At 44.6% G+C, this 57671-nt stretch carries 41 protein-coding genes and 1 pseudogene (1 of these 42 running past the window's edge); 13 read left to right on the forward strand and 29 right to left on the reverse strand.

Translation table 11 applies throughout. From position 1 onward, the window contains the following. Positions 1 to 301: 301 nt before the first annotated feature. Positions 302 to 955, forward strand: a complete 654-nt coding sequence (locus tag JMA39_RS12970) for a hypothetical protein (protein WP_202722295.1) — start codon at positions 302 to 304, stop codon at positions 953 to 955. Between the two features lies 1 nt (position 956). Here the strand turns inward: JMA39_RS12970 and JMA39_RS12975 are convergent, their stop codons facing one another. The 10 genes from JMA39_RS12975 to JMA39_RS13020 all read right to left on the reverse strand — a co-directional run bounded on the left by JMA39_RS12975 (position 957) and on the right by JMA39_RS13020 (position 13057). Continuing rightward, complete coding sequence (locus tag JMA39_RS12975; RefSeq protein WP_202722296.1) at positions 957 to 2285, reverse strand: tyrosine-type recombinase/integrase; 1329 nt, start codon at positions 2283 to 2285, stop codon at positions 957 to 959. Between the two features lie 331 nt (positions 2286 to 2616). Further along, a complete protein-coding gene (gene hydF, locus JMA39_RS12980) occupies positions 2617 to 3858 on the reverse strand; it encodes a [FeFe] hydrogenase H-cluster maturation GTPase HydF (protein ID WP_202722297.1) in 1242 nt (413 codons plus the stop codon). Then, positions 3842 to 4882 (reverse strand): [FeFe] hydrogenase H-cluster radical SAM maturase HydE, encoded by a 1041-nt coding sequence (hydE, locus tag JMA39_RS12985; RefSeq protein WP_202722298.1) that lies wholly within the window; start codon positions 4880 to 4882, stop codon positions 3842 to 3844. Before hydE ends, hydF begins: the two co-directional genes overlap by 17 nt. Further along, a complete protein-coding gene (locus JMA39_RS12990; protein WP_202722299.1) occupies positions 4882 to 5511 on the reverse strand; it encodes a hypothetical protein in 630 nt (209 codons plus the stop codon). The genes hydE and JMA39_RS12990 overlap by 1 nt, the downstream gene beginning before the upstream one ends. A 40-nt stretch (positions 5512 to 5551) precedes the next feature. Continuing rightward, positions 5552 to 6994 carry a [FeFe] hydrogenase H-cluster radical SAM maturase HydG gene (gene hydG, locus JMA39_RS12995; RefSeq protein WP_202722300.1) on the reverse strand — a complete coding sequence of 481 codons (1443 nt, stop codon included), beginning with the start codon at positions 6992 to 6994 and terminating at the stop codon, positions 5552 to 5554. A gap of 91 nt (positions 6995 to 7085) precedes the next feature. Then, the gene (locus tag JMA39_RS13000; protein ID WP_202722301.1) at positions 7086 to 7766 is read right to left on the reverse strand and encodes a cytochrome b/b6 domain-containing protein; all 681 of its coding nucleotides are present in this window, start codon (positions 7764 to 7766) and stop codon (positions 7086 to 7088) included. A gap of 13 nt (positions 7767 to 7779) precedes the next feature. Further along, positions 7780 to 8100: an iron hydrogenase small subunit HydB gene (gene hydB, locus JMA39_RS13005; protein WP_012276515.1), complete on the reverse strand. Its 321-nt coding sequence runs from the start codon at positions 8098 to 8100 to the stop codon at positions 7780 to 7782. A gap of 14 nt (positions 8101 to 8114) precedes the next feature. After that, positions 8115 to 9347 (reverse strand): iron hydrogenase large subunit HydA, encoded by a 1233-nt coding sequence (hydA, locus tag JMA39_RS13010; RefSeq protein ID WP_202722302.1) that lies wholly within the window; start codon positions 9345 to 9347, stop codon positions 8115 to 8117. 1313 nt (positions 9348 to 10660) lie between these two features. Then, positions 10661 to 11926, reverse strand: coding sequence for a dicarboxylate/amino acid:cation symporter (locus tag JMA39_RS13015; RefSeq protein ID WP_202722303.1), 1266 nt, complete (start codon positions 11924 to 11926; stop codon positions 10661 to 10663). A 378-nt stretch (positions 11927 to 12304) separates the two neighbouring features. Next, positions 12305 to 13057, reverse strand: a complete 753-nt coding sequence (locus tag JMA39_RS13020; RefSeq protein ID WP_269154444.1) for a class I SAM-dependent DNA methyltransferase — start codon at positions 13055 to 13057, stop codon at positions 12305 to 12307. 546 nt (positions 13058 to 13603) lie between these two features. On the opposite strand from JMA39_RS13020, the gene JMA39_RS13025 reads away from it, so the two are divergent. Beyond that, positions 13604 to 14473 (forward strand): N-acetylneuraminate synthase family protein, encoded by an 870-nt coding sequence (locus JMA39_RS13025; RefSeq protein WP_202722304.1) that lies wholly within the window; start codon positions 13604 to 13606, stop codon positions 14471 to 14473. 89 nt (positions 14474 to 14562) lie between these two features. Here the strand turns inward: JMA39_RS13025 and JMA39_RS13030 are convergent, their stop codons facing one another. The 6 genes from JMA39_RS13030 to JMA39_RS13055 form a co-directional block, all read right to left on the reverse strand. After that, the gene (locus JMA39_RS13030; RefSeq protein ID WP_202722305.1) at positions 14563 to 15795 is read right to left on the reverse strand and encodes an ATP-grasp domain-containing protein; all 1233 of its coding nucleotides are present in this window, start codon (positions 15793 to 15795) and stop codon (positions 14563 to 14565) included. A gap of 3 nt (positions 15796 to 15798) precedes the next feature. Then, positions 15799 to 16551, reverse strand: a complete 753-nt coding sequence (locus tag JMA39_RS13035; RefSeq protein ID WP_237732832.1) for an SDR family NAD(P)-dependent oxidoreductase — start codon at positions 16549 to 16551, stop codon at positions 15799 to 15801. Then, positions 16551 to 18329 carry a 1-deoxy-D-xylulose-5-phosphate synthase gene (locus JMA39_RS13040; RefSeq protein ID WP_202722307.1) on the reverse strand — a complete coding sequence of 593 codons (1779 nt, stop codon included), beginning with the start codon at positions 18327 to 18329 and terminating at the stop codon, positions 16551 to 16553. The genes JMA39_RS13035 and JMA39_RS13040 overlap by 1 nt, the downstream gene beginning before the upstream one ends. Positions 18330 to 18331: 2 nt before the next feature. Then, positions 18332 to 19543: a methyltransferase domain-containing protein gene (locus JMA39_RS13045; RefSeq protein ID WP_202722308.1), complete on the reverse strand. Its 1212-nt coding sequence runs from the start codon at positions 19541 to 19543 to the stop codon at positions 18332 to 18334. Between the two features lie 35 nt (positions 19544 to 19578). After that, a complete protein-coding gene (locus tag JMA39_RS13050; RefSeq protein ID WP_202722309.1) occupies positions 19579 to 20499 on the reverse strand; it encodes a class I SAM-dependent methyltransferase in 921 nt (306 codons plus the stop codon). Positions 20500 to 20610: 111 nt separating this feature from the next. After that, entirely contained in the window at positions 20611 to 21597 is a 987-nt protein-coding gene (locus tag JMA39_RS13055) for a PseG/SpsG family protein (RefSeq protein ID WP_202722310.1), read from the reverse strand. 362 nt (positions 21598 to 21959) lie between these two features. On the opposite strand from JMA39_RS13055, the gene JMA39_RS13060 reads away from it, so the two are divergent. Beyond that, entirely contained in the window at positions 21960 to 23909 is a 1950-nt protein-coding gene (locus tag JMA39_RS13060; protein ID WP_202722311.1) for a glycoside hydrolase, read from the forward strand. A gap of 3 nt (positions 23910 to 23912) precedes the next feature. Continuing rightward, a complete protein-coding gene (locus tag JMA39_RS13065; RefSeq protein ID WP_202722312.1) occupies positions 23913 to 25139 on the forward strand; it encodes a cytidylyltransferase domain-containing protein in 1227 nt (408 codons plus the stop codon). Between the two features lie 2 nt (positions 25140 to 25141). Here JMA39_RS13065 and pseC read toward each other — a convergent pair whose 3' ends face one another. Both pseC and JMA39_RS13075 read right to left on the reverse strand, forming a co-directional pair. Further along, entirely contained in the window at positions 25142 to 26347 is a 1206-nt protein-coding gene (gene pseC / locus JMA39_RS13070; RefSeq protein WP_202722313.1) for a UDP-4-amino-4,6-dideoxy-N-acetyl-beta-L-altrosamine transaminase, read from the reverse strand. 96 nt (positions 26348 to 26443) lie between these two features. Continuing rightward, positions 26444 to 26557: pseudogene (locus JMA39_RS13075) on the reverse strand (polysaccharide biosynthesis protein); the annotation flags it as partial. Between the two features lie 344 nt (positions 26558 to 26901). Here JMA39_RS13075 and JMA39_RS13080 point away from each other — a divergent pair. The 3 genes from JMA39_RS13080 to JMA39_RS13090 all read left to right on the forward strand — a co-directional run bounded on the left by JMA39_RS13080 (position 26902) and on the right by JMA39_RS13090 (position 30536). Further along, positions 26902 to 29331, forward strand: coding sequence for a 6-hydroxymethylpterin diphosphokinase MptE-like protein (locus JMA39_RS13080; protein WP_202722314.1), 2430 nt, complete (start codon positions 26902 to 26904; stop codon positions 29329 to 29331). A 108-nt stretch (positions 29332 to 29439) separates the two neighbouring features. Then, positions 29440 to 29919: a DUF2947 domain-containing protein gene (locus JMA39_RS13085; protein WP_202722315.1), complete on the forward strand. Its 480-nt coding sequence runs from the start codon at positions 29440 to 29442 to the stop codon at positions 29917 to 29919. 56 nt (positions 29920 to 29975) lie between these two features. Then, positions 29976 to 30536 carry a chalcone isomerase family protein gene (locus JMA39_RS13090; RefSeq protein WP_202722316.1) on the forward strand — a complete coding sequence of 187 codons (561 nt, stop codon included), beginning with the start codon at positions 29976 to 29978 and terminating at the stop codon, positions 30534 to 30536. A 19-nt stretch (positions 30537 to 30555) separates the two neighbouring features. Here the strand turns inward: JMA39_RS13090 and JMA39_RS13095 are convergent, their stop codons facing one another. Together JMA39_RS13095 and JMA39_RS13100 are read right to left on the reverse strand one after the other, a co-directional pair. Then, positions 30556 to 31464: a DUF6268 family outer membrane beta-barrel protein gene (locus JMA39_RS13095; protein WP_237732824.1), complete on the reverse strand. Its 909-nt coding sequence runs from the start codon at positions 31462 to 31464 to the stop codon at positions 30556 to 30558. Between the two features lie 132 nt (positions 31465 to 31596). Continuing rightward, positions 31597 to 32211, reverse strand: coding sequence for a TetR/AcrR family transcriptional regulator (locus JMA39_RS13100; protein WP_202722317.1), 615 nt, complete (start codon positions 32209 to 32211; stop codon positions 31597 to 31599). Positions 32212 to 32411: 200 nt separating this feature from the next. On the opposite strand from JMA39_RS13100, the gene JMA39_RS13105 reads away from it, so the two are divergent. Both JMA39_RS13105 and JMA39_RS13110 read left to right on the forward strand, forming a co-directional pair. Next, positions 32412 to 33524: an efflux RND transporter periplasmic adaptor subunit gene (locus tag JMA39_RS13105; protein WP_202722318.1), complete on the forward strand. Its 1113-nt coding sequence runs from the start codon at positions 32412 to 32414 to the stop codon at positions 33522 to 33524. 3 nt (positions 33525 to 33527) lie between these two features. Continuing rightward, a complete protein-coding gene (locus JMA39_RS13110) occupies positions 33528 to 36620 on the forward strand; it encodes an efflux RND transporter permease subunit (RefSeq protein WP_202722319.1) in 3093 nt (1030 codons plus the stop codon). Here the strand turns inward: JMA39_RS13110 and JMA39_RS13115 are convergent. Continuing rightward, on the reverse strand, positions 36568 to 36822 hold the full coding sequence (locus JMA39_RS13115) for a YdcH family protein (protein WP_202722320.1): 255 nt from the start codon (positions 36820 to 36822) through the stop codon (positions 36568 to 36570). The two genes, JMA39_RS13110 and JMA39_RS13115, sit on opposite strands and share 53 nt — an antisense overlap. A gap of 292 nt (positions 36823 to 37114) precedes the next feature. Between JMA39_RS13115 and JMA39_RS13120 the strand changes: the two genes are divergently transcribed. Together JMA39_RS13120 and JMA39_RS13125 are read left to right on the forward strand one after the other, a co-directional pair. After that, entirely contained in the window at positions 37115 to 39118 is a 2004-nt protein-coding gene (locus tag JMA39_RS13120; protein ID WP_202722321.1) for a methyl-accepting chemotaxis protein, read from the forward strand. A 224-nt stretch (positions 39119 to 39342) separates the two neighbouring features. Next, complete coding sequence (locus JMA39_RS13125; RefSeq protein WP_202722322.1) at positions 39343 to 39915, forward strand: hypothetical protein; 573 nt, start codon at positions 39343 to 39345, stop codon at positions 39913 to 39915. A gap of 601 nt (positions 39916 to 40516) precedes the next feature. On the opposite strand, the gene cydX is transcribed toward JMA39_RS13125, so the two are convergent. The 4 genes from cydX to purL all read right to left on the reverse strand — a co-directional run bounded on the left by cydX (position 40517) and on the right by purL (position 48445). Further along, positions 40517 to 40633 (reverse strand): cytochrome bd-I oxidase subunit CydX, encoded by a 117-nt coding sequence (cydX, locus tag JMA39_RS13130; RefSeq protein ID WP_202722323.1) that lies wholly within the window; start codon positions 40631 to 40633, stop codon positions 40517 to 40519. 15 nt (positions 40634 to 40648) lie between these two features. After that, entirely contained in the window at positions 40649 to 41788 is a 1140-nt protein-coding gene (cydB, locus tag JMA39_RS13135; RefSeq protein WP_202722324.1) for a cytochrome d ubiquinol oxidase subunit II, read from the reverse strand. A 15-nt stretch (positions 41789 to 41803) separates the two neighbouring features. Continuing rightward, positions 41804 to 43360 (reverse strand): cytochrome ubiquinol oxidase subunit I, encoded by a 1557-nt coding sequence (locus tag JMA39_RS13140; protein WP_202722325.1) that lies wholly within the window; start codon positions 43358 to 43360, stop codon positions 41804 to 41806. Between the two features lie 1203 nt (positions 43361 to 44563). Further along, positions 44564 to 48445, reverse strand: a complete 3882-nt coding sequence (gene purL / locus JMA39_RS13145; protein ID WP_202722326.1) for a phosphoribosylformylglycinamidine synthase — start codon at positions 48443 to 48445, stop codon at positions 44564 to 44566. A gap of 308 nt (positions 48446 to 48753) precedes the next feature. Between purL and mltF the strand changes: the two genes are divergently transcribed. Then, entirely contained in the window at positions 48754 to 50184 is a 1431-nt protein-coding gene (gene mltF / locus JMA39_RS13150) for a membrane-bound lytic murein transglycosylase MltF (protein WP_202722327.1), read from the forward strand. Between the two features lie 434 nt (positions 50185 to 50618). On the opposite strand, the gene tadA is transcribed toward mltF, so the two are convergent. The 4 genes from tadA to guaB form a co-directional block, all read right to left on the reverse strand. Further along, on the reverse strand, positions 50619 to 51140 hold the full coding sequence (gene tadA, locus JMA39_RS13155) for a tRNA adenosine(34) deaminase TadA (protein WP_202722328.1): 522 nt from the start codon (positions 51138 to 51140) through the stop codon (positions 50619 to 50621). A 159-nt stretch (positions 51141 to 51299) separates the two neighbouring features. Then, positions 51300 to 53231 (reverse strand): acyltransferase family protein, encoded by a 1932-nt coding sequence (locus tag JMA39_RS13160; protein ID WP_202722329.1) that lies wholly within the window; start codon positions 53229 to 53231, stop codon positions 51300 to 51302. 151 nt (positions 53232 to 53382) lie between these two features. Further along, positions 53383 to 54960 carry a glutamine-hydrolyzing GMP synthase gene (gene guaA, locus JMA39_RS13165; protein ID WP_202722330.1) on the reverse strand — a complete coding sequence of 526 codons (1578 nt, stop codon included), beginning with the start codon at positions 54958 to 54960 and terminating at the stop codon, positions 53383 to 53385. Between the two features lie 124 nt (positions 54961 to 55084). Continuing rightward, positions 55085 to 56557 carry an IMP dehydrogenase gene (gene guaB, locus JMA39_RS13170; protein ID WP_202722331.1) on the reverse strand — a complete coding sequence of 491 codons (1473 nt, stop codon included), beginning with the start codon at positions 56555 to 56557 and terminating at the stop codon, positions 55085 to 55087. A 120-nt stretch (positions 56558 to 56677) separates the two neighbouring features. Here guaB and xseA point away from each other — a divergent pair, with 120 nt between their 5' ends. Then, positions 56678 to 57671, forward strand: the 5' portion of a protein-coding gene (gene xseA / locus JMA39_RS13175; RefSeq protein WP_202722332.1) for an exodeoxyribonuclease VII large subunit. 344 nt of this gene lie beyond the right edge of the window; only the first 994 of its 1338 coding nucleotides appear in the window; its start codon is at positions 56678 to 56680; the stop codon falls past the right edge of the window.

Genomic DNA, 57671 nt, shown 5'->3' on the forward strand with positions numbered 1-57671 from the left:
CGCTCAGTGACTTGTTTAACAGCTTCTATTTTGAACTCATCTGGATATCGTTTTCCGCGCATGTAACACCTCATATTTTTGGTTAAGTATAACTCTATGAAGTGTCTACTGTTCTAGGGGCTTACCAGCCTTAGAATTACTTAAATCATACCTGAATTATGATGAGTCATTTGCACATACTAAGTTTATTGAGTTATGTACTAAAGATATTCGGGTCAGTGGGGGGCATGGTTCACACTTTTTTTTCAACCGTGGATTCGAAAGTGACCATGTAAATGGATATATTGAACTTGTTCAGCGAATGCTAAACTCTCAATTTACTGATATTAGAAAAGAAGCCTCTAGACAAATTTATGCCCGGTGGTTTTTCAATGACCTATTTAAAGATGAGCTAGCCTTGGTTCTTAAAGGCGACAAAGAGCTAAGGAGTGGCTGCTCTTCAGTTTTATGTCAGTTTTTAAGGGAAGATAAATACCATGACCGAATTAGCAAAATTGAGCCGTCATATAGGATGTTAATAAACGATGAGGACAAAGATATTTCACGGGCTGTGGGTTCGTGCATTCAGTATGACAACTACTGGGCAAAGCACAATTCAACTATATTATTCAGTGATTTTGTCAAATCTAAAGCTGTAAAATACTGTATTTACGATCTGTTTAGAAAATTAGAAAGCTTTCCTGGTATGCTTGTCGATATAAGTGGCTGTCTATTGAATCTAGTCAAAAACATCGTTGAAATAGATAAGAATGAAGAGTCTTTAAAGCATCGACATATGCATATCCGCGACTCTTCTCTTCTAAGCGTGTTACAACGTCTTTATGATGAAGCTACGGAAGATGAAGACGATGAAGCAATCAGTACTTGTTTGGATATATGGGATGAACTGTTGAATTCGGAAATTTATACAGCAATGAATGCAGTAAAAGAGCTTGATAATGGGCTACTCACATAAATTATATGTAGTTGTAGTAGCCCAAACTTACTTTTTCTAACAGCTCTCTTCTCTCTTCCTCTGAGAGCTGTTTTATCTCCTTCACTAGCCTATCAACCTTAGTTTCTTTCATATCACTTCCCAACAGCAACGCGGCAGTCATACCTAGCTCTTTCCTTAAGGGTTCAACATCAAGATGTGCATAAGTACTTGCGGTTATACTGATATCACTGTGCGCTAGAAGCTTGCTGGTCACTTGGATACTCCCTCCACGTGTCATATTCCAGCTGGCTAATGTTCTACGTAGATCGTGTATAGTAACGCTCTCACCTTTTTCAGCACTCCGTAACCCCGCTCGCTCTGTGATTCGCCACCAGAAGCTGCCTTTGCCAGATTTTTCACTGACGTGGCCAGATTTGCTGCGAGAAGAGGGAAAAACATACTTTTCCCCTATTTCAGCCTCTTTACTTCGCCGTTTAAGAATATCCAACATCTCTTCTGTTAATGGCACAGCATGAGCCTTTTTAACTTTCATCTTAGTAGCAGGAATAATCCAAATGCCTTGTTCATAGTCAACCTCAGCCCACTCCATACTAAAAACACAGGATTTGCGCTGGCCTGTTATCAACAGCGTTATAACGACATCACGCCTGTCAGGCTCTTCGTGGTTAAGCGCTTCGAGTAATGCAGCAACCTCTTGCTTACTTAGAGTACGCTCTCTCTTCTCCTCTCTTAACTTTTTAATCCCAGCGAAGGGGTTAAAGCCTTGTTCTGAATACATAGACTTCATCAATGTAAGGCTCTTATTTCTTATCGACACTGAGTTTTGACTGAAAATACTCTTTAATAATTGATTAGCATCAACAGAGCTAATTGCATCAATCATTAAATTTCCGACTCTGGGCTTTAAGTGATTACGCCATGTAGCCTGTATATCCCTTAATGACTTTTCTCTGCGTTCACCTGACTTTATCTTTAAGTAAAACTCACTTTCGAAGCCGTCAAAGAGTTGTTGTAAAGATATCGCTAATGCCAATTCTTTTTCACGTTCTAACTTTTGTTGCTGTTTGACCTCATTTGGGTTTTTTCCTTCTGCAATTTCCATTGCAATACGTTGAGCGCACTTGCGAGCATTTTCAATGCTTATGCCTGGAAATTCGCCAATCGTTACCGAAATATCACGTCCTAACCGTTTTCGACGAAACCGATAAACAAAATTTCCTGATGGTAAAACTTCTAAAACTAAGCCCTTTACCGAGTCTCGATGTCCGCAATCTTTAACCCGGTACCGTTTGTCTTCAATCGTTAACTGTTCAAAACTTCGTTTAGTAAATACGTGAGCTTTGGTCATAACCTTCTACTTCCCTTTCATCTTGTGCCGCCTATGTGCCGCCATAGGCAATCATTTTAGGTAATGAAGGTTAATGTTGCACAAAGTTGCTTTCAAACTAACTTATTGACTATTAATAATAAATAACATCTGTCAATGTCTGTTAAGGTTGTAGCTTATCCCCTGTGGGGAGACCATAAGACATTCGCTCTTGTGCATTTCTATTCGTTATCATATTCAACTGTACTGCGTGAGCCTATCTGGTATTAGTCTGTGTTTGTTGGACTTATTCACATCCATGTGAAAGCAAATGATTACGTTGAGTATTACGCTATTCAATGTCGCCGTTGATTTATATGGCTTCACATATTAGTGGTTGAATGATCCGTGGTAGCACTCCCTGAAGTTTTGAAATTGCGACACCATAGTTGGTGATCGGCACATTTCTGCGTTCACATTCGCGGATCCGCCTTAGCATTTCAGTACGATTGAACATACATGCACCACAATGAACCACTAGCGCATACTCTTCTAGGTTTTCAGGGAAATCATGACCACTTATCACGTCAAAAGTAATCTTTTTCCCGCTATAGCTACGGATCCAATTTGGCAACTTTACTCGACCAATATCATCATCTTGGGCATGATGACTACATGCTTCACAGATTAAGATCTTACAACCATCTTGCAATTTATCTAAGGTATTGGCACCAGCAACCATTGGTGGCAACTCGCCTTTAAAACGAGCAAATAAAGTTGAAAATGTGGTTAATGGAATCGTTGCGGGCACGATACTATCGACCTGTTTGATCACTTGTGCATCTGAGATAATGAGTGCTGGCGGAGAACTAAATTGAGTTAGCAGATGTGCAAGCTGAGACTCTTTGACTACAGTCGCAATACAATTATTATCTAGTGTCTCTCTCAGTACTTGAACCTGAGGCAGGATTAACCGTCCTTTGGGAGCCGCAGTATCAATGGGGACAACACATAAGATATGTGCACCTTCATTGTAGAGATCGCCTGCAAGAGGGGGCTGTACTTTAAGGTTTGCAGGTACGAGCTCAGATATCAGTCGCTTAACCTCTTTATCTCCCTGCCCTTTCGCTGCAGATACGGCAATGAAAGACAGCTTTCTTTGCCGACAAAAGTCGATATCTTCAGCTTTTGGCATGCAAATATCAACTTTGTTAAATACGATTAAGAATGGGAGTTTTAATGCTGTCATTTCTTCAATCAGCGCAAACTCATGCTCGGTTAGGCCCTGATCATCAACAACTAATAGTGCTATATCTGCACGGTAAAGCACATGTCGAGTTGCTTTTACTCTTTGCTCACCAAGTGTTCCATTATCATCAATACCTGCAGTATCGAAAAAAGTAACGGCCCCTAGCGGTAACAACTCGTATGGTTTAGCGACTGCGTCGGTCGTTGTTCCTTTTATATCAGAAACAATGGCGACTTGTTGGCCGACTAGCATATTTAGTAATGATGATTTACCAGCGTTACGTCGCCCTAATATTGCAATTTGATATCGCATCCCTCTTGGAGCAATTTGACCTTGGCTGGTTTCAGGGTTAATACCTTGACACATATTGATACCTTCTTGAGTCTCCACGGCTACAGTTAGGTTGTAAACCATGGTGTTGTATTTGTTGAAACATGGCTGCCAGTCGCTGTTCTATATGGCTGGTAGCGGTATTTTTACCCGGATAAATATTATAACTGGCATAGACTTGTGAGGGCGTAAATGAGGGCATTACAACGTTACAACCACGCATAAGTCCAAGTTCTCGCGCACCGAGTTCAATGACTTCCAATGAACTCGTTGCTGGGATGTTTGCACCGGGATTCATTAGCCGCAATATCGCGCTAACCCGATGACTTTTGAGCACCTCGCCATTTGGACTTTGTGCAAAAGGGGTTTGGGCGTGTGCGACAAATGGGCCGCATGCCAACATATCGAGCTCCAAGTCATAAAGCCTCAATATATCTGTAGCAAGAATTTCATCGGTCATCCCAGGTAAGTCGGTTATGACTCCCGAGCCAGTTTGATAACCGAGGGACTGAATATACAATAAGCGTGCTAATCGTTCGTCAAAGTTGGCATTAGGCCTACATTGGTCAAATAGTTGCTTGTTAAAGGTTTCCATTTTCAGCAAATAACGGTCAGCCCCCGCCTCGCGCCAAAGTTTAAGTTCTTGGTGCTTACGGTCACCTAGCGATAATGTTATCGCTAGGTTATGCCGCGCTTTGATGGTGCGAATAAGTTCCGCGATTGTCTCTGCGCGATATTGCCAATCATCACCTGATTGCAACACCACTGTCCCAATGCCGAATTGTGCAATGTCATCGACAGCGTCGAGGATTTCATCAATGCTTAATCGATAACGTTCAACTTGGCGGTTACTACTGCGCAGCCCGCAATAGTGGCAGTTATGTCGACAATGGTTGGAGAACTCGACTATACCGCGGATAAAAACCTGATTATCAAATACCCCTTGGGTAACCGCTTGAGCGTTAGCAAACAACCATTCATCTTGCTCCCCATTGAGTAATCCAATGATCTGTTGTTCACTAAAACAGATGGGGGATAGTGAGGAACTGGCAGAAATCATTAATTTTCTTCTTTAGTTAGATGGGTCATTGAGGGAGTGACATGTGGGTTAAATGCAGCTACTTGGCGGCATTCGTCCACATAACGGCTTATAGCCAGTCGCCAGTCGCCAGAGACTTCTGCTGGTAATCCTTGTTGATACCAAGATTGTAGTTCTCCAGGTTGCAGCCCCATTAATGAGCACTCAATCTGAAACCAAAGTCCTTGCGCTGAAACTAAACGACTATGGGCATACTGGCCGACAAATAAACAATCGCCAATAAGCAAAATAGGTTGTAGAGGTAACGCCTGAGTTAACACCCGATTGACTTGTTGTGGAAATTCAAAGCTAAGGGCCCCACTCCAGCGCTTAGATTCGGCGAACATGGGTATCACTTCATCTTTTGTCATATTAGGGCGTAAAATTGCTGCAAATTCATCGCGCCAATACAGATCGGGTTGTAACTCGATAATATCGAGTCGATGTAAACTACCATCAAGCAATTTTCTGCGAATAAGACTGCCCACTTCAGAGTGGGCAAAATTAGTATAAATCGCAGCGTGTAGAACCATCGATGTCGCGCTTTCCATTGCTGTTAATAATGATTGCTTATCAAGACCAGCGGATGGACGTATGGCATTAATGCACATCGGGTACCTTATCTATTAGTGAAATAATTTTGATGCTAAATTAAAGGTAGATATCTCGTTCGCCAGCTTCAGTTTTCGCTAAACAAGTACGTACGTTACGTTCTCTAGCGGGACTCATCGCTGCGAGTTCTCGTTCAATCAAAGCGGTACCTGCTGCACGGGTTTTGGGCCCAGCATAATCATTTAAATACTCTTTAAAGGTGATTAATGCGTTAGGTTGGCAGAATTTCCCGATAAATTGTTGTTTCGCTAAGCCTATAAAGTGATCACCAGTTCGGCCCTTACGGTAGCAGCCTGTACAGAATGATGGGATTGCATTCGACTCTGTCACTAACTCATAAATGATGTCATCCATCGCGCGATGATCCCCAAGACTAAATTGCTCAGCATCATATTGATCTTGCTCGCTGTCTTGATAACCACCAGGAGATGTACGGCTACCGGCACTGATCTGCGATACACCGAGTTCTAATAACTCTTTACGTAAGCCCGCGCTTTCACGGGTACTCATTATTAGCCCTGTATAGGGTACAGCTAAGCGAGTAATAGCCACGATTCGTTTAAAGCATGCATCATCCACTTCATAGGGGGGCTTTTCACTTATAGCTGACCCATGAGCAGGTTCAATTCGAGGGAACGAAATCGTGTGTGGTCCAATTCCGCAAACGGTTTCTAGTTGCGCCACATGAGTTAACATGGCTAATAACTCAAATCGGTGGTCATATAACCCAAATAGGGCACCGATCCCAACATCATCAATACCCGCTTCCATTGCTCGGTGCATTGCATATAGACGGTATAGATAGTCTTTTTTCTTACCTTTTAAATGCACACTTTCATATGTGGGTTGATGGTATGTTTCCTGAAAACACTGGTAAGTTCCTATTGCAGCGGTTTTAAGCACTTTGAAGTCAGCAGTACTCATCGGCGCACAATTCACATTAATGCGGCGGATCTCTCCCCCTTTGTCATCTTTGACGCTATACATGGTTTGAATGCTATCAACAATAGCATTGACATTGTTACGTGGGTGTTCGCCATATACGGCTAGAATCCGTTTGTGTCCCATCCCTTCTAAAATGGTCACTTCTTTTCTAATTTCTTCTTGATTTAACGTCTTGCGCTTAAGTGCATGATTATCTGCATTAAAGCCACAATAACTGCAGCTATTGGCACAATGATTGGATACATATAGTGGAGCAAACAGAACGATGCGGTTACCGTAAATGGTATTCTTTACCTCTCGAGCGACGGCAAACAATTCCTCATCTAATTGTTCATGCTGGTTTTGTAATAACAAAGCCGTCTCTTCAATGCTCAGGCCTTGGCACTGACGGGCTTTAGCTAGAACCTGACGTACTTGCTCTGCAGAGGGGGCAGCCGCATTATTAATCGCAGCCCAAATAGCTTTTTCATCAATAAAGCTCTTATTAGCATCGTAGTGAGAAATGGAGATTGAATGCGGGTGTTCTTTTGTAGTCATAACCGGTAAAACTCTATTTGTATAGCAATCAAAAGCAGCAGCTACCTAAAGGTAACTACTGCTTTGTCGTTAGAAGGTGGGGAAGATCAACTTATTTGTTGCGCTGTTGATTCACTGTAACGGGAACGATTTCCTGTTCAACCCACAATGGTGTGTATTCTGCAGCATCGTGATAAGGCACATTACCGTGGATCATCATCGCCTTGAAATCATCAAATCGATAGACAGCCAAGAACAAGTGCACTGGTAGGAATGCCGTTAGAATAAGACCTGCAACTAAATGGATTTGTCCTAATAGCCACACTAGATCACGCGGCGCCGCATGTGGCACTAACCATAAGACTAAACCAGATAGTATTAATAGGGTGCCGCCGATTAACACACAGGCTCCAAATAATTTCTGACCTGAGTTATATTTGTTCATTGGTGGCACAGGAACTTTTTTACCCAATAGAAACTTCTGTGGATAACCACCTAATACCATAAACCATTTCACATCGCGTTCTGACAAGCTAAATACTCGAGCGATAAATAACACCACTCGATCGAAAGCTATCACAGTAAATGCGAGTGCATCTAGACTCAATACAACACCAGCAATAATGTGGATGTCGTAGGTTAATTGCATACCTTCTTGCGATAACGGTTTGAAAAACAATAGTAATCCAGTAGCTGCTAACGGCAAAAAGCTTAGTAATAAAATATAGTGAAACACTCTTACATTAAGAGGGTGTTTCTGAATAGGTCTCATGTCATGCTGGTTATGATGCATTTTCTCATCTCCATTAAGAGTTCAGCTTGGTACGGTCAACAAAGTGAGTGTGCAGCAGATCGTGGGACATATGTCCTAGTGGCTGACCGCCAAACTCTTTGTAGTACTTTTCAACTGCCGGGTTAGCATGACTCACACGTAACTTAGCAATCGCATCATCTTTATATAAACCTGCACTACGTGCTTTTATATAGTCATTTCGCTTGGCCACTTTGCTTGCAAACCAGCCTACTGGAATCGCCATTACTGCGATAAAAGCCGCACCGATGGCCATAAATTTGCGACGGGATATAAAAAAACTATCTTCAGCAAACACATGCTTTTTGTTGTTCATGGTGTTGCTCCTTATTAGATATTACCAATCCAAGATGAACCATTGCCGTCAATAGGCTGGCCACCGCCGTTTACGCAACCACCAGCGCAATTCATCACTTCGATGAAGTGATAAGGAGAAGTGCCAGCCATTATGTCTCGTAAAATCGGCTCTACGTTATTACCCATATCATGCACAACTGCCACGTTAACAGTGACATCTTGCGATAAACTTTGATCAAATAACGTCACAGATGCAGCTTTTACACCCGCTAAACCACGTACGGGTTCGAACTCAAGCTTGGCCATTTCATCGCCAGTTAAAACCTTGTGTGCGGTACGCAGCGCAGCCTCCATTACACCGCCTGTCGCACCAAAAATGGTACCTGCGCCAGTATATTCAGAGAATAAGCTATCGCCTTCGTATTCAGGTGTTTTTGCTAGGTCGATCTCAAGTAACTTTAATAGCTGCGCCATTTCACGAGTGGTCAATACAGCATCAACATCTTGATATTCAGGTACATTGGCACCCTGTTGTTGATTATATTTCCAAGCCGAATTGAACTCTGGACGAGACGCTTCTACTTTTTTAGAGGTACATGGCATAACTGCAACAGTGAAAATATTTTCTGGTTGCATGGCATAAACTTTTGCACCATAAGTTTTGGCTACAGTTCCAGCCATCTGCTGTGGAGACTTGGCTGTTGATAAGTTTGGTAGCAAACTTGGGTAGTTGGTTTCTAGGTAGCGAACCCAGCCTGGACAACAAGAAGTGAATTGAGGTAATGCACCGGCATCAGCTTCCCCTTTCACGTTTGCGTGCAAACGATGTATGAACTCACTTCCCTCTTCCATAATGGTTAGGTCAGCGGCAAAGTTACAATCGAAAATCTTGAAACCTGCTTTATTCATAGCGCCGTACAGCTTACCCGTCACTAATTCACCAGTGCCTAAGCCAAACTCTTCACCGATGGCAACGCGTACAGCAGGGGCAATAATGCCCACGACTTTAACGTCTTTATCCGCCAGTTTTGCAATTACGGTTTCTAGTGCTGAGTGGGTCTCAATAATAGCCCCAAAAGGACAATTGATTAGACATTGACCACAACTTAAGCACTTCTCTTTATTAATCGAGTGTACAGCGCCTGAAGCACCTTCTATGGCATTGGTAGGACAAAATTTCTGACAAGCATCACAGCCTTTACATTTAGATGCTTGTATCTCAATCAGCCCCTGGATCTCTCCGGGTTGATAGGTGGTGACAGTCATAGATTTACGCGTTCCTTATTATTAGCCATTAGTTGATAGTTAGTTTAAACCTAAGTTCTAATAGGCTTTATTTTTAGTTAGTAATAAAAAGTCGGCAGAATATAAAGTAAATATCAGACTTAAAATGCTTTACTGATCAAATTATTAGAACTTTATTATTTATAACAACCAAACTTAACGTGACTCATTGAGCCAATTAATTTTTGCGAATTATATTTCAGTGTGACATTTATTTACTAAACTGTTGTGATTACGTTTTATTTGTTACACACCACCAAAAACACAAGCCGCCCAACACATTGATTTAGAAAGGATTGCGTAGCACAAGCAGTTCCCCCCCCCTGCGCGGATATGTTATTTATTTATTGCCAAAGAGTATTTAACCAATAAACATTTCATTGGCAACCCGAAATCAATAATGCATAAATTAATAAGCCGTATTAATAAGGCATGAATTAACAAATTCATTAGTAAGGAGCAAATTAATAAGCCGCATTAATAAGGCATGAATTAACAACCCCATCAGTAAGGAGTAAATTAATAAGCCATATTAATAAGGCATGAATTAACAACCCCATCAGCAAGGAGTAAATTAATAAGCCGTATTAATAAAGCATGAATTAACAACCCCATCAGTAAGGAGTAAATTAATAAGCTGCATTAATAAGGCGTGAATTAACGAGTTTATTAGTAAATAGTAAATTAATAAGCCGCGTTAATAAGGCATGAATTAATAAACCCATTAATAAGAAGTAAATTAATAAGGATCAAATTAATAAGTGATAACTTAACAAGATGAGGGGGAGACGTGAGTTAATAAGCTGTAGGTTATTAGATTGTGGTTATATAACACACACCAGCGAAGGCATTAATTAATAATTAACATCTTTATGAATATAAACATGGTGATATGATGTATATTGCCCCAGACAAGTACATACCTACGACTTCAATAACACTCCTTGTGGATAACTGGTTATTTTCACCAAGGCGTATATCAAAAAATCAAAGCTTTCTTGTCTGATGACCCTCTACAGCTCTGTAAGCAAGAAGACATTTGGCGGCTAAATCAGGCTCTTTCAGATATTATTGACCGCACACTTGAGCTTATGCCTCAAAAGCTATCTATACGGACATGCGAGGTTGACTTGATGGTAACCCAACCAACCCAAACCCGTTGTCACATAAACAAAGTGCAAGAAAATATTAGAACAAGGCAAATAGCCAACTGGTCACCTGAGCAGTCCTTTTGTGGTTCAACCACAAGATGTGACTTCTTAGGTGACCCTAATACTTTGAACATGGCTTTACTATTAGTTATTGCCTTCGCTTCGTTGCCACTTATCGACAACTAGGGCCGCGATGATATCGCCTTCGACGTTTACAGCTGTGCGAAAGGTATCCAATGGCCTTTCAATTATCAGCAAGATTGCAATCGCTTCTAGGGGGATCCCAGCTGCCAGCAGCACTAGCTGCATACCCGACATCGAGCCCGATGGCATTCCCGGCGCACCGATAGAGGAGACCATGGCCATGATAAAGATCATCACTATGCCAGTTGTGGTCAGGTCGACACCAAATAGCTGCGCGAGAAAAACCGCGGCAACACCTTCAAATAGCGCTGTACCGTCCATATTCATCACAGATCCTAACGGTAACACCATACTGCTAGTGGTGGGTGATACCCCTAGATCTTGGGCACTTCGCATCGATAAAGGCAGGGTTGCCGCACTCGATGAGGTGGCAAAAGCCATCGCTAGAGGCGCACTAATTCCTTTAAACAGCGTGGATATTTTAATCCCAGTAAGCAGCTTTGCTAGGCTAGGTAACACCACCAGCCCGTGGAGCATAGTTAGTGCAAAAACCAAAAGTGCAAACAGCGCTAATTGACTAAATAGCGCCGTACTTCCTTTAAGGGAAAACTCCAGTACGATGGCAAAAATGGCCAAGGGTGATAGGCGAATAATGCCGCCCACCATGGTGTTTATGCCCTTATTTAAGCCATTTATCACTTCAAACAGCGGATGCTTTTCAGGTAATGCTGATAAAAGCGATATACCTAACATGAAAGAGAACACCACCACTGCGAGCAGATTGCCATCGGCGATGGCCGCAACCGGATTTACTAAGGCCATATTAAGCAGCTTAGTCGCAATCGCCCCGCCGCTCGCTGCCTGCTCACCAATTAGCCTAGTTCCTTCGGCTAAAGGCACAGCCTGAGTGAGTGGCTGCCAAGCAGGCAGCAGTAAGGATGCCCCCAAGCCAAGACTTACCGCTATCATGGTAGTGAAGGTGTAAAATGCTAATGTGCGTCCACCTAAGGTTTTTAGCTTAGCGATTGCACCGATATTACTGATCCCTTCGATAAGCGACAGCATCACCATGACGCCAACGACCATCTTCAGTAAACCGATATACACCGTTTTACCTAACATCAGGAACTGATACCAAGCTTGCTGGTCTATTTCGGCAGTGCCGTTAGGATAAACAAAATGGGTTAACCCGCTTGCCAAAATCCAAGCAGCACCTGCGGCAAAGACTAACTGTAGTGGCAAAGAGCCACGAATTTTATTCCACATCAAGGGGTTCCAGTTTTGTTTGATTTGTTGGCTAGCGAAACTAGCGGCATGTTAAGGCTCAAGCGGCAAATAATCGCGGCTAAATCCCATATGGAGTCATCGTGCGTCTAATAGGGGGTCAGGATTATAGTCAGTAATAAAGAAATGAAAATTAGCGAAATTGGTAATTAACTATTACCTGTGGGTAATAGTTAATTTCTATGTGCAATGAGTGCAACACGTAACAATTGAGATTCAAGCTTAGGGAGCAAAGCTCGCTTATAGGAAGGAGGCGCCTCAGTATCATTCAACATTAAAACTTTATGATTAAGTTGAAAGATACTGCGGCTGTTATCGACTCTAGCGGTAATAGATTTGGCAGTACTAGAATTAGCTGTACTAAATTTTTACACAGGCAAATATGGCGTTACCTGAGACGCCATCCCAAGACATGAGCTTGTCGTAATCGTGCTCTAAAATGTGCACTTCAAAGTAAGGTTGCAGCAGCAATTTAAGCTCGGCAAAACCGACAGCTACCATTGGGTGCTCATCTTGCCAAGACTGGGTAACGCCCGCTGTTGTTTTTTCAATGCTCAGCTTTAGCGCTTGCTTTTCACCGTCTCCCGAATAATACCAACCCGAGCTAAACACAAACTTGCTGTCTTCATGGCTTGCACTGTGGCTAACCACTGAGCTGTTGTCTATTCTGCTTTTCTTAACCGCATTAAAACAGAACATACCGCCTTCACTTAACGCAGCATGAGCACTACGAATACACTCTTTTAGCTTCTCAATACCATCACTATAGTGAATTGAGTAGAGAAAACAGGTGATAAGATCTAAAGGCTCAGCAACCGTAAAATTAGCCATATCATGGCAGATAAACTCTGCTTCAGGACAGCGTAATTTTGCGATATCCAGCATAGGCTGATTAATGTCTAGGCCGCTACTTTGATAGCCATTTTCAATAAAATATTGCACATGTGGCCCGGTGCCACAGGCTAAATCTAGGTGACGAACACCTCTATTGCCAAACAACTGATGCAGGCGACGAATGCAATCGCTCTGGGCTTGATAGTTAATGTCTGCACACATTAAATCATAATAACCAGACAGGTCGGTATATAAGGCGTTGGTTTGCGCTGTAAGCAAGGGGGTTTACCGTGAATTTTTGGGGTGGCGCATACTATACTAATTGCTCCCATTTGCGAAGCAGATAAATGAGCCTTTATGAACATAGGGAGCAATACAGGAGGTTAGACATTGCAACCCTATGGTCATGGGAGAAAAACCGTAATTGATAGTGGTTGCCAACCATGGTTCACAATACAAACTGCACTTTGCATATATATTTTATGATATGACGAAGCGAAACAATTAAATAAGCACGACTTAACCCAATTAACACTCGCCATAAGCCCCACTCCTTGCCTAGCGAATCGTTCAGTTTTATGACCTCACAGAGCCCTGTTTATCTTATCTATATCGGCTCACCTAAATTTTGCCAAAACCACTAAAATAACCTGACAAATGGTCGATAGATAAAATGGTGAATGCGCTTACTGATGGGATAGATTCTCACCAGTCAATTCTCTAGAGTGTGGTATCCTCTTCCAAATATCACTATAAAATCAACATGCTTGTTTAGCTGAAACTTGCAGCACTTATTTCATCCTCGAAAATAGGAAAATTGAATACATGAGTCAGCCCCTATTTATTGCAGAAGTCTCTAGTAATCACCACAAAAGCTTAGATCGCTGTATCGAGTTTATTGAAACCTCAGCGGCAATTGGCTGCGATGCCGTCAAATTCCAGCTTTTTAAAATTGATGAGTTATTCTCACCTGAGATCCTTGAAAAAAGCGCGATGCACCGTGATAGAAAAGAGTGGGAACTCCCGGTCGAGTTTATTCCAGCACTACGGGAAGCCTGTGAGCACTTTAACATTCAGTTTTCCTGCACCCCTTTCTATCTAAAGGCCGTAAAAGAGCTAGAACCTTACGTGCACTTTTTCAAAATAGCCTCATATGAACTACTGTGGACAGACTTATTGATTGAGTGCGCTAAGACCAAATTGCCAGTTGTCATCTCTAGCGGCATGGCAACCATTGAAGAGATAGATGGCGCAATTGCCACCTTAAAGGAACATGGGGCTGAAGATATCACCCTACTCCACTGTGTTTCAGCTTATCCCACTCCTGAAGAGCAGTGTAACTTAGCCGTACTCCAAAGCTTTAGAGAGCGATATGGCGTCAAAGTCGGTTGGTCTGATCATACGGTATCGCCTGCGGTGCTCAATCGCGCGATTCATCGCTGGCAGGCCGATACCATTGAGTTTCACCTTGACCTCGATGAGCAAGGCGCAGAATACGCTGCTGGACACTGCTGGTTACCGCAACAGATTGCCCCCGTTATTCGAGGTGCAAAACTGATCGAAGAGATCGATGGTAGCTCTATCAAACAGTTTGTCCCCTGTGAAACGTCAGATAGAGAGTGGCGCGCCGATCCCGATGATGGTTTACGCCCTTTTAAACAGATCCGTGCAAGCTTTCAGGGCGATAAGGCTTAGGTTAATAGTTTTCAGAAGCAAGCTTTGCAACAAAACTAAGCTTGTGCCTAACAAAAAGCCCTATCACTTAAGGGCTTTGATTTTAACTGCTATAGGGTTGTGACTTTTAAGGTGTCATATACCCATTTAACTCTCTGCTCCAATTGCTGTCGATCATCGGCGGTGACGATAAAGACTCCGAATCGACTCGCGTGACTGGTGGTTTCGGGCACGACATCACCCACTTGATACCAGATCTCAAGCTTCTTAACAAAGTCTTCAGCTTGAATAGCTTCAATTCCCGAGATAGACGTGACTTTTCCAGGCTTGGGAAAGAAGTAACGATTCGCTACCGCTTGGTCGATAACAGGAGTTAGCTTCTCTAACTCCGGTGGCTCGCCCAAGGCAATTTTGAGTGCCGCTTCGACGTAATTAATCCCGAGACCTAAAGGAACCAGGCTTTCAGAAAAATCACCACCGCTTAGACGAGTTGCAACCTCAATAATTTTCGGGCCAACATCGGTATAAACGATATCCCCTTTAATCACGCCATCTGTCAGGCCAAGAGCTAAAGCAGCTTGCTCAATCAAGGCTTCAACTTTAGCTCTTTTTTCACCTTGAATTAAACTTGGCTGCCAACCACCATTCTCAATGATATTAGGTGCAAAGCGAGTTAACATTTCGTAGTTACGATCGACATAACCAGGTGTATAGGCTTGCCCACGATACATGATGGTCTCGGTACTGATCTGAGGTCCAGCAAGGTACTCCTCCACCATGACATCACCAGCAAAAGACTCTCTTTTCGCCTTGTCATAAAGTGCTGACAAATCCGAGTCCTGTGTCAGTAAAAACACCCCCCTGGCACCAGAGCGATCGAGTGGCTTGATGATTAACGGTAGCCCTCTTTTAGCTGCTATATCCGCTAAATGCTCGGCATTTTCTAATAAGCAAAACCAAGGAATAGCAACACCGTGGCGCTCGAAACATTGCTTCATCTTAAGCTTATTGGTGGTAATCATTGCCGCTTCGATAGGAATATGTGGCACCTGAATATGTTCAGCCAGCTGAGCGACATATTGTGATATATCGCTGCCCATAACGCACACGGCATCAATTTTTCGCTGCTGCTCTTGGTAGTCATCGACAAAAGCTTTTAAGGCTCCTAAGTCCATGGTACTGACAACGGCATAATCATCGGCAATCGCAAAACCTGGAGATGCAGGGTTCGCATCGACCACGACCGTGTGTAAGCCCATCTTGTTTGCGGTTTTGATCAAAAATAGCTGATCACGACTGCCACCAAGTAGCAATACTGTTTTATGACATTTGGCTAGCGACATCCATTAAGCTCCTAAAATAGCGCCGCCACTCACAGCGAGCACCTGAGCCGTCATATACTGCTGCTCATCAGAGGCTAGCATCACACAAGCACTGGTGATGTCTTCCATACGAGCCGCCTTCTTTAGCAATGTCATATCGATCACTTTTTGCCCCGCTGGACTATCTATCTCATCGGCGGTCTGATCCGTACGAACAATTCCAGGCGCAACGGCATTAACAAGAATATTGTGCTCGGCGCCATATCGTGCGATCACCTTAGTTAGGCTATTGAGTCCTGCTTTAGATACCGCATAGTGAACCGTTTTAGGACCATGGTATTGTCCGGCTACTGATGAAATATTGATAATGCGGCCCCCCTGCTGCGCTTGCATGTAAGGGAACACTTCTTGGCAACAGATAAATGGCCCTTTAAGGTTCACTCCCATTATCTCGTCCCAAGCTTCATCGGTCACTTCATCGAACCAACCGCGCTTATTGATCCCCGCATTATTGACCAAGATATCGATCTTTCCAAAAGCGGCTACGGCCTGTTCGAATAGCTGCTTTATCTCAGCTCGCTCGGTAACATCAGCCTTAATAGCAATGGCATTGTGTCCATCAAGATTAAGCTTATCGGCTAACGCCTGAGCTTGCGCTTCACTATGGACATAATTGATTACGACCTTGGCTCCTTGAGCGCAATACTCCTGTGCGATCGCGGCGCCAATGCCTCTTGAAGATCCAGTAATAACCGCGACTTTACCGGCTAAACGCATCACTTGTTCACTCCTAAATAGTTTGGCCATTGCTGTGCAATTTGCTCAATGATCTGCCCTGGCATCATGCCGCACTCGGCGCTGCACTCATCTTTACTGCCTGGATAAACAAACTTGTCATCAATACCACTTCTTAGTACCTGCATAGATAAGTTTGCATCAGCAAGGGTTTCTAGCACTAGCGAGCCAAAACCGCCATTAAGCACGCTTTCTTCAAGTGTTATCAGGTGCTTTGTTGGTGCAACTAACTCAACGAAACGCTCAGCAGGGAAAGGTTTAATCGATTGCACACAGATGATGCCGTAGTCTTTACCTTGCGCTTCCAATAGTGCTTTAAGCTCATATGCCGCAACTAAACGGTTACCCAAACAGACTAAATAGCCATCACGGCCCTGCACTGGGACAGATAAGCCACAAGGCTCAATCAAGCCAGCATCGGGTTCTGGAGCAGGAATAGGCTCATAGGGATATAGGATCACCATAGGCCCCTGAGGATTGTCGAGGCGCTTTTCAATCAACTCTGTTAATGCTGTGGAGCTTGCTGGGTACACCAACTGCATATTTGGGAATGAGCGCAGGTAGGGAATATCGTAAATTCCGTGGTGGGTCGCGCCATCATAACCAGCGAACCCCGCACGCACGCCAAATACCGTCACAGGTAAATCCATATAACAAGCGTCATGAATAAGCTGATCGTAGGCACGCTGCATAAAGGTCGTTTGCATACAGACGACAGGCTTCTTACCACCTAGTGCTAGACCACAAGCCATACCTACCGCTTGTTGCTCAGCCATTCCTACATCCAGTGCACGCTCAGGAAACAGAGCCAAACACTCATCCAATGATGATGCATAAGGGGTAGCTGGGGTCATGGCAAATACATCGTCATCCGTTGCCATCTTTTGTTTCAGAGCTTCAGCCGCAACAACCGCGTAGGTTCGCCCCACAACCGTTGCAGCTGCACCTTTGCCGGTGGCAGCATCGAATGGCATGGAGAAGTGCATCTTATAGGGATGATCTTTTGCACAGGCTAAGCCTTTACCTTTCTCGGTTTTAACATGAACAATCACTGGCCGCGCTAACTGCTTCGCTGCAGCTAATTGCTCAAGCAGAGTCGGCATATCATGGCCATCTTCGACCAGTAGATAGGCAAAGCCCATCCCTTCGAAGAAGGCTCGGCTATTGCTCTGCCAGTTTTCCCCTGCTGTAAGATTGCGCATTCCTCCAACAGACTTCGCAATCGCCATTTCATTATCGTTAAGCACAATCACAAGCTTACTGTCTTTATCTTCAGCACAGTAATTAAGCCCTTCGAAGGCCATGCCCTCAACCATCGAGCCGTCACCGATCAAAGAAACAACATAGTTAGCCGGCGAAGTCAGCTTAAGGGCTTTGGCATAGCCTGACGCAATAGAGAGTGAAGTACCTGCATGTGACGCATCGATTGCGTCATGCTCACTTTCATCTCTGGCAACGAATCGGTTCATGCCGCGATATTGGTTTAATGTGGCAAAATTTTCCACCCGTCCCGTTAAAATCTTATGGGTATAACCTTGATGACCCGTATCAAAAATCACTTTATCAGCTGGAGAGTCAAAGAGTGCATGAATGGCAACCGTGAGCTCTACCACTGATAAGTTAGCGCCGATGTGTCCACCAGTCGCAGAAATATTGCTAATAAGAAACTGCCTAATATCTTCGGCTAATTGGGTTAATTGCGCCGCCGACTGCTGTTTCAGTTCATTGAGAGTCGGCACAATTAATTGATGGGTTTTCATTATCAATCCTTATTATTAGGCTTTACGCAGATAAGCACAGTATTGGTGCCATAAGGGTCTGTTTCGTCATAAATAATGCCCGCTTTGATACCGATCACTTTGACGACAATAAAATACTGGTTAACGAGTGCCAGCAGCTCATCGAGAGAATATTCAATAAGGTGACAAGAGTTAACAGGGATATGGCCTATGCTATTTTGAGGTGTACTTAACACTAAGACACCGCCAGGTTTCAGCACGCGTTTAATTTCACTTAAGCACTCATGCTCTGGTACATGCTCAAGGGTTTCAAAGCTGGTTACAGCGTCGTAGGACTCATCGGCAAAAGACAACTTTGTGATGTCTTCGACAAAGTAATCGGTGTTGGCAGCGCTGTTATTTTTCTTCGCAAACTCTACACTCAACTCATCTAAATCGGCTCCATGAACCTCTTTTAAATGACTCGCCATAATGTTGACACCGTAACCATCAGCACAGGCGATGTCGATAATCTTCATATCAGGCTTAAGATGCTGCAAGGCGAGCTCGTAATGAAAGCCTAATCTGTCACCTGAGACAATACGGTGCTCATTCACCTCTTGGCGCGGAATCGCATAAATTTGCGTTGCTAAGTGGCGGCACTCAGTCAAGTATTCATCCGAATAGCTTGGTAACTCTGTTAAGAACTTAACTTTGTATCGTTGAGCGTTCATCGAAAAGTAACACTTAGGGTGCACGAGAAACTTGGCATCCTCAGTCTGAGTGAGTTCATTATTAATAGCTTTTAGTGCGCCGATACGAAAGATTTCTGAGGTAAAATGCACAGGAAAATCATCGGGTAACTTAATACAATCTAATTGCTCACTAATGGCGATATCCAGCATCGCTAAACTTGCCTGAGGGTCGAAGCAAAAATGAATGCCATCGACTCTGATCACATAATCGCTATCGGCTAAATCTGAACAAGCATCAATCATTCGATTAAGCGGGCTCGCATCGTGGCCGTAATACAGAGAGAGACGTTCATCATCGATAAGCTTAACGATCTCATCGAGCTCTCCACCACGATCAAACTCCGGAGCAACCAAGACAACATCTAAATCGGTAAAGTGGCTCAAGACACGGCGAATGGTTCGAACAACGGCAATCTCGTCCTCGACCATCCCCATACAGATATCGACGCCACCAGCCCATGAGCGTGAACTGGCTTGCACTAAGACTCTTGTTTTTATCATGTTAATTCCTATTGAAGCGGCTTCATTTTGCATTATCAACTGCGCTTACGGGCGTAGATGCAGATCTCTCTGCCGACACCGATTTCAGCCATGGATTGATACCAAGCCCTTTTCAGATCATTCTGACCAGACTCGATCAGGCTCATTTCAAATTTCATTCGTTTCTTATGACAAGCTCTGCCTAACTCATCGTTACCGACATAGTTATCCCCCATCAACAAGAACATATCTATTGGGAAACTCGACTCTTTCAAGAAGACATCAAACCCAGAGTTATTCAGCAATTGAGTCAGAGAGTTGACATCAAAATAATTAAGGTGATGAGGAGGCGCTAACCACCAAGGCTCAAGCCCATCGACCTCTCTGACGGTCTTTTGGAATGGATTGTAATCATTGGGAACTGAGATACATAACAAGCCGCCATCTTTAACGAGTGAGTTAATACACTCGAGCAACTCGATAGGGTTGGGAATATGCTCTAACACGTTACACGCATGGACCACATCAAATGGTTCAAATTGCTTTACACTAGCTGGACTTAAAAAGTCGCTCACCACATCGAGCCCCAACTCTCTGGCATGCTCACTCGCCTGTTTGGAGGGTTCAATACCTTGAGTCACCCATCCTCGTTGCTGACCGTGATGCAGAAAAAAACCTGGACCCGCGCCGACATCAAAGACACGCCGACTTCCCTCAGGTAGATGCGCTTCAAAAGTGTCAAATCGGTCTGCAAAAACACGCTCCCACCAGATAGCGTCCTCTTTGCTTTGGCTTAAAAACAAAGGTTTATCTTTAGTGTAATACTCTTCCCGATAAACCTGCTCCAACTCCTGTGCTGTTGGCATTGGCGATACATGCTTAAAACCGCATTCTTCACAATCGATGACATTGAAGCCATGACGATTGTCGATGACGTTACCAGTGTGCTGTTGAGCATCGCTGTTTGTGCCAGCCATGTTTACTTCTCCTTTACGCATTCTTCGCTGTGACAAGCAAAATGCATACCGATAAATTTTTGACGAATAAAAAACACCAAAAGTGATGTTGAAGCTAGGCCGATCTTTTCATTAACCTTTAAAGGAAGGTTCATTCACTGGCAAAAATCGTGCGGTGAGTATTTTACTCATAATATTGTCTATGCCATTGGGAATTGAGCATGATTCGGATTCAAATAAACAAATTTTGTCCAACTCTGTCATATCAATCGTTCTGGCGAGCTGTTTTTCGGCAAAACTTTGGCTGGCGATATGGTGATCGGGCTGAGTACAGATATGACAGGCTGGAATATTTAGCACCGCAAGCTCATATGCGCTCATGCCAAAAGTGATAACAGCAAAATCCATCTGCCGCATTAACTCTGCCATATTCGCAAGATTGGAATACAGGGTTAAATTCTTAGACAACTGCTGTTGGCGGCTCAAAGATATATAATCTGGGTGACTCTGCTTTATAACAACATGCAGGGAAAGTTCGCTGTCTAACTGACGTAATCGCTCAACGGCGGACAAGGTTAAACGCTGGGGATCGGTCCCCCCCATCATAACCAACACCTTACGCGGTTGATTACAGGGCTTTACAAATGGTTCAAAAAACGCCCCTCTGACCGTTAAGTAATCCCAGCCCACATATCGAGTGCCATTAAAGCCTTGCCAATTTAATGCCTCCACTAATGGGCTCGGAGGATAAAAGAGTAGATCGCAACCTAAGCGGTAATCACTTGGTTCATCGATGGCCACGGTCAAGATGTTCGCTTGTTTCATCATCTCTATTACCTGCACAGGCAGACCGTCACGAATATCACCAATAAAGATATCGGGGCATTGTTGCGTAATCACTTGCTGGCACCATTGCTGGTAATCAATGTGCTCAAACAACTGCACATCAAAACCATGTCCTGCTAATGCTTCTATCGCAATAGCATCATTATTAATAACAAAGGTGACTCGATGACCCGCTTTAACAAAGGCGTTGGCTAAACAGATGCAGCGAACAATATGGCCCATTCCGACTTGAATTGATGCATCACAACGAAACATCACATGCTGAATAGTCATATTGTTTTAGTACCCATATTTAGTAGCTATATTTAGTAGCTATAGAATGAAATGTCACAACCAAGATAAAGCAAAGCTTACACGATAAAGTGAGTTACCAGCCTCCATGTAATGAACTGCATTTTTAACACTTTTGTAGCCTAAACGGTAGCTTATCTGTGCTAATTTGTTAGCGCACGAAAATAGCCGCAGCGAAAAGCTAAGATTCAAGTTCATTTATTGCAGCGATTCACCATCTTAGGTTAAACAATTGCCGTGACTAGTGATTGAGAATCGTCTCATTTATGCTTAAACTAAAATGCCTCTGACAGCGATAAAGCTGTTTACTGTTAATAAAGAGTTTTATTGCGCTAAGAGTCCCTATGGCCAACACCCAGCTCCCTAATGTCTACGCGATTTTCCATTTAAACTTAGCGTTTTCCTCTATCGACACCAGCGAACATCAGCGTGTAGTCGATCTGTGTTACTGGCCGTTACTGCACTTGATTGAGCGTGACAATATTCCTTTAGGTATTGAACTCACAGCTTATACTCTCGAATGTATTCAAGCTGTTGACTCTAGCTGGATCGAAAAATTTAAATCTCTACTGACAAAGGGATGTTGTGAGCTTATCGCCAGCGGCGATAGCCAAATTATCGGGCCACTGCTTCCTTGGGAAGTGAATAGTAAAAACTTGGCACTTGGACAACAAAGTTACCAAGCCCTCGTTAGCTACCAACCTAAGATTGCCTACATCAATGAGCAAGCCGTATCGGCGGGGTTATTAGATTGCTATATTGACTGCGGCTTTGATGCCGTTGTTGTTGAATGGGATAATCCCTTTTCTCACAATACAGACTGGGATAAATCATCTCGCTATCAGCCGCAGCAACTTGTAGCAGCTTCTGGGCGGACGATCAAAGTGATCTGGAACCATGCCGTAGCTTTTCAAAAATTTCAGCGCTATGCCCATGATGAAATGACCCTAGCCGAATACTTCGAGTACCTAACTAAGGCGACAAACGGCGCAACAGCCTTCTCACTTTATGGTAGTGATGCCGAAGTCTTCAATTACCGACCAGGGCGTTTTAATACAGAAACAACACTGGATGTCGATGAGTGGCAACGTATTGAGCGCTTATTTACTCAGATTAAATCCCAAGAACACTACTGCTGGGTCGCTCCAAGCGAGCTATTAGCTTTGACTCAAGAGTGCACCACGCTTAAGGTTCAGACCCCTGCCCACCCAATCTCAGTAAAAAAACAGGCAAAATATAACGTAACCCGCTGGGCACTATCGGGACGAAATGATCTCAGCCTTAACAGCCTCTGTTATAGGAAGTATTCCCAGCTAAAGGGGTTAGATGAAGTCAGTGAGCAGCAGTGGAGAGAGCTTTGCCGTCTCTGGGCCAGTGATTTACGCACCCACCTTACTCATAATCGCTACCAAGACTTGCTGAGTCGTTACCCCATTACGCCAAGAGCTACAAACCAAACGGCTCCAAAAGCAGAGTTAGCTGCTGGCTGTAAAACGAATAGCGACTATCAAGTGTTTCACTGTAGCGAGCGTAATATACTCACTATTGAACACCCACAACTTAAGCTGGTGCTTAATGGTAAACGTGGCATGACGATAAAATCACTGGCTTTTGCTCGGCACAATTTTAAGCCGATTATCGGTACACTTGCCCATGGGTATTTTGATCATATCAGCTATGCTGCCGATTTTTATTCCAACCATTTAGTCATTGAGCGCTATAGTGAGAGAGACAGAGTCACGGACTTAAGTCGAACCCAGTTCAATGTGACTCACACCAGCACAGGGCTAGTCATCAGTGCAGAGATAGCAACGCCACAGGGTAAACTGACTAAATGGTATAGACTCGAAGAAGAGCAAGTCGAGTGTGGTTTCGATTTTGAAAATCAACATCGACCCGAAGCGACTATCAGGCTCGGCTACCTTACGCTACTAAACTGCAAACAACGCAATTGGTTTGCCTGCCACAATGGTGGCAAATTGTTGGAGCTCTATCATGCAGAGCAAGACTTTAACCATGGAAGGCCAGTATCATCAATTGTTTCTGCCAATAGTGCCTTAGGGGCGACGGAAGGTGTTTTTTACACTGGTTGCGACGACCTAGGCCTTAAGATCAGCTGGTCGCCTCAGTCTTGTGCCGCCCTACCTATGCTTTCTAGCCAAAAGATTGATGATAGTTACTTAAATCGTGCTTGGTTTTCACTCTCTGAGGCCGATGAAACACTCAAAGCGGATGGCGAGCTGTTGAACTTTAGCTATCAAATCACTCCATGCTTTAAAACGGATATCAGTTAAAACATGAACGTCATAGCAATTATCGGTGCTCGCCTAAACTCAAGCCGCCTTCCGGGTAAGCACCTTCTGCCCCTTGCCGGGAAGCCAATCATTGAGCATATTCAAAACCGCTTAGAGCACTGTCAGACATTGACGGATATCGTACTGGCTACCACCTTAGATGAATTCAACCAACCACTCATCAACTGGGCTAATAACAATAGTCAATGCCTCGCCTACTCCGGCGATGTTAATGATTTAATGGGGCGAATTAATGCCGTTGTCGAGCAGTATCAAGCCGATATAGTGGTCTATATTTGCGGGGATTGCCCACTGATTGATCCCGGTTTTATCGATCATGCAGTCAACCAATTACGTCAAAATCCACAAGCCGATAGTATCTCTCTAGCGCCAGATGTACGTTCAATACATGAGGGAATGGCATTTTATACACGCCAAGGCTGGGATAATCTGTTTGTTAATAGCGTAAGCGATATGGAGAAAGAACATGTCGGCTATGCCAATCAAAGATGTCACTGCCTAACTCCGTTACTCATCCAAGACAGTGACGACTTCTCTGGCGTAGAGCATAGGATTTCAGTCGATACCGATGCCGATTACCGTTTTATGCAACAGATATTTCAACGTTGGTATGCACAAAACAGGACCGATCCCATCGTGCCATTGAAGTGGGTGGTAGACACTCTCAAACAAGAGGCCTCTCTAAGGCAGATAAATGGTCATGTGAAGCAGAAAAAAGCAGATCAGCAATACCCTTCAGTGTCACTTTATTGTGCTTATCGAGCCGCTGATGACGCCCTATATCAACTGAGTGTAAAACTAGGTGCAGCGTTACAGGAACACTACGGCTTAGGAACTCAACTTCATGTGCTGACAACAGAAACTCTGCAAGCCACATGGTCACAAAATTGCCAAACCTACCATGATGAACAGGCATTTATTGATGCATTAAAACACGATGACAGACACTTAACACTTTGTCTGCTCCCGGTACCATTACAGCAGCAAGTCGAGCAATTTAAGCATGTGCTTTCAGGGAATAACAGCCTTGCCATTGAGCTTTTCGATGCTAAAGAGCACAGTGCGACCTCCCACAGTATCGCATTTAAATGGTTAAATAACGGAGCAACTCAAGCCACAGCGCAAGAAACAGTGATTAATGAATTGACTTTTAATAACCTCACACAACTAATTTCGGGGTTGTTTTTAGCCTACTCTAAAGAAATATAAACTTAAGCAACATTACTTCTTACCCTCCCTGAGCTAGAGTAGATATCGGCAATCCTTACTTTTTTACAAATGACTAATGTCAATTGCTCAATAATAAAGTCCAGTTGCTTTTTTTCAAGTTGAGGATGCAAGGGTAATGTTACAATTCGCTTATAAAATGCCTCTGCTATTGGAAAATCCCCCACCTTAAAACCACACTTCTGATAGTAAGGCTGTGTGTGAACAGGTATATAATGCACATTAACACCTATACCTGCGGCTCTTAATTGATGAAATGCAAAGCCTCTATCAACATGTTCCGGCAATAATATAATCATCAAATGCCAAGAGCTGTAATCTCCTTCATATGGAGAAACAAAACTCACCCCCAATTCGAGCATTTTTTCAGCATAATATGCTGCAATGGCATGGCGCTTACTAACAAACTGCTCAAGTTTATCAAATTGACTCACTCCTAAAACAGCTTGTATCTCCGTCATGCGATAATTAAAACCTAATGCCTGTTGCTCGTAGTACCATGGTTCGTCAGTATGTTTCTCTATAAAATTACTTCGAGTTACACCATGACTACGTAATAGTTGCATAGACTTAGCTAAGGCTGCATCATTGGTTGTCGCCGCGCCGCCCTCAGCCGTGGTGATGATCTTCACAGGGTGAAAACTAAATACCGTAATATCACTGTATTGACAGCTACCTACGGGGGATTCCCTATAGCGGGCACCGATACAGTGCGAGGCATCTTCAATCACCTTAAAGCCATACTCTTTCGACAGCAGTGCTATAGCTTTCATATCGCAGCTATGTCCAGCCAAATGAACAGGGATCACCACTTTTGGTAGGCAACCGTGTTCTTTAGCCCAAGTAAGCTTTAATCTCAACTTATCCACATCTATTCTGCCGGAGGCCATTTCTACATCAACAAAATCAACTGATGCATCACAGTAGAGCGCACAATTAGCAGAAGCGACAAATGTAATCGGACTAGTCCAAACCCTATCCCCTTTACCAACACCTAGGGCTAAGCAGGCAATATGCAGTGCCGAGGTCGCACTATTAACAGCTATAGCATACTTGGCTTGCGTGAATTGGGATAATCGCGACTCAAATAAAGGGACTTGCGGGCCTTGGGTCAGAAAGTCAGACTTAAGCACACTCACAACAGCATCTATATCGTCTTGGCTAATATGCTGTTTTCCGTATTGAATCATAAATCAAAACTCTCTTTTAAATCAGGTAACATAAAACCACATGTAGAGTGGCTATACAAAAGGCACTGCTAAACTACAAATTAAAACCATCGTTCTCCGTGACAATATAATAAGACGTTTTGGTTTATAACGTTCAAGGATGGTTTTTGTGTACATTCTTCCAAATGAACCTGTGCCACCCGTTATCAAAATTGATTTATTATTAAACATTATTTTTCACCATCGCCCTTCAGAATATAAGCTGTCAAAAAAATATCACTGGGTTATCTTTAATACTATTAACGGCAAAAAGTGTGCCAAAAAAATAAAACACTTACTGCTGCTCTAATCGATAACATCGGCTGTAAACTACCGAAAAACATACATACTACAGCATCGATTAACCAGAAAACGTCTTTATACCACTAAATAAGCATTCTCATAGGAGCTAGCTCCTATTTATTTAACAAAGGTGGTATTAAAATTGCTTTCTTAAAAGAATACCGATTTTCTAGCTGTAATGCTCGTGTAATAACAAGTTCCGAAGCACCCGCGATCAAAACACTGAGGACAAAATGCAAAGCACCAATCCAAATACCTTTAACACTTTTGCGATAAGTCAGTTTAACGAATACTACTTACCTAGTGTCAATCGCCAAATCTTTGAAACTATTGATTCGAAAACTCACTTCGACAAGTTATTTAAAATTGAGTTTGCCAAAGAGAATCAGCTGCATGTCATTATCGGTATCGATTCAGGGCTACTAGCTAACTACGTTCTTGAGTCATCCCTACCTGCCGATAGCCAATTTATATTTGTTGAGCTAGACAGTGTATTGGAGTTGCTCAATGTAGAGATCCCTGAGCCATTAAAGCAACAGGTCTCTATTTGTACTATTAACGAGCTTGCTGAAATACTCAATAGTCGTAGTAATCCCGTTTACATCATTAAAGATAAGCTTGCCGTTCACCAGTCTCTCGGTGTAAGAGCCCAGCATTTAGCCGAATATGCCCAACTGAGCAGTGACGTCATGGCAGTGGTTAATCAAGCAACATGTGAACATAAAACCTCTTTTAACCAAGAGATCTTCGTAGAGCAACAACTGCTTAATTTAACTGAAAACCATATGCCGGCATCGATCCTAAAGGGACGATATCAAGGTAAAACCTGTATTGTCACCGCCGGCGGGCCCTCATTAGATGAGCATATGCCATGGATTAAGGAGAATAAAGACAAGCTCTTTATTATTGCGGTTTCGCGAGTCGCGGCAAAATTAACCAAAGAGGGAGTATCACCGCAGATTATTGTCTCTGTCGATCCCCAAGAGCTAAGCTTAGAAGTTAATAGCGACATGATGGCATTGTATGACAGCTCTCTGCTCATTCACTCCTATCACATCTGCTCAAGAATTCTTTCTCAATGGCGTGGACGCCACCTATTCACTGGCAATCGCCTGCTATGGGATGAAACTAACGACAAACACAATATTGAATCTGTTGGCCCAACGGTGACTAATGCCGCTATCACGATTGCAGCGGAACTAGGTTTTACTCAAGTGCTACTAACAGGTGCAGATTTTTGCTATTCGAAAACAGGGCATACTCACACCAGTGGAACTTTAGAGGCTAACCTAGGCCCCAATATGGGACACATAGGTGACTGGGTTGAAACCTATTGTGGCGATAAAGCCGAGACAATCTTCCAATTAACTGAAGCCAAAAAAGCCTTAGCCTATCAGGTGTCTACCCTGCCACAGTGCAAAGTCATCAACCTATCACCTAATGCTGCTGTCACCGCCAATGTGGCTCATCTAGCATTAGATAAAATCGTTATTGAAGCAGCGAACTGTAACCACCAAGCGCTATTTTCATTCGTCGATAGCCAAACCGTTGATTTGAAAAAGCACTACCAATATTGTCTAAAACAGATGAGTGAGGCGGTGTCATCACTTCAGGCGATATTAAAATTGGCCAACTCTGCCCTAAAGCTCAATCGAGCGGGAAACCAAGCTGAGCAATTAGATAAAATTGAACACAAGATCAATAAGCATCACGGTAAGCTTGCTAAAGTCATTAAATTCTACGGCTACTTGGAATTTAGCCGGTTTCTCTCTACAACAGAGAGTAGTCAGTGGTCTCAAGACCACGTAGAGCAGATGACAGCTAACTACTATGAGGCGTTTATCTGCGTGTCTAAAAAGCTTGAGGGGATCTTTAAGCAAGCACAACAACGTTGCTTATCACGCCTAGACGAATTAAACCCACAAAGCGATGTGGAGCCTCTAATTCAACAATGGCTACAAGATAATCAGCCCGGCCGAGCACTCGTCTGGATGCACAATTTAACTCGTGAATTATCTACAGAAGAAGTATTAGCATTAGAACCTTTAGCTCGTGAGTTTCAGCTACAACTTACAGATCATCAGCGTTACCAGTCAAAGTTGGCAGCAGGTTACTCCCTTGAGGAAGCGTTTAATAAGATAATGACTTTAGTTATCAAGAAAAACCTTCAAGGACTCACGCTCATGGCTAGCACACTCAAGGCTCGGGCTGTAGAAAGTGATCTAGCAAAACGCTTGTATTACTTGGCTGACTCCTACTGTTTAGATCTACAGGGCAAGCCTCAACAGGCACTCACAACATTGCTAGAGTTAGGTTCTGAGCTATTTACTGAAGTCGAGTTTAAACAAGTGAGTGTACTGTCACTGAAACTCGGTCAGCTAGAGCTAGCAGCCCTTGCATTACAGCAATTGGTAAGTTTAAGCGATGAGTACCTGCCTCAATATGCACATTTGCTCAAGCTTCAAGGGCAAGATCAACTCGCGTTGAACACCTATATGGATTATCTAAATAAATATCCTAATGACATCTTAATATGGTTAAAGTTGGGCTCATTTCTATATGAAATCGAACAAATACAAACGGCTAAAGATGTCTTTAACCAAGTTCTTAATCTTGACCCAAGCAATCAAATTGCAATCAATCAATTAGCTAAGATAGCTTAACTCCTCAAGCCGCTGCCAACATTGTGTTAGCAGCGGTATCTAAATCCCATACAAAGTCTTATAATCGCCATCATTAATTTTCTATGATTTTGTTTCGGAGATCAGCGCTTGGCACATACTTATATTCCATTTGAACAATACAAACGTAAATGGATTTTTAATCATAAAGATCTTCCAGTTAGTGACGAAGATAAAGCATTGATCCATCCCCTAGATCAGAAGTCGTCAATGGAAGTATGGAATAAATGGATTAGCAACAAGAGTAGCCGTACTGAGCAATTCACTAAAGGTGACTGGGCAGCTAAAGACAGTGCCTGGGTGTTAACTGAGCATTGGCAGAGTGCATGGGACAGCGAAGCTCCTGCATTACCAGAAGGTTTTAGCGAACATTTCGACTGGGCCGATGATGCAACTGTTTATTTCTGCTACGAAAAGTATCAAGTAATCGAGACTCGCTGGGACGTATTTGTCCGTAACTGGAAGTGTTTCCTGTTCTTCGATGATGGCCCATTACTGATCTCACCAAAACAAAAACAAGCCGCAATCTTCCATCAAAGTGGCCAATTTCAGTTAGGTTCACGTGGGTAACTTACACAGTTAACTAAAGCCAAACGTGAGCTTCTTTCTATTATTATGAGGTTTTTATGAAGTCCCTCTCTACCCTATTACTCGCTTCAAGCGTACTGCTGTCATCGTCATTACAGGCCAAAGAAGTCTCAGGCGTACAGCTAGATGACTCAGTACAACTCGACAACCAAACACTGGTTTTAAATGGTGCAGGTGTACGCAGTAAGTTTTTCATCGATCTCTATGTTGGTAGCTTATACGTACCAACACACCTCAATACTGCACAAGCTGTTATTGATGCACCGAGTGCTGCAGTACGTCTTAATATCACGTCTGGCATGATCACCGCCGACAAGATGAAAGACGCCATTAACGAAGGCTTTGATGATGCAACTGACGGCAATACTGCGCCGATTGCTGCTAAAATTGAGCAATTTATGGGGCTATTTAGCGCTGAAATTGTTGAAGGCGATCAGTTTACTTTGCTTGCTGATAAAACTACTGGTGTAACAGCCTATAAAAATGGCCAAGCACAAGCGACAATTGCCGGTGAAGAGTTCCGTCAAGCGCTGCTTAAGATCTGGCTAGGCACTGAGCCAGCCCAAAAAAGCTTAAAAGACGCCATGCTTGGCAAATAAGTAAGACTCTAGATTTCAGCTAGAATCTCACCGTCACATCCAGGGCCGCAGCGCCCTGGTTGTCGATAGCCTCTTTGCAGTGTTGTGGATTAAGCTCTAACTCACCATTAAAGAAGTATCCCCCATAGGCGCTCAAACTCACCGACTGCGATATATCCCAACCGACTCTAGTAAAAGCTACCCACTCCTCAATCTCAGCCGTCAGCTCATCATCGGCAATTAAAAAGCGATTTGTACGTTTGGATGTGCCAATACCCATATTCCAGTCAGGGCTTAACTGATAACTCAGCTCTAAACCAGCTGGACCACTAAAGCCTGCAGAAAATGGGTTGCCTAAAGATAATTTTTCAGTGAGCTGCCAATTAACGGCAATAAAAGGCACGGTTCGCACTTCATCAATATCATTGAGGTAGGCCGCACCAAAGCCCAACATATTGCCGGAATCAAATCGGTACATGCCCGAAAACACGGCACCATAACTCTGTGCGTTACTCGATGATGCCGTATCAGCGTAGGCATATTGCAGCTTAGGAGCGAGAATAAACATCCAGTTTTTATTAGGTCGATAAGAGATCGACAGACTCGCGCGGTAACGCTCAATTTTATCCCAGGTTTTCGTGCCATCTTTAAGAGTGGCTTTAGGACTTGGTGAACGCCAGTCATAATCGAGATTATCGTAGCCGACACCTGCACCAATCGACCACTGCCTGTTAAGCGCCAAACTCCCCTTTGCATCAAACATCCACTGTTCACGCTGCAACTCGTTTCCCTCATCCCCAACAGATGCTGTGCCAGTCATTATTCGCGAAACACTGACACTCAACGGACTCGGCCTATAGGAAGGTTTTGACTCTGACTTGGCAATGGCACTCGGTGCAACAAGCAAACTTATTATGGCAAGGTTACTCATAAACAAAGGCTTTTTCATCAAGCTAACTCCATTAGCAACAAAATCAATTAATCAAACTCGTTAAAGTCATTTTAGCTTACGTTCAAAAATATCTGTGGAGCAATCGAAGACAAAAAAGGAGCCTTTAGCTCCTTTAGTTAGACTCAACAATTAACTGACTTTATAAGCCCTCAGGAACATCTCTACGGTTTCGTTAATGTACTGCCCTCGACTATCGAGAAGATCGCTCACATCCAAGCCAAGATCGAGTCGCATACGCATCTCTCCAAAAATCATCAAGCAAAGCCGCACAGCACAGTGATGTGGGTTAGCGAAGTGATACACACCTAGCTCAGACACGCGGCTTAAATAATCTCTCAATAATCCTACAATATGCTTTGGGCCGGCGCTATAAAACAGCTCTGAGAGCTCAGGATGCGAATCAGCTTGAGCGACGCAGGCCTTAAACACTGTTACCGCTTCAGGACTTATAATCACCTCTCCAAAATGTTTTGCAAATAACATCAGGCTTTCTTCAGGGTTCTCAGGATCAGATAAGATGTCTTGATTCACGCCATGAATTAAACACTTGGACTCAATCGATGCCACAAATAGATCATCTTTACAGCCGTAATGAGAGTACACGGTTTGTTTAGATACCCCCGCTAACTTAGCCACTTCATCCATGCTGGTATTAGGGAAGCCTTGCTCACAAAACAACTGCTTTGCAGCCTGTAGGATCTGCTCACGCTTCTGCTCACTGCGACTCAATACTGGTGAATCCATAACGGGCCCCACTCCCACATTTTGCCAATTCCAATTACCGAAATGCTATTTAAGCATAAAAGAAACTACTGCGTCTATTTAGACTAATTTATATAAATTCAGACTAGACAGTCTAGTTTTGCAACACTAGACTAACAAGTCCAGTTAACAAGCTGATTACTTAAAATTCATCTTTGAATTAACAACACAGGCTAAACGTAATGGATATTAAGCGTGTTATAACTCATCACAAACTCTTTATAGGCTTAGTTGCAGTCACTTTATTGACCGCATGTCAGGACTCTTCCGTTGAGCAACCGGTCACAGTGAGTTATCAATCTGTTAATGTTGAATCATTAAGGTTTGAGGATAACTATCAATTTAATCAAGAATTTTCTGGCACGATTCGAGCAGGCAATACCACAGGGATAGGTTTTGAATTAGCTGGAAAAATCAAGGCTCTTGCCGTTGATAGCGGTGATAACGTCAAGCAAGGTCAACTGCTAGCACAGCTCGATACACGGTTATTGATGGCACAACAAAATGAGTTAACCGCAAGTCTTACACAAAACAAAGCGGATTTAGATTTAGCTAAGGCCACCCTAGATAGAAGCCTAGGTTTGCAAAAACAGGGTTATGTGTCAGAGCAGCAACTTGACGAATTACAAGGCCAGCTTAATAGCTTACAGGCGGCGAAAACACGCTTAAATGCTTCACTATTAGCCAATCAGTTAAAAATTGAAAAGTCTGATTTACTCGCACCGTTTGACGGCGTCATAAGTAAGCGTAGCCATAACTTAGGCGAAGTGATCGATGTCGGTAGTCCAGTCTACACCATTATTGAGCACAATAACGTACAGGCTTATATCGGTGTGCCAGTACTGATAGCGAATAACTTAACAGCCGGTCAGCTGGTCGATTTGAGGGTACGGCAGCAACACTATCAAGCCACAATCGCCGGCATTGGTGCCGAGCTCAACCCTGTGACTCGTACCGTTGAGCTAAGAGTTACCCTGCCTGAAAACGCTCAGGTGATAAACGGAGAACTGACCTACCTCTATTACAATAAGACCATGGCTAGCCAAGGCTATTGGGTCCCGCTTAGTGCCCTAACCGATGGCGTACGCGGGCTGTGGAATATCTACGTACTAAAGCAATCAGATGATTCCCTTTATACGCTGGAGCGCCGTGACGTCGAGATCATCTATACCGCTAAAGACAAAGCCTTTATTAATGGCGCCATCGCCCCTGATGAGCAGTATGTTTCAGTGGGCTTACATAAATTGGTCGCGGGTCAGCTAGTGACTAAACAAACTCAACTCGCGACGAGGTAAGAGATGGTTAAGTCATTAGTGGAAAACGGTCGCCTGATAAGCTTGGTGATAGCCCTGCTTGTCGTTGCAGGTTTTGGCGCAATATCCAGCCTACCGCGTATGGAAGATCCCGAGATCACTAATCGCTTTTCCTCGGTGATCACTTACTATCCCGGCGCCTCGGCCGAGCGGGTTGAAGCCTTGGTCACCGAGGTGCTAGAGAGTGAACTTCGACGCCTCGAGGAGTTAAAGCTGGTGCAATCGACTTCTCGGCCAGGGATCTCCGTAATCCAGCTAGAACTAAAAGATGATGTTACCGACACTGCGCCGGTGTGGTCCAGAGCCAGAGATCTGATAGCCGATACCAAAGGGCTATTGCCACTACCCGCACAAAACTCGACATTAGATGATCAGCTCGGTTACGCTAACACCGCCATACTCGCTGTAGCTTGGCGCGGCAGTGGCGTGGTACGTACCGACATGTTAAACCGCTACGCCAAAGAGCTACAGAGTCGGTTACGCCTACTCAGTGGTACCGATTTCGTTAACCTTTACGGTCAACCTGCAGAAGAGATCTTAGTCCAGCTCGATGGCAATAAAGTTAATCAACTTGGACTATCGGCGCAAACTATCGCGCAGATCCTGCAAAATGCCGATGCAAAAGTCTCCGCGGGTGAGATCAATAATGATAACTTTCGTGCCCTAGTGGAAGTCTCGGGTGAACTAGACTCCATTGCACGAATAAGCCAAGTTCCGCTAATAGTCACCGCTGACGGTCAGATGATTCGCCTAGCCGATATCGCAGCTATTAGCCGCCAGCCCAAAGAGCCCGCTAACAGCATTGCCCTTATCGACCAGCAGCAAGGTGTAATGGTCGCGGCAAGAATGCTCAGTAATACGCGAGTGGATCTCTGGCTCGAACAGGTCAGATACGCTGTCGATGAACTACAAACAAGCGTCCCTGCCAACATAGAAATTCAGTGGCTGTTCGACCAAAAGGGTTACACCACACAAAGACTCAGCGATTTAATCGGTAGTTTATTACTGGGCTTTGTGATCATCTTAGCCGTATTGATGCTGACCTTAGGCCTTAGAAATGCTGTTATCGTATCACTGTCTTTACCCTTAACAGCACTATTCACCTTAGCCTGCATGAAGTATATCGGTTTACCTATTCATCAGATGTCAGTCACAGGGCTGGTGGTTGCCTTAGGGATCATGGTCGATAACGCCATTGTGATCGTTGACGCCATCTCTCAGCGCCGTCAACAAGGGATGGATAGGCTCAATGCGGTGAAACAAACTCTAGCGCATCTCTGGCTACCGCTCGCGGGCTCAACTATTACCACTATGCTCGCCTTTGCACCAATAGTATTGATGCCGGGCGCTGCCGGTGAGTTTGTTGGCGGCATCGCTATCTCGGTGATGTTTGCACTACTGGGCTCATTTATCATCTCGCACACGATTATTGCAGGGCTCGCAGGGCGCTTTGGCGTCGATGGCAAAGGTACGCGTTGGTACCATCACGGGATCAACTTGCCCTTTTTGAGTAACGCTTTTAGAGAAACACTCTCTCTTGCCCTATCTCGCCCACTCATTGCCGCTATTATCATCGGCGTATTACCTGTTATGGGCTTTGTTGCAGCAGGCAAGATGACTGAACAATTTTTTCCACCATCTGATAGAGATATGTTCCAGATTGAGGTCTACCTAGCGCCTTATGCCAGCATAGATAACACCAAATTACAGGTAGACAAAATAGATAACCATTTACGTGCGACGAGTGGCATAACCCGTATCGACTGGGTTGTCGGCGGTAATGTCCCCTCCTTCTATTACAACTTGTTGCAGCGTCAACAGGGCGCCAGTAACTACGCTCAAGCGATGGTGAAAGTAAAGGATTTTGCTACTGCCAATACGCTTATTCCACAGTTACAACAGGAGCTAGACAGAGTCTACCCCGAGGCGCAGATCATCGTGCGTAAACTGGAACAAGGCCCCCCTTTTAACGCTCCGGTTGAGGTTCGTATTTTTGGACCCAATCTGGATCAACTCAAGTTGCTTGGTGAGCAGGTACGTAAGGTTTTATCCAATACGCCAGATGTTATCCATACCCGAGCGACGCTTAGCGCAGGAGCCCCTAAGGTTTGGCTACAGATCAATGAGGATGCCAGCTTGATGAGCGGTCTGAGTTTAACTGATATCGCTAAACAGGTAGAGATGGCTACCACAGGTATTAATGGCGGCAGCGTTTTAGAGCAAACAGAGTCTCTCCCCGTGCGAGTCAGGCTTAGCGATAGCACCCGCGAAGAGCAAACAAAACTGTCGGCAATCACGCTTATCTCAAACCAAGGCAAAGGGATCCCCTTATCGGCTATCTCCACGAGTGAAATAGAGGTCAGTCGCGGTGCCATTCCAAGGCGAGATGGGCAACGGGTTAATATTATCGAAGCCTACCTCACTTCGGGAGTGCTACCGCAAACGGTTGTGGACAGTGCCAATGAGGCACTAGCAGGCATTCAACTTCCTAGCGGCTATCGTATTGAGCTTGGTGGCGAAAGCGCTAAGCGCAACGAGGCTGTGGGTAATCTGATGTCTAATCTGGTGCTTGTGGTTACCCTGTTGCTAGCGACCGTTGTATTGTCATTTAACTCATTTAGGCTCACAGGTATTATTTTGTTTAGTGCTATGCAATCTGCAGGGCTGGGGCTACTTGCGGTCTATAGCTTTGGGTATCCGTTTGGCTTTACGGTGATTATCGGCTTACTTGGATTGATGGGATTAGCGATTAACGCCGCCATTGTCATTCTAGCCGAACTTGAAGAGGCGCCAGAAACACGCGCGGGAGATATTCAAAAGATTGTAGACTTAGTCACGAGCTGCGGACGCCATATCGGCTCGACCACCATTACCACCATCGGTGGATTCCTACCTTTGATTATTGCCGGAGGCGGATTCTGGCCGCCCTTTGCAATTGCGATTGCAGGTGGAACCTTGCTCACTACCCTTTTATCGCTAATTTGGGTGCCAACCATGTATCACTTAATCATGGGGTCGAAAAAAGCTAACCAGACTGCTTCGAATGGGACACTAACAGTTGATACAGTTGGTCTTTAAGCACAGCGCGCTCGGCCTTTAACTCGATGAAGTGCTCATCACTGATGGGCACTTCATTTTGTTCGAACCCACGAATTTGATGATCGAGTTGATGATAACGCTTTGCCATTAGACAAAATGTATTATTGGTCGACTTGAGCTCAATAATCGCGGCCAAATACTCAGGAAATTCTTGGGTTAATAGATGATTCTCGCCCAACATAATGCCTCTCCTTATCACTAAACGCCTGTCATATTATCCTAGGTGGAACCCAGCCCCTTTGATGCAACGCAATCTATGACCAACAGCCTTGCTACTATTATCGCAAGTCATCGGATGCTTAGCGACAAATAACGCTTATTTTTTGCACTACCCGTTCTTTAGCCATAACCTAGCAAATCTGCATCTATCTTCATAAATCCATTTAAAAAGTGTGACTTAATTAGACATCCATCAACTCTTTTTTCCAAAATATCAATTACATTGTAGTCACCATAAGCAAACTAAAATTACTATGAATTATAAGAATTGGCCTATAGCCAAACAAATAGGCTTGCTCGCTTTAGTCCTCACCGTGCTCGTTTTTGGTTTTCTCGGTTGCGTATCTTACTTAACCGCCTCCGATGTCCTTAGAGATAAAGGGATCAGCGCAATGCAAGCGCAAACCGAGGGCACTGCAGATTTAATTGAACTGCAATATGAAAGTCTGCAATCGCTGGCTGAACGCAATGCCGATGTATTTCGCTCAATGTACCCAGGCGACTTCTATAAACCCAATAAAACCGTCAGAGTGATGGGGGTTGAGACTCCTGCACTAAGGCATAAAAAAGAACAGATCAACGCATCAAAAAGTAAGGTCGATCGCTACTCTAACCTTACTGGTGGCAATGCTACCGTATTCGTACGCGACGGTGACAATTTCATCCGTATCTCCACCTCGCTAAAGAAAGCCGATGGCCAGCGCGCCCTCGGCACCTATCTAGATAAAGATCATCCAGCTTACCGCGCCCTAATCAAGGGCAATAGCTACGAAGGCTATGCACAGCTATTCGGTAAAGACTATATGACTATCTACCGTCCAATTAAAGACAGCGGGGGTGAGACTATCGGGATCATGTATATCGGCTTCGATATTAGCAGCTCACTCAATCAGTTACGTGAAGCAATTAATAAGCTACAGCTAGAAGAATCTGGCAGTTATCTACTCGTACGTAAATCAGATTTAACCATTATAGCCCACCCTCAACACCAAACGGGTGGCAAACTCACCGCTGAAATGCTGGGCGGAATAAGTGTAGAGCAAGCTCTCACCCATCAAGGCTCTTGGGAATATAGCGATAATTTTGGTAAAGAGGCGTATGCCTATAGCATCAACATTCCCGGTTGGGATTGGGCGCTCATTGGCCAAGTCGATGCTGCAGAGCTAAATGAAGAGAGTGTCACCCTGCTTAATATCAATATGGCGGTATCTGTTATCGGCATGATAGTGATTACCCTGTTACTATCACAAGTATTGATAAGAGCGCTTAGACCACTGCGTTGTTTGCAAGGACAGTTAGAGAGACTGGGCTCTGGGGATCTTTCCCAAAGCTTCGCTTCAATCGATGCAAACAGCAAGAATGAGGTGGATCTGATCACTAACAGTACCTCAAAGATGGCCGCGAACTTAAGAGAGCTCATCTTGGCGCTGCAGCAATCTGTTACCGCGCTGCAAACCCATTCTAATCACACTCAGCAAACCGCTCGCCTTAATGGCGAAGAGGCGCAATCTTTGATGGCACAGACTGACCAAATTGCCACCGCTATCGAAGAGATGTCCGCCTCTGTTCGTGACGTCGCCAATCATGCCAGTGAAGGCGCGACCATGAGTCAACGGGTAGATGATGCAGCTAAAGGGGGACAGACGAACTTAAACGATCTGGTCAACGGTCTACAAAGCCTGAGCCACCAACTAACCGACAGTCACAAGAGTGTCGAAATCGTCAATAAAGAGAGCCAAGCGATTAGTCAGGTTACCGAGGTAATTAACAGTATTGCCGAACAAACTAACCTGCTCGCCCTTAATGCAGCGATTGAAGCGGCAAGAGCGGGTGAACAAGGTCGAGGCTTTGCCGTGGTCGCCGATGAGGTTCGTACATTGGCTCAGCGAACGCAAACCTCTATCGCCGAGATCTCTCAGACCATCACGCAATTGCAATCTCAAGTCAAACTGACAGCAGATCAGATGAACCAGAGCAATGAACTTGGTGATGCATCGGCAGCTCAAGGCAACGAGGCTATCACTCAGCTAATCGAGATCAACAGCAGTATCGCTGAGCTAGCAACGACCGCTAGCAGTATTGCTAGTGCAACCGAACAGCAAAGCGCGGTTGCTGAAGAGATCACCCGTAACCTACATCAAATCACAGAGCTTGCCAGAGATGGCGAACAACGTGCAGGTGAGAGTGTCGACTCTGCGGAAAGTTTAGCCGCAATCGCCAATGAGATTAACACTAAGATCAGCGTGTTTAAGGCGTAATTTCTCAGGCTTAATCAGCCAACCTTATTGGTGGGTTCGTAAAGGCAACAGTGATATCGCTGTTGCCTTTTATATTTGCAATTCATCCAACACAGCCAACTACACCTATGATTTAAAAAGAATTTTTTGTCATCTCCGCTAGATTTATTTACTGACTTCGAATTATAATCGCGCCAATTTCGTGCTTAAGAAATACCAACCTCAGCCCCATTACGAGTATAAATATGTTACGCAATCTATTTTTTATTACCTTCATCATTATCATGACAGGCTGTGCCAGCCCACAGACCAATACAGTGGAAGGAAAAAAGCTGTTGATTGTCGCTGGAAACGGACTCAACACCACCTATGAAGACAGCCCTGCCGCGAATGCTTTTCTTTTTGAAGTAGGTGAAACCTTTGCCACCGATCTTGGGCTTAAATTAGAAGAATTTGGCTTTGAATCTTACCTGTTTGTCAGTAAAGATTCGGCGACCTATAAACAAGAGTATCAACGCGCAGTAAACCGCTTAATGACTGACGCGACCATTGATGGCGTCGCCGAGATTAAAGTGCTGCACACCAAAGATGACAAGGTCAATGAAATTGCGGTATACGCAACTTACTTTACCACCGACCTAATGACAAAAGGCTGCGATCTGCGCACATCTGCAAATTGTTATAGCGTCAAATCGTTAGACAAAATCGGTGACAGAAAACATTTAGTCGTAGATCAAGCAAGCAACAGCTTTAACGACACCCCAGTGTCTGAAATGGTGACCGACACCGCGTTATTTATCTATCGCGCCGAGTTGTAAGTCTATATATCTCACTACAAGTTTCTGCTGCACTAGGCTTCTAAAGAGGCCTAGTCACAGCGTTTCCACCAGCGACAGCACTGCTTATTGTTACCGTCTCTTACCATCTCTTACCGTCTCTTACCGTCTCTTACCATCTCTTACCGTCTCTTACCGTCTCTTACCGTCTCTTACCGTCTCTTACCGTCTCTTACCGTCTCTTACCGTCTCTTACCGTCTCTTACCGTCTCTTACCGTCTAGCACTATCATTAAAAGCTTGATGGGCTAAAGCGCAACCTACAACAAACAGCAACGGCTTTTCCTAGAAGCGAAGCGCCCTCGAAGTGGCGAAGCCACGCCCTAGTCCCTAGCAGCGCTCTTCTTTTCCGTAATTGAGCCAGCGAACGTTCCGTAAGGCCGTAGGCCGTTCCACTTTTCCATCTTTGCTTTTCCTGCTTCTACCGTCTCAGCTTTTCTTGGCCTTTCTTTTATCGGCTTTTACCGTATTTGCCCTTTGCTTTTCCTAGATCCTAGAACCTGCTTTTACCTAGGACCTTACTTTAAAACAAAAAGCCCCGCAATTGCGGGGCTTCTATACTTAACCATTTAGCAGATTAAAGATTAATCTTCACTCTCAGGTTCACGGTCCATGTTCTCAGTTGTCTCAAGCCATAGGGCGTTGATGATACCGAAAGAACAGGCTAACAATACGCCTAAAATCCACGAGAAATACCACATAATCTAGGCTCCTTATTAGTAAAGTGAGGTCTTATTCTTTTCGATGAAATCGCGTGATAGGCGACCAAACATCTTCAAGTAAGTCCAAACAGTATAGCTAAGCACGATAGGTACGAAGATAATCGCCGCCCATGTCATAACGGTTAGTGACATCTGGCTCGCTGTCGAATCCCACATAGTCAAGCTTACGTTTGGCTCTAGTGAAGATGGCATAACGAATGGGAACATTGCTGCACCACAAGTTAAAATAACCGACGCAATACCTACTGAGCTAAAGAAGAACGCAAAACCAGAGCGGTTCAAGCGGCTAGATAGCAATACTAGGATTGGCATTAGCAGACCCAGTACTGGGAACAACATAGTCACTGGGTACTTCTCATAGTTAGCTAACCAAGCACCCGCTGTAACTTCAACCGTCTTAAGGGTTGGGTCAGAGATACCGTGAGTATCGATAGCAGAGGTAATCACATAACCGTCAATACCGTTAACTAACCATACACCTGCAGCGCCAAACAGAACAAACAGTGCTACCGCTAGCAACTGAGAGATCTTAGTTGCACGAATACGTAGCTCGCCTTCTGTCTTCATCTGTAGCCAAGTCGCACCTTGTAGCATAAACATGCTAACGCACACTAGGCCAGCCAATAGACCAAATGGATTCAACAGACCGAAGAAGCCACCATGGTATGTAGCACGTAGGTACTCGTCAAAGTTAAATGGTACACCTTGAAGTAAGTTACCGAACGCTACACCAATGATCAGTGGAGGAACGAAGCCACCAACGAACAGTGCCCAATCCCAAGACTTACGCCATCTTGGATCTTCGATCTTCGAGCGATAGTCAAAGCCCACAGGACGCAAGAACAATGCAAACAGCGTTAGCATCATTGCAATGTAGAAGCCTGAGAAAGACACACCGTAGACCATAGGCCAAGCAGCGAACAGTGCACCACCAGCGGTGATCAACCAAACTTGGTTACCATCCCAGTGCGGCGCGATTGAGTTAATCATAATACGGCGCTCGGTGTCATCTTTACCGATAATCGGTAATAAGGCACCTACACCCATATCGAAGCCGTCGGTGACAGCGAATCCGATGAAAAGCACACCAATTAGTGCCCACCAGACAAATCTTAATATTTCGTAATCAAACATAATCAGATCTCCTGTTTAGGCATCAAGCTTTTCAAAGTGATAACGACCCGTCTTTAGACAGCTTGGGCCAATACGCGCAAACTTAATCATTAGATAAAGCTCGATCACTAGCAAGATGGTATAGAACAGCGTGATAGAAACGATACTGAACATTAGGTCGCCAACCGATAGGCTAGAGGCTGACATGAATGTCGGTAACACTTCTGAAATCGTCCACGGCTGACGGCCATACTCTGCCACAAACCAACCACACTCAATTGCAATCCAAGGTAGTGGTAAGCTATAAAGTGCCGCTTTAAGAACCCATGGTTTCTCTTCGATTTGATGACGCGTGCTTTGCCAGAAGGCTGCTGCAAACACGAACAACATGATCATGCCTGTACCCACCATCACACGGAAAGTCCAGAACATAGGCGCTACGTTTGGAATAGAGTCATTAGCTGCCGCTTTGATCTGCTCCTCTGTTGCATCAACTACGTTTTCAGTATAACGCTTCAGTAGTAGACCATAACCTAGGTCAACCTTTGCTTCTTCAAATGCTGCGCGAATTTCAGGTGTTTCTTCACCGTTACGCAGTTTCTCAAGTAAACCGTAAGCCACCATACCGTTACGAATACGTACTTCGTGCTCAGAAATCAGATCTTTAATACCGGTTACTTGCTCATCCAGTGAACGAGTGGCAATGATGCCCATCGCATAAGGGATTTTCACCGCAAAATCTGTTTCCTGTGTTTCCTGGTTTGGGAAACCTACTGCTGTAAATGCTGCTGGAGCTGGCTCTGTGTGCCACTCAGCTTCAATTGCAGCTAGCTTAACGCGCTGTACTTCACCGACCTTATAGCCTGACTCGTCACCTAGAACGATTACAGACAGAATTGACGCCATACCAAAACTTGCCGCGATCGCGAATGAGCGACGAGCAAACGGTAGGTCACGCTTCTTAAGGATATAGTAAGAGCTGATAGCAAGAACAAACATCGCACCAGCTACATAACCTGATGCCACAGTGTGAACAAACTTCACCTGAGCCACTGGGTTAAATAGTACGTCGGCGAAGCTTGTCATCTCCATACGCATGGTTTCGTAGTTGAACACACTACCCACAGGGTTTTGCATCCAGCCGTTCGCTACTAGGATCCACAATGCTGACATGTTTGAACCAATCGCAACTAACCAAGTCACCGCTAAGTGCTGGCGTTTGCTGAAACGGTCCCAACCGAAGAAGAACATACCCACTAAGGTAGATTCGAGGAAGAATGCCATCAGGCCTTCAATAGCTAGTGGAGCACCAAAGATGTCACCGACGTAATGCGAATAGTATGACCAGTTAGTTCCGAACTGGAACTCCATCGCCAAACCAGTTGCAACGCCAAGTGCAAAGTTGATACCGAATAACTTACCCCAGAACTTGGTCATATCTTTATAGATCTGCTTATTGGTCATCACATAGAGTGATTCCATAATGGCCAGCAAGAATGCTAACCCCAAGGTCAAGGGAACAAATAGGAAGTGATACATGGCTGTCATCGCAAACTGAAAACGCGACAGCTCAACAACCTCTTCTAAAATCATTTGTGACTCCTTAGGTGGTGCGTCAAATCACAATCGTTAGATCCCCATCAACGAAAGTGACTGCCTATATAGGAATAGTAATGCAGTAAATATAGTCGAACTTTGTTAACAAAAAGTCGACTTAACCGCGCTTCATTGTTTAATTCATAAATTTTGTAATTTAAAGCCTAAAACCTTAGCAAAAAAACCGCTTGCCCTCACGTTTTTATAGACTTCCGTGACAGCCGTCTCAAATATGCAGATAAAAAACAAACAAATTAGTTAATATCAGTCACTTGCAATAAGAAATAGAGCTGTTCACCGGGATTTTATAACATTCAAAATTGATTCAAATCAATCAATCCATTCGGTTTCAATGGGTTTTGGGGGGCAGCACACAGTTCCATATAGCACGCAATTGACAACATGAACCACGCGTGATAGGGGTGCAGCATTTTTAGGCGAAAACACTTTTTTAAGATGTTAAATAAAAAAATCAGCCATAAACCCACAAAAGTGCAATTGTTAATAAATTTAGCAACAATATTCATACTGCAAACTAATCCACGCAAAAACAAGAAAACACACAATACCAAACCAATACAATGAGTTATAAAGCAGGCATAAAATAAAGATAATCATCAATCTGATTTTCAGATTAGATTTTATAATAGCAAAATGCAATTTTTCTCGTTTGATGAAAAACTAACACTCGCCTAAAATGTGCACCAAGTTAAGGAGACGGTCTAGCCAACCCGGTGAAGTAGCCCGGTAAAGACTAACTCCGCTTAAATCATCAATCTATGTGGAGATACCATTATGACAAAATTATTCGAGCGTCTAGTTGTTAGCTATCAGCGTGTTTTTGTTGAGCTTTATACATCTAGAGAGCTGTAAGTAAAGTTTCTAATGCAAGATTTATCTTGAAGTTTTGTTAGCGCAAAGCGGCCCTCCTTAGTAATAAGGAGGGCTTTTTTATATCTAGAGTTTCCTAAAACGACATTCGTCCCTTCTGCATTAAAATTAGTAATAACACTGTGTTCTCAATAAACGCTTAACATCATGGCCAAAAGTTTTTTATTTAGTATTCCATATAGCACTAATTAAAGATTAATCTATTGTTTAATAATGGTTTTAACGATACTAAATCCAGAGCAAAAAAAAGCCCCTACAATTTAGGGGCTTTTTAGTGAAGCTTTTGTGAGTAATTAAGCGTTTAGCTAATTAGCCAACCGACTTTCTCACGTTACGGAACATTCTCATCCAAGGGCTATCCTCACCCCAAGATTCAGGATGCCATGAGTTAGCAACCGTTCTAAATACACGCTCAGGATGCGGCATCATAATCGTAACTCGACCATCAGTTGAACTCAGTGCCGTAATCGCATTAGGCGAACCGTTAGGGTTCTGCGGGTACTGAGTCGCGATCTGTCCATTACCATCGACATAACGTAGTGCAATTGTGCCAGAGGCTTCAGCCGCAGCTAATGCCTGAGGTGTGGCAAACTCAGCGCGACCTTCACCATGTGATACCGCGATAGGCATACGTGAGCCTTCCATGCCTTGGAAGAACAATGACGGACTCTTCTGCACTTCAACTAGGCTGAAGCGTGCTTCGAAGCGCTCAGAACGGTTACGAACAAAGTGTGGCCACAGCTCGGTACCAGGAATAATGTCTTTAAGGTTAGACAGCATCTGACAACCGTTACACACACCCAATGAGAAGCTGTCATTACGTTCGAAGAACTGGCTAAACTGCTCACGGGCACGATCGTTAAATAGAATCGACTTCGCCCAACCTTCTCCTGCGCCCAGTACGTCACCATATGAGAAACCACCACAAGCCACTAGGCCCTGAAACTCTTCTAGGCTAATACGACCGCTTAGAATGTCGCTCATATGAACGTCACGAGATTCAAAACCTGCGCGGTCAAATGCCGCCGCCATCTCGATATGTGAGTTAACGCCTTGCTCACGTAAGATAGCCATCTTAGGTGCAGCGCCTTTTAAGATAAATGGCGCAGCCACGTCTTCACTTGGGTCGAAACTCAAGTCAACCGTCAGACCTAGATCGTTACTGTCTTGCTTAAGCTCAAACTCTTCTTTCGCACACTCAGGGTTGTCACGTAGCGCCTGCATGCGGTAGGTAGTTTCAGCCCAGATAGAACGTAGCGAGGTTCGCGTCTCAGTTAGCACTTCGCGCATCCCATCAAAGATGGCTATGGTGTCTGCATCTGTCAGCTCAGCTACTTTGTGGCAAGGTACGCCCGCAGCGGCAAACTTAGCAGTGATTGCTGCTGCATCTTCACGGCGAACCTGAATAACCGCACCTAACTCTTCGTTAAATAGACGTTCAAGATCTGTGCCACTTAATGCGCTTAAGTCGATATTCAGGCCTGTATGACCGGCAAATGCCATCTCAACTAGCGTGGTGTATAGACCACCGTCACTTCTGTCGTGATACGCGATGATAGATTTATCGGTGATCATCGGCTGAATGGTTTCAAAGAAGCCTTTCAAGGTCGCCGAGTTATCCAGATCCGGCGCGATATCACCTAACTCACTGTATACCTGAGCTAGACAAGAGCCGCCTAAACGGTTCTTACCCAGACCAAGATCTAACAATAAAAGGTCGGTTTTGCCTTTATCACTGCGAAGCTCAGGTGTCACCGTGTTACGCACATCTTGCACCACACCGAAGGCGGTGATCACAAGCGACATTGGCGAGGTCACGGTTTTCTGTACGCCGTTATCTTCCCATGCGGTCTTCATCGACATTGAGTCTTTACCCACTGGAATAGTTAGCGACAAGTCAGGACATAGCTCTTCACCAATCGCTTTTACCGCTTCGTAAAGGCCGGCGTCTTCACCCGGGTGACCCGCAGGTGACATCCAGTTAGCAGAGAGCTTAATGCGCTTAAATGAGCCGATGTCGGTACCGGCAATGTTCATGATTGACTCGGCAACCGCCATACGTGCAGATGCGCCAAAATCCAGTAGTGCAAGCGGCGTACGCTCGCCCATAGACATGGCTTCACCCGTGTATGAATCGTAGCTCGATGCCGTCACAGCACAATCGGCTACAGGAACCTGCCAAGGTCCGACCATCTGGTCACGATTAACTAAGCCGGTTACCGTTCTGTCACCGATGGTGATAAGGAAAGTCTTCTCAGCAATGGTTGGCAAACGCAGCAGACGGTGTGCCGCTTCTTTAACTTCAATGCCTGATTGGTCAAGGGCTGCAGAGTTAGCTTTGGCGCTCACCACATCGCGGCTCATCTTAGGCGCTTTACCTAATAGCACTTCGAGTGGCAAGTCGATTGGATGATTTTCAAAGTGCTCATCGCTCAATACCAGCTCTTTCTCTTCTGTTGCGACACCCACTACCGCAAACGGTGCACGCTCACGCTGACAAATTTGGGTAAATAACTCAATGTTCTCAGGTGCTATCGACATTACGTAACGCTCTTGCGACTCGTTACACCAAATTTCAAGTGGGCTCATGCCTGGCTCATCAGACGGTACACGGCGAAGTTCAAACTTGCCGCCACGCTCACCATCATTCACCAGCTCAGGGAAAGCGTTTGATAATCCGCCCGCACCCACATCGTGGATAAACTGGATTGGGTTAGCTTCACCCATCTGCCAGCAACGGTCGATAACCTCTTGGCAACGACGCTCCATCTCTGGGTTTTCACGCTGCACAGAAGCAAAGTCTAAGTCTTCACTCGACTGACCCGAGGTCATAGATGACGCCGCGCCGCCGCCCAAACCGATGTTCATCGCAGGACCGCCAAGCACGACGATCTTAGCGCCAACGGTGATTTCACCTTTCTGTACGTGCTCTTCACGGATATTACCTAAACCACCAGCTAGCATGATTGGCTTATGGTAACCGCGCACTTCAACACCGTTGTGGCTGTTAACTTCCTGCTCGTAGGTACGGAAGTAACCCACAAGTGCTGGACGTCCAAATTCATTGTTGAATGCCGCGCCACCTAATGGCCCTTCGGTCATGATATCAAGCGCGGTCACGATGCGGTCTGGCTTACCGTAATCGGCTTCCCAAGGCTGAACAAAGCCAGGGATCTTAAGGTTTGATACGCTAAAACCAGTTAGACCCGCCTTTGGCTTTGACCCGCGACCCGTTGCACCTTCATCACGAATTTCACCACCACTGCCCGTTGCCGCCCCTGGGTATGGACTAATGGCTGTTGGGTGGTTATGGGTTTCAACTTTCATTAAGATGTGCATCGGCTCTGTGTGGTAACCATAAACGCCATCTTGTTTCGGGAAGAAACGACCAGCTGTAGAGCCAGTCATTACCGCTGCGTTATCTTTATAAGCAGATAATACGTTTTCAGGGGTCTTCTCGAAGGTATTCTTAATCATCTTGAACAACGACTTTGGCTGAACCTCGCCATCGATTGTCCAATCGGCGTTAAAGATCTTGTGACGACAATGCTCAGAGTTCGCCTGAGCAAACATCATCAACTCCACATCGTGTGGATTACGACCTAAACGGGTGAAGTTTTCAACGAGGTAATCAATCTCATCTTCGGCCAAGGCCAAACCTAACTGAGTATTCGCTTGCTCAAGCGCTGTGCGACCTTCGCCTAATACATCAACACTGTTAAATTTAGCAGGCTCTGTACGGGCAAATAGTACGCCAGCGTCATCGAAACTTGGCAAAATCACTTCAACCATGCGGTCATGTAGTAATGCCGTTAACGCTTTAGTTTGCTCAGGGGTTAACTCATCGCTAACAACATAATAGGCAATACCACGCTCTAGACGCTTAACCTTATTAAGACCACAATTGTGGGCAATATCTGTTGCTTTTGATGACCAAGGAGAGATGGTACCGGGACGGGGTGTAACGAAGTGGAGATGACCTTCTGGCGTGTGCGCTTCAATAGCGGGGCCGTAGGTTAGGATTTTTTCAAGCTGTTGACTTTCTTTTTCATTTAACGATTCGTTTAAATCAGCTAAATGGACAAACTCGGCATAGATTTGGCGCACTGGTAGTACTGCCGATTCACAAGCTTGCATCAGCTTCTGGACTCTAAACGCCGAAAGTGCAGGGGCTCCGCGGATGATCTCCATCACGTCTTTTCACCTTATATATTATAATTGCAGGGTCAGATCTGGGCGCTATTATAGGGAAATGTTTGCCACAAATCATCAGCAGTCGCTGTAGAAAACAGTGTTTCCTGTATAGGAAAAAGCGCCTTAAACTCATCACTCTTGCCCTTAATAAATTTCAAGCAAAAATTCCATTTAGGCTCATACTCAAACTAAAGCTCCCTCATCCAAAAGACGGTTTTTTTACGGCAACCAAGATTGTGGTATAATCGACGGCTATTTCTTTATATTCGTTATAATTTAAGTTAAGCGCTAACACTAAATAATCAATGAAAAGACTCTTACTTGCCCTATGCTGTATCACCTTACTGGCTTCCTGCCAGAAGGTTGTCGTGGAGCAAGAAAAAACCTCTCCTCCGCCAGAACCGACTGAACTCAAGGTCGGGACGCTATATGGCCCGCAGATCTACTTTACTTCCGGTCAGGGAGACTCAGGCTATGACTTTGAGATGGCTCAGCGATTCGCCGAATACTTAGAACTTGATCTCATCATGAAGCCATTCGCCAATATCAGCGAGCTCTATACAGCGCTTCGAAAGGGGGAAATTGATATTATTGCTGCGGGGCTTGCCGATACTCCCGCAAGACGAGAGCAGTTTAGGCTCGGGCCACCACTTTACCGAGTAAACCAAATTTTGGTATATCGCCAAGGCACTCCTATACCTAAAGATATCAATCACCTTAAAGGTGAAATCACCGTTACCACCGACTCCTCATTTGTAGACACCTTGACCGAGCTGCAAAAATCCAATCCAGATTTGGTGTGGAATCAAGAAAAAGATAAGGATGCCGAGGAGCTATTAACCATGATCGCGGCCGGCGATATCCCCTACACCATTGCCGATTCAACCAGCTTCGATATCAATAGACGCTTTATGCCTGAGCTGAGAGAAGGTTTGGTGTTAAAGCGTAAACAGCCTGTAGTCTGGCTATTACCGCCAAACAATAGCGACAAGCTAATGAGTGAATTATTGGCATTTTGGCACACAGAGAAACGTAACGGCACACTTGCCCACCTCAATGAGAAGTATTTTGCCCACGTTGAGCGATTCGATTATGTCGATACCCGCGCCTTTATCCGCGCCATCGATAATAAACTGCCTAAGTATCAAGCCATATTCGAGAAATATGCTGGTGATATCGACTGGCGTAAACTAGCAGCAACCGCTTACCAAGAGTCCCATTGGAATCCGAATGCGCGCTCACCAACGGGTGTGCGCGGCTTGATGATGCTGACTCTGCCAACGGCGAAGCAGGTCGGTATTGCTAACCGCCTCGACCCATACCAAAGCATCAAGGGTGGGGCAAAATATCTCAACAGCATGCTGGAGCGGCTGCCCGCCTCTATTCCTGAGAGTCAGCGCATGTGGTTTGCCCTCGCCTCTTACAACATTGGCTTAGGTCATGTGGAAGATGCGCGCAAACTGGCACAATCTCAGGGACTCAACCCCAGTGCTTGGCGAGATGTGAAATCGGTGTTGCCGCTGCTACAGAAACGCAAGCATTACAAGAAAACCCGCTATGGCTATGCCCGTGGTAATGAAGCGGTGCACTATGTGGATAATATTCGCCGTTACTATGATACGCTCGTGTGGATAGATAACCAAAATATGCTACTGGAATTAAAGAAAGAAAATATCCAAACCGCCGAAGCTAAAGAAAGCGAAGAAGCCAAGGCAGAAACCGCGCAACCACAATAGCCTTGAGCCAAGCGAGTGTGAGCTGACAGCCTTGAGCGAAATAAATAGCCTTGAGCCCAATACTAGCCTTGAGCCCAATAACTAGCCTTGGGCGGTACACTACTAAGCGAGGTTTAGAAACACAGGCTTGAGTCAAAACCTCTACTTCCAATGTCATCGCAACACAGCACAATTGAACACTTTTGCGTCAACGGGCACACGGTTAACCTAATTTTTAACGAATTTATCAAAGAATAATCACACTCAGATGGACTTTTACAGAGTAAATTGCTAAAGCTCTTAAGGGTAAACAATAAGTGAGGTCGATATGAGAAAAAAAACAATTAAGAATGTCGCGGCGCGCCGTCGTTCTCAGTTAAAAACGCGCCACCTAAAAGTCCTTAATAGACACAAACGATTTTTCACATTTATTAAGCCATCAGAAGACGGCTTCTTTAATCTTTAACGTCAACGTTGAGGGCCTGCTGCTTAACTAGGGCTTTTGCAGCTTTAATCTCTTTCCTTCGACGCTTGAAAAAAGCACTGAGTTGTTCGCTACACTCAGTTTCAAGTACGCCAGAACTAACATCAACCTGATGATTAAAAGCACTGTGACGCACTATGTCGATCACAGTGCCAGCTGCGCCTGTTTTCTCATCTTTAGCACCGAAAACCAAGCGACCGATCCGGGAGTGCACGATGGCACCGGCGCACATAGCACAGGGCTCAAGCGTCACATAAAGTGTAGTATCGAGTAAGCGATAGTTTTGCATTATCTGCCCTGCTTGGCGTAAACACTGCATCTCTGCATGGGCGCTAGGATCGTGCAAACCGATACTAAAATTAAAGCCGGCACTGATCACCTCGCCGTCTTTAACCAGGACGGCACCGACAGGCACTTCTCCTCTTTCTTCCGCCTTGGTAGCCATATCCATCGCCATCTTCATGAAATGAAGATCCTGTTGCTCTTGTGACAATCTACGCCCCTAACCTTTATTTTAAATTCGCTAATATTGCTGATAACGCCATGTAATACCAATCAGTAAACACCTAGCCAATCAACATGAGGCGCGATTATATCAAGCTTTAATCGCTAACGAGTCATCTATCGGTGATTTTCATTAATACCGATTGCATTAAATACTTCCTAACCATTTAACCTCATCGACGCGCCCACCAAAGAACGTCGCCCCCGCTACCGTATGATGACCATAATCATAAAAGTACTTCTGGTAATCGTTGTCTATGGCATAACAGACTCGTTCGTGCCGATTGCAAACATAATCCATTCTATCGAGTAACATCACATCGGGGTACTTATTGGCCAATGCTACCAAGGTAAGGTTGGCCTCTAGGGGAAACGGCTTAAAGCCTCGATGAGAAAACTGCTCATAATGTTTTTCATTAATCTTTGAGATCTCTACACTAGAAATATTGTTAGCACCATGCTCCTGTGCCAAGAGATGAAACAGGAAGTCGGCATAGGTACGCTGGCCAAACTCTTCAAACTCATAGATATTCTTAACTACTATGGGTTTCTTTTTATCCTCTATTAAACGTGTTACTAGGGACTCTATTCGAGTGAGATCTTGTGGCTTATACTGAGATACCAGCATGACGGTATCGGCGAGAAGGTAGTTAGGCGCATTAAAAAATGACTCATCGATATGGCCAATCTCACTACCGAAACGAGCTAATTGAAACTGTGATTGTGTCACCTCACTGCTTGAGAGCACGTTAAAGAGATCTTTAGAGTGAGAGTTCCCTACAATGAGTAACCGCTGCCTATCATCCTCAATATCGAACCACTGCGTCCGATCAAAATGATTCTTATCGACACCATAATCTTGATTGCCACTGAGTGCGCGCAAATAGCTCCAACTATCGGCACCTAGCTCGCGATTATCGGGCTGATAGGATTTAACCATTAACTCTAAATAGGCGTCATTAGACTTATATAACTGTTGACTATCCACCAGCACTCCGCCCACAACGAATGCCGCTGTCAATATAGCTCCGCTACTAAAGATGAATCGACGACTATAGGCCTGCTTATTTCTAAAGGGGATCTCGACAAATCGCCAACTAAGATAAGACAGCAGTGCGATGCCTACACAGAGTGACAGCATCAAATAGACTGAGGGTTCAGTAAAACTGCGGTACTTTACGAATGCAAACACAGGCTGATGCCACAGATAGGCACTGTAACTTATCAGGCCAACGCCAACAAACAGCTTATAACTGAGAAACCGTTGTGCCAAAGTGCCCTCTTGGGCAAATAGAATAATCAACACAGTACCAACAGTGGGGACAAGGGCATAAACACTGGGAAAAGGAATACTGGCGTCGAAGATAAAAACGGAGAATAAAATCAGTAGCAAACCAAAGCTGCTTAACAGGTTATTCAGTTTTGGTGACATCCACTTAGGAAGCGGTTGATTTAGAAAGAAAGCAGCAAACACACCAATCAACAGCTCCCAGCCTCGGGTTGGTAACAGATAAAAGTTTGCCGTGGGTGCGTTATAAGCGGCCCACTGTGCTAACGATAAACTCAGCAAAAAAATAATGGCCAGTGCGCCAAGAATGACCTGCCTGCCTCTACCCCACAGCGCCATTAGCAGCAATGGGAAAAAGATATAATACTGCTCCTCAACAGCCAAGCTCCAAGTATGCAGCAAAGGCTTAAGCTCTGCCGCTGTATCAAAGTAATCACTCTCAAGCCAAAACAAAATATTCGACGAAAAGGTAGAAACCGCGATGATGCTTTGAAAGAAGTCTTGCAGATCCAGCGGCATTAGCCACAGCCAAGCGAAGGGAATACAAACGAGCATCACGAAGAAGAGCACCGGTAAGATCCTTCTAGCTCGACGCTCATAGAAGTTAATGATGCTAAACTTATCGCGTTCAAGCTCGGTCAAGATGATGCTAGTGATCAGGTATCCACTTATCACGAAGAATACATCGACTCCGACAAAACCGCCGCTAAATTGGCTAAATCCAGCATGAAACAGAATCACCGGAATAACGGCTAAGGCTCTTAATCCATCCACTTCAGCTCTATAGCGCATAGGCAAACTCCCTTTAACCGTAAAATCCTTTTGATTAGTATAAGAAACATGACTGGATTTCGCTAAATTACCCCCATAAAAAAACGCGCACATATTGCTATGTGCGCGTCTTTCTCATCGGTATAAACCTGACTTTAGGGGGCTTAAGCCATTATTCCCATTCAATCGTTGCAGGTGGCTTACCAGAGATGTCGTAAACTACACGTGAAATACCGTCTACTTCGTTAATGATACGGTTAGATACACGACCTAGGAAATCATAAGGTAAGTGTGCCCAATGCGCTGTCATAAAGTCGATAGTTTCTACCGCACGTAGTGATACAACCCAGTCATACTTACGACCATCGCCCATTACGCCAACAGAGCGTACAGGTAAGAACACAGTAAAGGCTTGGCTAACCTTGTTATAAAGGTCAGCTTTACGCAGCTCTTCGATGAAAATAGCATCGGCTAGGCGTAGCAAGTCACAGTACTCTTTCTTCACTTCGCCAAGTACACGTACACCAAGACCTGGTCCTGGGAACGGGTGACGGTAAAGCATGTCGTATGGTAGACCTAGCTCTAGACCAATCTTACGCACTTCATCTTTAAATAGTTCGCGTAGTGGCTCAACAAGACCCATCTCCATATCATCTGGCAGACCGCCAACGTTATGGTGTGACTTAATGCAGTGTGCCTTACCAGTCGCGCTACCTGCAGACTCGATAACGTCTGGGTAGATAGTGCCTTGAGCAAGCCATTTAGCGTTAACGCATTTCTTTGACTCTTCATCGAAGATCTCAACGAATACACGGCCGATGATCTTACGCTTAGCTTCCGGCTCAGCTTCACCTGCCATTGCATCTAAGAAACGGTTCTCAGCATCAACATGAACGATGTTCAAGCCGAAGTGATCGCCAAACATATCCATGACTTGCTGTGCTTCGTTAAGACGCAGTAGACCGTTATCAACGAACACACATGTTAGCTTGTCGCCAATTGCGCGGTGTAGCAGCATTGCCACAACCGATGAGTCAACGCCACCAGAAAGACCTAGGATAACTTCGTCATCACCGATCTGTGCTTTTAAGCGTTCAATTGCATCTTCAATAATTGAAGCTGGTTTCCAGTTTGCTGGACAGCCACAGATCTCTAGAGCGAAATGCTCAAGCATACGCTTACCTTGACGAGTATGCGTTACTTCTGGGTGGAACTGCACGCCGTAGAACTGCTTGTCTTCATTGGCCATAGCGGCAAACGGGCAAGTTTCAGTTTTAGCGACGGCAACAAAACCTTCTGGAATTTCAGAAACCTTGTCACCATGGCTCATCCATACGTCAAGCAGTGGCTTGCCAGTTTCGCTTACAGCGTCTTCAATGGCTTTGAACAGTGCAGATTCAGCTTGAAGCTCAACTTGCGCATAACCAAACTCACCTTCACCAACACCTTGAATAACTTTACCACCAAGCTGTTCAGACATGGTTTGCATACCGTAGCAAATACCTAGTACAGGTACGCCGGCGTTAAACACATATTCTGGAGCACGAGGTGAGTTCTCAGCGGTAACACTTTCAGGGCCACCAGCTAAGATAATGCCGTTTGGAGCAAATTCACGAATTTGCTCTTCAGAAACATCCCAAGCCCAAAGTTCACAATACACACCGATTTCACGAATACGACGGGCGATCAGTTGAGTGTATTGCGATCCAAAATCTAAAATGAGGATCTTATGCTCATGAATGTTGCTCATGGGGTACCTTATCTCTATTTTTTCTTCATTGTGAACTAACCAAGCAGTGAGTACTCTGCGAACCTTCTACTTGGCTTAATTTAAAGGCGACTTTATCTGCCGCCTTTAATTTCTAAAATACTAATTAAGAGCGAGTGCTATAGTTAGGCGCTTCTTTACTGATAGTCACATCGTGAACATGAGACTCGCCCATGCCCGCAGCAGTGATCTTCACAAATTCCGCTTTCTCATTTAGCTCTTTAATCGTTGCACAACCTGTTAGGCCCATGCATGAACGTAGACCGCCCATATGCTGGTGAATGATCTCTTTAAGCTTACCTTTGTAAGCCACACGACCTTCGATACCTTCAGGAACGAGCTTGTCTGCAGCGTTATCACTTTGGAAATAACGGTCAGACGAACCTTGAGTTTGTGTCATCGCACCGAGTGAGCCCATACCACGGTATGACTTATAAGCACGACCGTTATAAAGCTCAGTTTCACCTGGCGCTTCGTCGGTACCCGCAAACATAGAACCTGCCATGATACACGATGCACCTGCAGCCAATGCTTTAGCTAGGTCACCAGAGAAACGGATACCACCATCGGCGATAACTGGAATATCTAAGTGCTTAACCGCAGCAGCAGCATCAGATACGGCTGTAATTTGTGGTACACCCACGCCAGTTACGATACGTGTAGTACAGATAGAGCCAGGACCAATACCCACTTTAACAGCGTTAACGCCCGCTTCAACTAGCGCAATTGCGCCTTCAGCTGTTGCAACGTTACCACCAACAATTTGTAAGTCTGGGTACTTAGCACGGGTATCACGAATACGCTGTAACACGCCTTCTGAATGTCCGTGAGATGAGTCGATTAGCAATACGTCAACACCGGCAAGAACCAGTGCGTCAACACGCTCTTCGTTACCAGGACCCGCACCTACAGCTGCACCGACACGTAGACGACCTAACTCGTCTTTACATGCGTTTGGCTTACGCTCTGCTTTTTGGAAATCTTTTACAGTGATAAGGCCTTTAAGCTTGAAGTTGTCGTCAACAACTAACACCTTCTCAACACGGTGAGAATGCATCAGCTTTTGAACTTCATCTAGCTTAGTACCTTCAAGTACTGTCACTAGGCGCTCTTTTGGTGTCATCACTTGATCAACCGTACGCGACCAATCGGTGATAAAGCGTACGTCACGGCCAGTAATAATGCCCACTAATTCGTTAGCTTCGTTAACCACAGGGTAACCTGCGAAACCGTTTCTTTCGGTCAATACTTTAACGTCAGCTAGCGTGGTTGTCGGGGTAACAGTGACTGGCTGCTGAACGATGCCCGCTTCGTAAATTTTTACTTTACGAACTTCTTCAGCTTGTTGCTCAATCGTCATGTTTTTATGGATAAAACCAAGGCCACCTTCTTGAGCAATAGCAATTGCCAAGCGGGCTTCAGTAACAGTATCCATAGCAGCAGAAACGATCGGAGTATTCAACTCAATCTTATTCGTCAGGCGTGTTTTTAAAACAGCTGTATTTGGGAGGACGGTCGAGTGCGCTGGAACCAGCAACACATCATCAAAAGTTAACGCTTCTTTTTTCAATCTTAACATGCAACATCTCCCCAAGAGATTAGGAATTAGAGGTGAAATATTGCGGCGAGATTATACCTTGCATATCGGGGTTGGTAAATGGAAAATAGACACTAATTCGCATTTGTGTGTAAAAAAATTATGAAAAGCCCAAAAAACGATGTTTATACCGTCTCCCGCCTCAATGGTGAAGTTAGACAACTTTTAGAGGGGCAGCTTGGCCGAATTTGGCTAAATGCTGAAATTTCTAACTTTGCAGCACCAGGCTCAGGCCACTGGTATTTAACCCTCAAAGATAATTTCTCACAAATTCGCTGCGCCATGTTTAAAGGCCGCAATCAGGCGGTAACCTTTCGCCCAGCTAACGGCCAACAGGTTTTAGTTAAGGGCAATATCAGCGTTTATGAACCACGCGGTGATTATCAGTTAATCATCGAGTCGATGCTGCCTGCTGGTGACGGTTTACTCGCCCAGCAGTATGAAGCACTAAAGATGAAGCTCGCCGCCGAAGGCTTATTTGCCAGCGACACCAAACGTCCACTGCCAACTAATATTCAAAAGATCGGTGTGGTGACCTCGCCAACCGGCGCCGCCATTCGCGATATTTTGCATGTACTCGCGCGCCGAGATTCATCTATCGAAGTCATCATCTACCCCACTCCCGTACAAGGCACTGATGCGGCAAAGAGCATTTGTGATGCCATCAATCTTGCTAACGCTCGCAACGAAGTAGATGTCCTGTTAGTTACTCGTGGTGGCGGCTCATTAGAGGATTTATGGAGCTTTAACGATGAAGGTTTAGCCCACACTATCTATAACAGTGGTATTCCTGTGGTATCTGCCGTAGGTCATGAGGTGGATATGACCATCAGCGACTATGTCGCCGATCTACGCGCACCAACACCATCAGCCGGCGCCGAGCTATTATCAAAAGATGCCGACAATAAGGCGCAAAAGCTATTATCTCAGCTATCGCGTTTAAAGCAGGCTTGGCAACATTATCAGTTAAAGAAGCAAAACCAAGTACAGACCGTTGAGCACCGTCTGCAAAAACAAGATCCCCAGCGCCGCCTGCAGATGTATGAGCAAAGCTTCGATGAGATGCAACTGCGCTTACAGCAAGCGATGCAAACCA

The organism is Shewanella schlegeliana (genome assembly GCF_016765635.1).
Classification (GTDB): Bacteria; Pseudomonadota; Gammaproteobacteria; order Enterobacterales; family Shewanellaceae; genus Shewanella; species Shewanella schlegeliana.

Coding starts and splice junctions, on each gene's coding strand:
- hydA (WP_202722302.1), bottom strand. CDS start 9,347: ATGACTGTCACCACCTATCAACCCGGAGAGATCCAGGGGCTGATTGAG.
- JMA39_RS13090 (WP_202722316.1), top strand. CDS start 29,976: ATGAAGTCCCTCTCTACCCTATTACTCGCTTCAAGCGTACTGCTGTCA.
- JMA39_RS13095 (WP_237732824.1), bottom strand. CDS start 31,464: ATGAAAAAGCCTTTGTTTATGAGTAACCTTGCCATAATAAGTTTGCTT.
- hydE (WP_202722298.1), bottom strand. CDS start 4,882: ATGATTTCTGCCAGTTCCTCACTATCCCCCATCTGTTTTAGTGAACAA.
- JMA39_RS13065 (WP_202722312.1), top strand. CDS start 23,913: ATGAACGTCATAGCAATTATCGGTGCTCGCCTAAACTCAAGCCGCCTT.
- hydG (WP_202722300.1), bottom strand. CDS start 6,994: ATGACTACAAAAGAACACCCGCATTCAATCTCCATTTCTCACTACGAT.
- guaB (WP_202722331.1), bottom strand. CDS start 56,557: ATGTTAAGATTGAAAAAAGAAGCGTTAACTTTTGATGATGTGTTGCTG.
- JMA39_RS13040 (WP_202722307.1), bottom strand. CDS start 18,329: ATGAAAACCCATCAATTAATTGTGCCGACTCTCAATGAACTGAAACAG.
- JMA39_RS13035 (WP_237732832.1), bottom strand. CDS start 16,551: ATGCGTTTAGCCGGTAAAGTCGCGGTTATTACTGGATCTTCAAGAGGC.
- JMA39_RS13045 (WP_202722308.1), bottom strand. CDS start 19,543: ATGATAAAAACAAGAGTCTTAGTGCAAGCCAGTTCACGCTCATGGGCT.
- JMA39_RS13100 (WP_202722317.1), bottom strand. CDS start 32,211: ATGGATTCACCAGTATTGAGTCGCAGTGAGCAGAAGCGTGAGCAGATC.
- mltF (WP_202722327.1), top strand. CDS start 48,754: ATGAAAAGACTCTTACTTGCCCTATGCTGTATCACCTTACTGGCTTCC.
- JMA39_RS13125 (WP_202722322.1), top strand. CDS start 39,343: ATGTTACGCAATCTATTTTTTATTACCTTCATCATTATCATGACAGGC.
- JMA39_RS13140 (WP_202722325.1), bottom strand. CDS start 43,360: ATGATTTTAGAAGAGGTTGTTGAGCTGTCGCGTTTTCAGTTTGCGATG.
- JMA39_RS13105 (WP_202722318.1), top strand. CDS start 32,412: ATGGATATTAAGCGTGTTATAACTCATCACAAACTCTTTATAGGCTTA.
- pseC (WP_202722313.1), bottom strand. CDS start 26,347: ATGATTCAATACGGAAAACAGCATATTAGCCAAGACGATATAGATGCT.
- purL (WP_202722326.1), bottom strand. CDS start 48,445: ATGGAGATCATCCGCGGAGCCCCTGCACTTTCGGCGTTTAGAGTCCAG.
- hydB (WP_012276515.1), bottom strand. CDS start 8,100: ATGAACAACAAAAAGCATGTGTTTGCTGAAGATAGTTTTTTTATATCC.
- JMA39_RS13055 (WP_202722310.1), bottom strand. CDS start 21,597: ATGACTATTCAGCATGTGATGTTTCGTTGTGATGCATCAATTCAAGTC.
- JMA39_RS13110 (WP_202722319.1), top strand. CDS start 33,528: ATGGTTAAGTCATTAGTGGAAAACGGTCGCCTGATAAGCTTGGTGATA.
- cydX (WP_202722323.1), bottom strand. CDS start 40,633: ATGTGGTATTTCTCGTGGATTTTAGGCGTATTGTTAGCCTGTTCTTTC.
- JMA39_RS13050 (WP_202722309.1), bottom strand. CDS start 20,499: ATGGCTGGCACAAACAGCGATGCTCAACAGCACACTGGTAACGTCATC.
- JMA39_RS13030 (WP_202722305.1), bottom strand. CDS start 15,795: ATGTCGCTAGCCAAATGTCATAAAACAGTATTGCTACTTGGTGGCAGT.
- JMA39_RS13025 (WP_202722304.1), top strand. CDS start 13,604: ATGAGTCAGCCCCTATTTATTGCAGAAGTCTCTAGTAATCACCACAAA.
- JMA39_RS13120 (WP_202722321.1), top strand. CDS start 37,115: ATGAATTATAAGAATTGGCCTATAGCCAAACAAATAGGCTTGCTCGCT.
- hydF (WP_202722297.1), bottom strand. CDS start 3,858: ATGTGTCAAGGTATTAACCCTGAAACCAGCCAAGGTCAAATTGCTCCA.
- JMA39_RS13060 (WP_202722311.1), top strand. CDS start 21,960: ATGGCCAACACCCAGCTCCCTAATGTCTACGCGATTTTCCATTTAAAC.
- cydB (WP_202722324.1), bottom strand. CDS start 41,788: ATGTTTGATTACGAAATATTAAGATTTGTCTGGTGGGCACTAATTGGT.
- JMA39_RS12990 (WP_202722299.1), bottom strand. CDS start 5,511: ATGTGCATTAATGCCATACGTCCATCCGCTGGTCTTGATAAGCAATCA.
- JMA39_RS13115 (WP_202722320.1), bottom strand. CDS start 36,822: ATGTTGGGCGAGAATCATCTATTAACCCAAGAATTTCCTGAGTATTTG.
- guaA (WP_202722330.1), bottom strand. CDS start 54,960: ATGAGCAACATTCATGAGCATAAGATCCTCATTTTAGATTTTGGATCG.
- JMA39_RS13015 (WP_202722303.1), bottom strand. CDS start 11,926: ATGTGGAATAAAATTCGTGGCTCTTTGCCACTACAGTTAGTCTTTGCC.
- JMA39_RS13160 (WP_202722329.1), bottom strand. CDS start 53,231: ATGCGCTATAGAGCTGAAGTGGATGGATTAAGAGCCTTAGCCGTTATT.
- JMA39_RS12970 (WP_202722295.1), top strand. CDS start 302: ATGCTAAACTCTCAATTTACTGATATTAGAAAAGAAGCCTCTAGACAA.
- JMA39_RS13080 (WP_202722314.1), top strand. CDS start 26,902: ATGCAAAGCACCAATCCAAATACCTTTAACACTTTTGCGATAAGTCAG.
- JMA39_RS13000 (WP_202722301.1), bottom strand. CDS start 7,766: ATGCATCATAACCAGCATGACATGAGACCTATTCAGAAACACCCTCTT.
- JMA39_RS12975 (WP_202722296.1), bottom strand. CDS start 2,285: ATGACCAAAGCTCACGTATTTACTAAACGAAGTTTTGAACAGTTAACG.